Genomic DNA, 57,516 nt, shown 5'->3' with positions numbered 1-57,516 from the left:
CTCGGCCTCACGTCCGGCCAGCACGCGGGCCAACTCGCGCAAATCGGCCATCATATGCTCAAAACAGCGGTTATCGCGCCAGCGTGCCCATTGCTGGTAGACCGCCGGCCAGGGCGGCAGGTCGTGGGGCAGATAGCGCCAGCCGCAGCCCGTTTTAACCAGGTAGCGTAGGGCGTTGAACACGGCCCGGAGCGCGTGCTGCCGTTGCGGCGCGTCCTCACACACCAGGGCCAGATAGGGCGCCACAAATGTCCATTCGTCATCCGTCACGTCGCTGGGGTAACTACTTCGCTGTGCCATACCCCCAAATTACGCCACCAGTTCATAACAGGCTCTAGTGGCCGGTAGCACAGCACTGGTAGCAGCCAGCTTCAAGGGCCTCACCTTCCTGCTCCTGACGGGTATTTTCAGCCTCTATCTGGCCCAGTTTGGCTACCGCTCGCTACGCCACAAGGGCATGGGCCAGAGCACGCGACCAGCACTCTATGATTGGGCCAGCGTACTGCTGGGGTTACTGATTTTTGCCGGTACTCTGGGCTACGGCCTGCTAAACCGGCCTTTCAACGTGGTAGTGGTTATGTTCGGGGCAATTGGCGTGTTCCTGACGGTACGGCAGTTGCAGGGGTTCCGGCGACCGGGACCGTGGCCCAACGGCCAATGGCTACGCAACCACATTGCGGGGTTTGTGGGTGCCTACATTGCAGCCGTGTCGGCCTTCTCGGCTACCAGCCTCACTTTTATCGCCTTTCCCCTGAATTTCCTGTGGCCCACGCTGGTTTTTGTGCCCCTGCTCATCTGGCTCCGGCGGCATTACGTACCCGCTACCGGTATTCTTCCACAGGTAACCGTTGCACCATAAAGCAACCGACGACCTGAGACAAAAAGCGCCACCCCGGTTGTGGGGTGGCGCTTTTTGTATTGCAGCCGGCTCAAGAGAAGCAGGCAACAGGGAGGAGTACGGGGAAACGAGCCGACGGGAATGGGAGCATAGCCGGCTACGTATACCTTCAGTTACTGGCTAGTTACGATAAGCTACTTCAGGTTCCATGCTTTTGGCGCGGTTTACAATGTCGGCCATGTGGAGCATATCGGGCACCTCATCTACCAGATTGCGCTTCTGGTTGATGGATACCATTTTGCTATGCAGGCTGAACGGCGAACGGCCACGTAGGTCCAGCATCGTTGTAATGCCAGCTTCCTCTAATAAAGTGGTCAGTTCCGGGTCCAATCCGTCGATACGCGACAGGTCGGCATAATTGACCCACTTGAATAGCTTAATTTCCTCGATGCCTGTGGCAGAAGCCAGGGCCCGGCGGTCGGCTGGAGTGCGGCCGGCATCCAACAGGGCGTCGGCCGTTTTAATGCCTTGCTCGTGGAGCTTCTTTACTTGGTTATTGGGGATACTAGTAATTTCATTGATTGCGTACTGCATTTAATAGGATTAGGTGAATTATTTCTTTTTGCTATAATACAAATATAGGCAAAAATAATATATATTCCAAATATCAATCGAAATTATGTGCATAAATTCTTGTATAAAACACCCTCTCTTTTGATATAAATCATTGACAAACAATATACTAATATAAATCATTTTCATTTAGTAATTATATTTGAGCAGACCTACTTATTTAATACCTGCAGCACCTTATTAATAACGAATACTCCTTCTAAATCATAAACCCTCATATTTTCAATAATCAATTCGCGACGAATACTTTATTGCACATAGCATTTTCGCGAACGGTGTACTCGTTGCGCTATAGCCTGCCGGCCACTAAAGTCACTCAGCTACCTCTATCAGCGCCTGGTTGATTTGCTTGGTTAGTCCCGGGCCTTCATAAATGAAGCCCGAGTACAATTGTAGCAATGACGCTCCAGCTTCGAGCTTTTCGCGCGCATCGGCCGCCGAATGAATGCCGCCCACCCCTATAATGGGCAATTGTCCGCGGCTGCGGTGGCTTAGGTAGCGAATCACATCAGTAGCCGGCCGCTCACCCCCCCCGCCCCGAGGGCAGCCACGCGGTCGATCGGCGTTGTCAGACCGGTGCGGGCGATGGTGGTATTGGTGGCGAAGAGGCCGCTGAGGTTGGTTTCGCGGGCGATGAGCAGGATGTCATCGAGCTGCGGGTCGGTGAGGTCGGGCGCTATTTTGAGCAGCAGCGGCCGGGGTACGGGCAGCGCCTGGTTGCGTTCCTGCACCTGCTGGAGCAGCGCAATCAGCGGCTCGCGCTCCTGCAGCTGCCGCAGGTTGGGCGTATTCGGCGACGATACATTCACCACAAAATAGTCTACCACCTCGTGCAGCGCTTCCAGGCAGGCTACGTAATCATGGGCAGCATGCTCGTTGGGCGTATCCTTGTTCTTGCCGATGTTGCCGCCGATAATCAGGCTTCAGTCGTGGCGGTGGCGCAGGCGAGTAGCAGCGGCTTCGGCCCCGTTGTTGTTGAAGCCCATGCGGTTGATGAGCGCACCATCAGGTGGCAGCCGAAACAGCCGGGGTGCGGGGTTGCCCGGCTGGGCCCGGGGCGTCACCGTCCCGATTTCTACAAACCCGAAGCCCAGCGCCCCCAGTTCATCGGTCAGTTCAGCATTCTTATCGAAGCCCGCCGCCAGCCCCACCGGGTTACTGAACGGCAGCCCGAATACCTCCCGCTCCAGGTTGGGGTGCCGGTAATCGTAGAGGCTCCGCAGCAGCGCCCGCGCGCCCGGCAGCCGATAGGCCCGCTTCAGGTTGTCGAACACCAGGTGGTGCGCCTTCTCCGCATCGAGCTTAAACAGCAGCGGCTTAAGGAGGGCGTGGTACATGCGGTGGATGAGTGAGTGACTCGGTAGATGAGGAAGCAAAGGTATTGCGCCGCCGCAGCACTGTCATCCTGAGCGGAGCGAAAGACCTGGTAAGAAGCTAAACCGATAATATTAGCTTCTTACCAGGTCCTTCGCTCCGCTCAGGATGACAGTGCCTTACTACTTATCTGTTTCCCCTTACCCGGCCCAACCCTCGCGGTCGAGGCTGCGGTACTGGATGGCTTCGGCCAGATGGGGCAGCTCGATGTGTTCGGCAGCGGCCAGGTCGGCAATGGTGCGGGATACCTTGAGGATGCGGTCGTAGGCGCGGGCCGAGAGGCCGAGGCGCTCCATGGCCGTTTTGAGCAGTGTGCGGCCGGCGTCATCGATGCGGCAGATGTCCTTCACCATCTGTGAGGGCATCAGGGCATTGGAATGGATGTCGGGGAAGTCCTGGAAGCGGGCGGCCTGGCGCTGGCGGGCCGCGGCCACGCGCACCTGCACGGTGCGGCTGTCTTCGGCGCGGCGCGTTTCCGTCATCTGGTCGAACGTAACGGGCGTTACCTCCACGTGCAGATCAATGCGGTCGAGCAGCGGGCCGCTCACCTTATTCAGGTACTTCTGCACCACGCCGGGGCCGCACACGCACTCCTTTTCGGGGTGGTTGTAGTAGCCGCACGGGCAAGGGTTCATAGAGGCAATGAGCATGAAATTGGCCGGAAACTCGATGCTGAGCTTGGCCCGCGCGATGGTTACCCGGCGCTCCTCCAGCGGCTGGCGCATCACCTCCAGCACCGTGCGCTTGAATTCGGGCAGCTCATCGAGAAAAAGCACCCCGTTGTGCGCCAGCGAGATTTCGCCCGGTTGCGGGTTGCTGCCGCCGCCCACCAGCGCCACATCGGAAATAGTATGGTGCGGGGCCCGAAACGGCCGCGTATGGATGAGCGAAGCGTGACTGCCCAGCTTACCGGCCACCGAGTGAATTTTGGTCGTTTCCAGCGCCTCCTGCATGTTCAGCATGGGCAAAATACTGGGCAGGCGCTTGGCCAGCATTGTTTTGCCGGCGCCAGGTGGCCCGATCATAATCACGTTGTGACCCCCGGCGGCAGCAATTTCCAGGGCCCGCTTGATGTTCTCCTGGCCCTGCACATCGGCAAAGTCGGCCTCGTACTGGTTGGCCGTCTGCTGAAACAGGTCGCGGGTGCTCATTACGACCGGCGCAATTTCCAGCCGGCCCTCCAGGAAGTCCACGGCCTCCTGCATGGTGCCTACCGGAATAATATCGAGGCTATTGACAATGGCGGCTTCCTGCGCATTCTCGCGGGGCAGAATCAGCCCCTTAAAGCCTTCCTTGCGGGCCTGAATGGCAATTGGCAGCACGCCCTTTATCGGCCGTAGCTCGCCGTCCAGCGCCAGCTCGCCCATAATCACGTAGTCGGCAAGCCGCTCGGTATCCAGCTGCTGCGAGGCGTGCAGAATACCCAGACCGATGGGCAGATCGTAGGCCGAACCTTCCTTACGAATATCGGCCGGAGCCATGTTCACGACTACCTTGGTACGCGGCATCCGGTAGCCCCGAAACTTGAGGGCTGCTTCTACCCGCTGCTGGCTTTCCTTGATGGCGTTATCGGGCAGCCCCACCACGAAAAAACCGGTTCCCTGCGACACGACCACCTCAATGGTAATGGTGTAGGCATTAACGCCCTGCACGGCCGAGCCAAAGGTTTTCGTGAGCATCGTTGAGGTAGAAGCTAAGCGTAAGAATTCAGAAGTAAGTAGTCTGCTCACCAGCTGTCGTCCTGAGTGCATTGCACTTTGAGCAAGGATGAGAGCTGGAAATTTCCACTTTTAATTCTCAATTCCAAATCGTTAGCTGTTCACCCGCCCGCTGTTTGCCTTGGGCCGGTAGCGCGACTGGCTGAGGATGCGCTGGGCATCCTTATCGGCCATGAGCTGGGGCAGCGTTACGTTGGGGTTTTCGGCCATGTACTTGCGCACAATTTGCCAGCCCATCCAGGCCCCGAGGCGGCCGGGGGCCGTTTTATCGATTTCCGGGATGTTGGGCCGCTCCCCGATGTACTTCTGAATGACGAATGGAGCAGTGCTGTAGAGCAGATTCTTCTCCACAAAGTGCGCCCAGATTTTCCCCTCATTGAACTCGACGCCGGCCGTTTCGGGGCCGGTATAACCGATAATCAGCGAATCAGGCGTGCAGGGTAGCATCTGCTGGGCAAAGTAAAGGGCCTTGCCGAAATGCACCATCTCGCCGAGCATAGTCTGGCCGGCGTCGGGCTTCTGGTTGTACTTGGTGCTGATGGCCAGCGCCAGGCCTGGCAGCAGGTGCGCGGGCGTGTAGCGCTTCTGAATGTAGCCCGGCACGTTGGGCCGGTACGCCGCCGTCGGCCCCACGAAGTAATCGGTACTGATAACAATCAGGCTGTCGCTGACGAACAAATCCTGGCTCAGTCCGCTCACAAACGTCTGCACGAGCGGCACCCGGAAGCCAGGATAGTAATAACGTGCGTGCTGGAACAGCCGCGTCAGGTTCTGTTGCAGTTGCGGGCCGCGGAAGGTGCTGTCGGCCTGGACGCCCAGCTTTTGCAGGCCCGGGTTGGTAGCCAGCCGGGCCAGCGTGGCGCTCAGCACGCCCGGCGGGTACTGCCCGGACTGCAGAAACTGCCGCGCGAATAACTTATGGGTTTGCAAAAACTGGTCGGCATCGGCCGGGGTTTTCAGCTTGAAGAAGGGCCCTTCGAGCCGTTCGAACTGTACCGGCGCCTTTACCCGGGCCACTTCGGGACTTAGCTCACAACGGTTCTGGTTATTCGAGCAGGCTCCGAGGCCCAGGCTCGCAACGGCCGATGCCACGAGCAGCAGGGTGGACAAACGGGCAGAAATATGCATCACGGTTCTATCTTTGATTCAAAAGTAGCCAAATCCGCCGGCCTGTCAGCGGCTTCTGGCCTTCTCCCACCGCTTTTCCTTCCCCGCCATGAAAAAGGCTCTGCTCGCCCTTCTTTTCAGCGCCGCCACACTCGGCACAGTTTCCGCTCAGGTCGAAATCGGCCTCAAGGTGTCGCCCTCCCTCACCAGCCTGCGGGCCGCCTCGCCCAACGGCGACGAGCTTAAAAGCGAAAGCGCCAAGTTCAGCCTTGGCGGGGGCCTTATCATCGATTACTTCTTCGGCCAGAACTACGCCTTCAGCACCGGTCTGGAGCTCGTGGGCAAGGGCGGCAAGGTTAGCTACTACGACGCGAACAGCCAGCGGCGTTACGAGCAGAAACTGGGTCTGCAATACCTGCAGGTACCCCTGACGGTCAAACTCTTCACCAACGACGTGGCCGAAGATACCAAAGTGTATTTCCAGCTGGGCGGAGCGCTGGGTGGCGTCATCGGGGCCCGCGTGGATGGCGACAAGTACTACACCAGCCCGGTAACGGGCAACCGCACCAAAGCCACCAAGCACGTCATCATTCCCGATGCCAACCTGCGCCTCGGGGCCGGTATCGAGCGGCAGCTGGGCCAGACCACCCGCTTCCTGCTCGGCATCAGCTACCACCGCGGCCTGCTCAACATCGACAAGTACTTCGAGGACAACGCGGGTATCAAAGATGCCGAGCTGAAAAACAGCGAATTCGCGCTAGATTTCGGCATTAAGTTTTAGTGCTTAGCTGATTATGCGTAGTGCTTAGCTCGTTGTACAAAGCACCTGAACAGCCTAGGCCCTACGCAAAATCAACTAAGCTCTAAAGAAAAACCCCCGCGTTGCTTTGAGCAACGCGGGGGTTTCTTCTATCAGGAGGAGTTTTTTTCGCAGAAAAAATCCGTCAGTGTTCAGTCAATTATTTCCAATTCCCGGTCCTGCAACCGGCTCATGGCCGCCGCGGCCGAATGCAGCTCGATTTCCTCGCCGTTTTCGTCCTCGATGCGGTATTCGGTGAGACCCATACTAGTGTCTTTCATCACCTTTACCCACTTGTAATACCTCATGTACCACTTCATCTGCTTGCTTACCAACCCTTTGGTGTAGTAAGCGTGCAGGAAAGGGTGCACGGAAAGCGTAATGCCCGACTGGTTCTGAGCCACCAGCAGGTCGTCGATGCTGTTGTCGATTTCGTCCGTCACGAGGATGGAAGCCGAAATCTTGCCCGTACCGCCGCAGGTGGGGCACACCTCGCCGGTTACAATGGCTTCGGCCGGCCGCACGCGCTGCCGGGTAATCTGAAGCAGGCCAAACTTGGTAATGGGCAGGATAGTGTAACGGGCCTTGTCGTGTTTCATCACGCTGTGCACCGCATCCTCCACCTTCTTGCGGCTCTCGGCCGATTTCATATCGATGAAATCGACCACGATGATGCCGCCCATGTCGCGCAGCCGAAGCTGGCGGGCTACTTCCTTGGCGGCGGCCAGGTTCACGGCTAGCGCCGTGGCTTCCTGGTCACCTTCCTGGTTGCTCTTGTTTCCCGAGTTCACGTCGATAACGTGCAGGGCCTCGGTGTGCTCGATAACCAGGTAACCGCCGCCGGGGGCCGTCACGGCTTTCCCAAACAGCGTTTTTAGTTGCTTCTCGATGCCGTGCTGCTCAAATACTTTCACCTTGCCGGTGTGCAGTTTCAGCAGCCCGAGCTTATCGGGGGCAATCTGTTGCAGGTAGCTGTGCATTTCCTCGTGCAGGGCCGGCGAGTCCACGGTAATGGCATCGAACGACTCGTTGAGCATGTCGCGCAACATGGAGGAAGTGCGGCCCAGCTCGCCGAGAATCTTGTCGTTGGGCTTGCCCACTTTCAGATTCTCAGCCAGCGTGTTCCACTTCTCGGTCATGTTCTGCATGTCCCGGTCGAGCTCGGCCACCTCGCGGCCCTCGGCCACGGTGCGGATAATCACGCCAAAATTGTCGGGCTTGATGGAAGCGATAAGGCGCTTAAGCCTATCCCGCTCCGTACGGCTGACAATCTTCTTGGACACGCTGATGGTGTTGGAAAACGGCACCAGCACCAGGTATCGGCCGGCCATCGAAATATCGGTGGACAGGCGCGGACCTTTGGTAGAAATCGGCTCCTTTACAATCTGAACCACCAATTGCTGGCCCTTCTTGAGCGTGAGGTCGACTTTACCTACTTTGTCGAGGGGCGCTTCGAACTGAAAGTTTTTCAGCGACCCGACGGTTGTTTTCTGCGATTGAACGCTCTTACTCCACTTCATGAGCGAGGGGAAACTTTCCCCCAGGTCGCCGTAGTGCAGAAAGGCGTCTTTTTGGTACCCGATGTCAATGAACGCGGCGTTCAGACCGGGCATAACTTTCTTGACCGTGCCCAGGAAAATGTCACCAACCGAGTAGGCGGTGTCGTTGCGGTCGAAATGGTATTCGATGAGCCGCTTATCCTGTAGCAGGGCAATCCGTTCTCCGTCCTGAGTAGAATTAATGATTAATTCGTTACTCAATGGATTAAGCCTTAGGAAGGTACCCCCAAGCAATGGCCGCAGCAAACCTGCCGGCCCCGAAACCCGCAAAGGGAAGCCAGCGCACGTTGGCGCTGGCTTCCCTTGTCAGCCTCGGGGAAAGCATGTTTCTGGCCACTCTCGGAAGAACCTAAGTGAGAAATAGACGAACAATTTTCAACTGAAAAACGCCGCCAGCAAACCCCGCCGGGGCTTACTTCTTCTTATGACGGTTCTTGCGCAAACGCTTCTTCCGCTTATGGGTGGCAATCTTATGACGCTTTCTTTTTTTACCGCAAGGCATAGTGTTGGGGTTAAGTGGTTGAATGTTTTTTTGTTTAGTTGCCAGTTGCTGGTTGTAAATTGTCAGACCAATGAAAAGACTAACAACAGACGACTAGCAACCAACGACTCTTTCTACTGGAGCTTCTGCAGTTGCTCATCAACCGACGCGGCCAAAGACGGGTCGGAGCTGATGCTCTTGGCTTTGAGGAAGGCCTGACGGGCTTCCGCTTTCGCGCCTGTTTGGGCTAACGAAACGCCAAGATAGAACTGCGCGTTGACGTTTTCGGAATTAACCTGAGTTAGTTCTTTGAAACGCTCGGCGGCTTTGTCGTACTGATTGCTTTGAATAGCCAGTAAACCAAGGTTATACAAAGCCTTTTCGTTGCGTGGGTCGGCGGCCAAAACTTCCCGCAACAGCGTAATGCCCTTCACCGGATTCTCGCTGGCCATGTAGGCCATGCCGAGGTTGGTTTTGGCATCGAGGTTATCCGGGTTGTTCTTCAGCACCCGCTCGTACAGCTCGCGGCACTTGGCGCCCAGCAGTTTCTGCCGGGCCTCGGTGGTCGCAAAGCTATAGGCCTCATAATACTGGTCGGCGGCGCGCTGGAAAGTTTGTTCGCCGGGGCGTACCAGCGCAATCTGCTCCAGGTAGTAACCGGCACTATCGAAGCGCTCCACCGCCTTGTATTTATCGGCCAGTTCGCGGGCCATCCGCAGCTTGGGGCCCAAATTGGTTTCGGCCGTGTACTTAGCCACCAATGCGCCAATTTCCCGACGCTGAGCGCTGGGCATCGTCATGTGGGGCTGTTCGGCGGTCGGACCACCGGGCTCGTCGTGACTTCCGGCCGGGTGGCCGTGCTCGTCGAGTTCGCCCACGGCGGGTGCGGCAGCGCCCTGGTCGCGGTTGGCGGTGCGGCTCCCGTCCTGAGCCAGCGTAGGCTGCCCATCTTTGGGTTTCACAATCACCTTCGGCAGCAAAAACAAGCCGGCTACTAAAATCAAGGCTAAAGCCAGAATCAATAGTTGGTGCTTGGAAGAAGAAGTGCTAAGGGCCATTGGCAGGACGGGAAAAAGGCCGGTCGCCGGAGTATCCTGCTAGCAGGAGTTCCCGGCGACCCGGCCGGCAACGGAAAGGCAAAGACTGCTTAGGCAGCCATCTCCTTGATTTTCTTGCTGTTTTTGATTTTCCCGATGAAAGTCTTCGAAGGTTTGAAGCTCGGGATGTAGTGCTCGTCGATGATGATGGACGTATTTTTTGAGATGTTGCGGGCTACTTTCTTCGCGCGCTTCTTGTTAACGAACGAGCCGAAGCCACGCACGTAAATGTTGTTGCCGTCAGCCATCGAGTCTTTTACAACTTTAAAGAAGGCTTCTACGGTAGCCGATACGTCGGCTTTCTCGATGCCGGTTTTGTCGGCAATTTCGGCAATTACTTCTGCTTTAGTCACGCTGCTAAGTGTACTAAGGGTGAAAAAAAATGGGTCGGCACTAAGGGCCATCCTAAAAACGTAAGCACTTGCCCGGTAAGAGTTTGCCCACGTTTTGAGGGCCACAAAGGTAGCCCCCTTTTTTTGGATTACAAACCGTTTCCCTGCAATCCGCCTTTCGCCCCGATTATCGTTTAACTAATTCTCTTTCAAAAACTTGAGTTTCTCATCACTCCCCTCTACAACGCCGGATTCCTATTCCTGGTTCGCCGAAGCCCTGCTGGCCTGGTACCCGCGCCACCGCCGCGACCTGCCCTGGCGCCATACTCACGACCCTTACCTTATCTGGTTATCGGAAGTGATTCTGCAGCAAACCCGCGTGAAACAGGGCCTGCCGTATTACAAAACCTTCAGTACTGCTTACCCCACCGTGCAGGCCCTGGCGGCCGCCCCGCCCGATGAGGTGCTGCGCCACTGGCAAGGCTTGGGCTACTATTCGCGGGCCCGCAATATGCACTACACCGCCCAGCAGGTGGTGGCCGAGTTCGGGAGCCAATTCCCGGATTCCTACGCCGGATTGCTCAAGCTAAAAGGGGTGGGCCAGTACACGGCCGCCGCCGTGGCCTCGTTTGCTTATGATGAGCGGGTAGCCGTGCTCGACGGCAACGTGTTTCGGGTGCTGGCCCGGGTGTTCGGTCAGCACCACGATATTGCCGCGCCCGCCAGCCGCAAGCTGTTTCAGCAGTTGGCCGACCAGTTGATTCCGGCCGACCAGCCGGCCGAATTCAACCAGGCTATCATGGAGTTTGGCGCATTGCAATGCACGCCCGCCAAGCCCGACTGCATGTTCTGCCCGTTACAAAGCCGTTGCTTCGCCTTTCAGCACGGATTGGTGGCCGAGCTACCGGTGAAAAGCAAGGCCAAAGTCGCCCGCACCCGCTACTTCCATTACCTGGTGCTACGCCACGCCGATACGGTGTACCTGCGCAAACGTGGCCCCAAAGACATTTGGGAAGGCCTCTACGACTTCGCCCTGCACGAAACCGACGCGCCCGAGCTGCCGGGAGCCGATTTGCTGGCCGCCGTGGAGCAACTAGGTGGGCGCGTAGCTACCGACCAGGTAGAGGAACCCGCCGTGGCAGCCCGCCATGTGCTGAGCCACCAAAAGGTGGAGGCCCTGTTCCATGAAATATGGCTGGCCGCGCCACTGCCGGCCACCGCTACATCGGCCGGGCTGGCAGCTTACCGCAGCAGGGAAATTGAGCAGTTGCCTAAATCAATTCTTATAACTAATTATATTAGTAAAAAAGAAATTTAATCCGCCAACTTCTTTGGCATTTACAGTATTCATGATTATCTTTATTACACTGAAAATCACTCTTCAACCGCTTAGGCAACAGACATATGGCAAGCGTAAACAAAGTTATCCTAATTGGCCACCTGGGCAAAGACCCCGAAGTGCGGCATCTGGAAGGTGGTACCACCGTGGCCAACTTCACGATGGCTACCAACGAGTACTATAAAGACAAACAGGGCACCCGCGTCGAGCGGACTGAATGGCACAACATTGCGGCCTGGCGCGGCCTAGCCGAGTTGGCTGAGAAGTACCTGCACAAAGGCCAGCAGGTGTACGTGGAAGGCCGCATCCGCACCCGTCAGTATCAGGACAAGGACAACCAGACCCGCTACATCACCGAAATAGTGGCCGACGAGATTTCGCTGCTCGGCTCGCGCCCCGGCACGGTAGCCCAGCCCACCACGACCGCGACAGTCGAGGAGCACGTCACCTTCCGCCAGGAGCCCGAGCTCGACCAGTTGCCCTTTTAGGCAGGGCCAGCGCATTACCTGATAGAAAAGCCCCGGCTAGGCCGGGGCTTTTTGCGGGCGGTCTCGTACTGCCTGATTGAGTTGAACGGTACCGGTTGCGGCGGCACGGGCACGTTGCACGGCTTTTCGTGGTTACCTTTACTGTTCACTCGTCGCGCTTCCGCTGCATGGCTTTTTCCCGATTTCCTGGTTTTTGGTGCGTGGCCACCGCCGGCTTATTGCTGGCGGGAGGCTGCACCTCGGCCCCCGATTTCACGCCCAAGCCCAAGGGCTACAACCGCATCGATTTACCGCCCCACGCCTACCAGCAGCTGGCGCCGGGCCGGCCCTATACGTTCGAGTACTCGCGCGGGGCCAAAATCCTGCGCGACTCGTCGTACCTGGCCCAACCGCACTGGATAAACGTGTATTACCCGCAGCTCAAGGCCAACGTTCAGCTTACCTACGCCGACCTGCGGGCCAACAGTCAGCGCTTCAACCGCCTGCTCGAAGATGCTCGCAAGCTTACCAGCAAGCACGAAATAAAGGCTTCGGCTATCGATGAGCGGGTGCTGCAAATGCCCGGCGGCATGAGGGCCACGGTGTTCGATCTGCAGGGCGAGGTGCCCAGTCAGTTCCAGTTCTACACCACCGACAGCACCCGCCACTTCCTGCGCGGGGCCTTATACTTCCGCACCGCCACCGCCAACGACTCGCTGGCCCCGATTATAGAATACGTGAAGCAGGATATGGTTCATCTGCTGAACACGTTACGCTACACCAAGTAAGCTGTTAGCTAATGGCCGATAGCTTTTGGCTTTCCGTCTGCAATCCAACACCGTACTCAACCACAAAAAGCTAGCAGCTAATAGTTATCAGCTAACAGCTCCGATAATGAGTTTTTTCCAGACCAAGATTGAATACCTGAAGGGTGTGGGATTGCAACGCGCTCAGTTGCTGCAGAAGGAGCTGGGCCTGTTCACCTACGGCGACCTGATCCAGCGCTACCCCTTTCGCTACCTCGACCGCACGCAGTTCTACAACGTCGTGGATTTGCACGATGATTTACCCTATGTGCAGATAAAGGGCATTTTACGGAATCGGGAGGTAATTGGCGAGGGCCACAAGAAGCGCATGGTGGCTAAGGTAGCCGACGCCAGCGGGGAGCTGGAGTTGGTGTGGTTTAAGGGCGTGAATTACCTGGAGAAAATCATTAAGAACCACCAGGAGTACATCGTGTTCGGCAAGCCTACGATGTTCAATGGGCGGCCCCAGATGGCCCACCCCGAGCTGGAGGAAGTAACCGAGCAGAAGCCCGGTCAAAGCTTTTTGCAGCCTGTCTATAACACGTCGGAAAAGCTCAAGAACTACCACCGCGTCGATAGCAAGGCCATTGCCCGCATGGTGGCCGACCTGCTGAAGCTGGCCCTGCCCCATGTGCAGGAAACCCTCTCGCCGGCCCTGATTGAGCACTATGCCCTGATGGGCAAGGCCACGGCGCTCCAGCAGATCCACTTCCCCCAAACGCCCGACCTGCTCCAGACAGCCCGGTTCCGGCTCAAGTTTGAGGAGCTGTTCTATATTCAGCTAAAGCTACTGCGCCAGCGCGACCAGCGCAAAGTCTCGCTCGCAGGCCAGATTTTCAAGGAGGTGCCCACACTGGTCCACTTCTACAAAAACGTGCTGCCCTTCGACCTGACCGGGGCCCAGAAACGGGTTATTCACGACATTTATAAGGACTTTTGTGCCGGCCAGCAGATGAACCGGTTGCTGCAGGGCGACGTGGGCTCGGGCAAAACCATCGTGGCCTTTATTGCCATGCTGATGGCGGCCGACAACGGCGCTCAGAGCTGCCTGATGGCGCCCACCGAAATCCTGGCCAACCAGCATTACTCCGGCCTCAAGGAGTTTGCCGACCTGCTGGGCCTGAAAATCGGTCTGCTGACGGGCAGCACCCGCCCGGCCGCCCGCCGGGTATTGCACGAGCAGCTGCGCTCGGGCGAAATGCATATCCTGACCGGCACCCACGCCCTGCTCGAAGATGTGGTGCAGTTCAAGAACCTGGGCCTCACCATCATGGATGAGCAACACCGCTTTGGGGTGGCCCAGCGCTCCAAGCTCTGGCAGAAAAATCCCCACGTGATACCGCACGTGCTGGTAATGACGGCCACGCCCATCCCGCGCACGCTGGCCATGACGCTCTACGGCGACCTCGACGTGAGCGTAATTGACGAGCTGCCGGCCGGCCGCAAGCCCATCGTCACGGTCCACCGCTTCGACTCGAACCGCCTGAAAGTATTTCAGTTTCTGCGCGACCAAGTGAAGCTGGGCCGGCAGGTGTACATCGTATACCCGCTGATTGAGGAAAGCGAAGCCATGGCCGACTACAAGGATCTGATGGACGGCTACGAGAGCGTAGCGCGGGCTTTTCCGGAACTGCAGATCAGCATTGTGCACGGACGCATGACGGCCGGTGAGAAGGACGCCGAAATGCAGCGCTTCGTGAGCAACCAGACCCAGATTATGGTGGCTACCACCGTGATTGAGGTGGGCGTAAACGTGCCTAACGCCTCCGTGATGGTCATCGAAAGCACCGAGCGGTTCGGCCTCTCCCAGCTACACCAGTTGCGGGGCCGCGTGGGCCGGGGCGCCGACCAGAGCTACTGCATTCTGATGAGCGGCTACAAGCTCAGCAAAGACTCGCGCACCCGCATCGAAACGATGGTGCGTACCAACAACGGCTTCGAAATTGCCGACATCGACCTGAAGCTGCGCGGCCCCGGCGACCTGATGGGCACCCAACAAAGCGGTGTGCTCGATTTGCTGATTGCCGACTTGGCCAAGGACGGGCGTATTCTGAGCGAAAGCCGGGCCGCCGCCCAGGCCCTGCTGCAGGATGATCCTAACCTGGCCAAGCCCGCTAACCAAGCCATTCGCCACCACATAGAAAGCCTGCCCGCCACGGCCGTTAACTGGAGCCGCATTAGTTAAGGGCCAATGGGGCACAAAAAACGGCTCCTGAAGAGCCGTTGATGGAGAACGTATAGCTGAACTTACTCGTCGGTAGCGGGGATGTCGGTCATTAGCCGCCACGAGCGAAACTTCCCGGTTTCGGCAGGCAGCGGGCTTGCCGTGTGGGTTGATGTTTTATGCACTGTAGTAGTATAGACCGGAATTATCCACTGGGCCTCCTCGTTTTGGCTTAGGCTAACTGATTTTGTAGGTGTGCTATTTAGCTTTCCGATGATAACAAGGGAAATCATTAAAGCAAAGCGGAGTAAAGAGTTCATAAGGTAGGTAAACTAAACGTAGCTGAAAGACTGCAAGAACTGCGCCGGAGCAGGTACATAATTTGGCTTTTTCGGTTTTTCCTATGCCCGACTGTAGCTTGTACTCGGCAATAGATTTGTAATAGAAACTTAGTGATGGCGCCATCCGCGCCTATTCCGTCAGGTACACCAGCGGCCATCTAAACGAAGGCTTATACCATAGGTTGCCCTTCGACCCGCAAAATCAGCTCTTTCGGCCGCCCATGCCTAGCTGAGGCATTTATAATCCCGCCGATATCAATACGACTTTCGTTCAGCTAAAACTTCGGTACCTTTGAAGAGTACAACTTTGCGAGCCGCTGTTCGTTGCGTTATCTCATTGTGTTATAAAGTATTTTTTGCCCGTGCGTTTTACTTTTCTGTTTGCCGCCAGCCTTGCGCTGGCGTCCCTGGCCCACCAGCCGGCCTCGGCTCAGCGCGTGAAATCAGCTGCTTTTAGCTATCTGCCCGAAACTACTGCCGACCGCTATAACCAGCGTGTGAGCCGTAAAACGCTGCCGTTACCAGATGGCGGATTCATTATTCTGGCCCATCAGGCTGCCGACCAGTACGCCGTGGAGCGTTACGACGCCGACCTGAAGCGCCGCTGGAGCACGGCGCTGCCGCTGGCAGCGGGTGAAGTGGTAGATGGATTTAGCCAGAGCAACGAGCAGGCCACCGTAGTCATCTATCAGAATGCGGCCGGCTCCCAGCGCCTCGTGGCCCATTCAATCAGCCTCGCTGATGGCCGCAAAAGTCCGGCCCAGAAGCTGGTTGAGGCCAACGCCCGCGACCGGCGCCCCGGCGTCGCCTTCTCGCCCGACGGCAGCCGACTGGTGGCTTGGCGTTACCTCAGCCAGAGCAACCAGATTAAGGCCATCAATGCCAGCGTATACGACGAGAAGCTCCAGAAGCTGAAAGACCGCACCTACGATTTTCATGATCAAGGCGACTTTTTCTCGGTGACGGTACATGTGGGCAACGACGGCACCCAGTTTGTGACGCTGGCCGGCGACCAGATGAAAAAGCTTAGCGTGCGTCGCTACCGCAACGACTCGCCCGATGTGAAGGTTATGTCGGTGTCAGTGGGCGGCACATTTGGGGGGAAGGTGGTCAACATCTTCGATTCGCGCTTCGTGCTGCGCCCCGATAACACGCTCTACGCCGCTGCCATTTGCAACGAGCGGGCCACGGGTCTTTACCACAGCCTCAAGTTGGTGAAATTCGATTTTGCGGGTGAAAGCGACATGAAATTTGCTCCCGAAATAGCGTTGTCGGCCGACTACCTGGCTGAAGTAAATACGGCCGTCGGTGGGGCGCCTGCCAAGCGCCTCGAAGATATTTACCTGACCGATATACTGCTCACCGACGACAAACAGGTGGTAGTGCTGGCCGAAAAAAAATACGAGGAAGGTGGCGAAGGCGCGCCCGGCCACACGCGCGAGCTGCACCTGTTTGGCTACAACGAGTTCCTGACGCCGAGCTGGCGCAGCGTTGTAGCCAAAGACCAAGTGGCGCCCGCTGCCGAGGGTTACAGTAGCATCAGCTACCGCGCCACCACCTCCGGCCCCGAGATACAACTGCTGACCTGGGAGAAAATCAAGGGCAAATCCGACCTCTACCTGCGGCGGCTGGATGTGCCAACGGGCGTAATAAGCGCACCAAAAGGACTGGGCCTGAATGTAGCCACCGACCAAAATCTGGCCTACGTTAAGGACTTTACGGCTTGGCTCGACCCCAAAACCATCATTGGCGTAAGCCGTCCCAGCAAAAAATCAGCGGCCCTAATGCTGAATAAAATCGTGCTCAAATAAGGACCACGGATTAGCACAAATTTTATCGGATTTCGCGGGTTTTGTAGTCGAACTCTAGCGTAAAAAACAAGCGCCCCTTCCCGATACATGCGGGAAGGGGCGCTTTTCGCTAACAGCTAACAGCTAACAGCTAACAGCTAACAGCTAACAGCTAACCTTACGGGAAGATGCCGAGCGACTGGTAGCTAACACCGATTTTCTCGATGGCACTGTAGAAGGCCGCCGTGCGCAGGTCGGTGATGCCGGGTATATCATCCATAACCTTACGGATGGACTGGTAGGCAGTAATCATGGTGTCTTCGAGGCCCGAGTGCACAAGGTCGATTTCGTCGGCGCCGTGAATGATGGACTGGCGTTCCGCATCCGTAACGGTGCGGCCGGTGGTGCGCTCAATGGTGGCTACCAGACGGCGCATGGCCCCTTCCTCGGCCCGCTTGCCCATACGGCCAAAACGCACGTTCGACAGGTTTTTCAGCCACTCGAAGTACGATACCGTTACGCCGCCGGCGTTCAGGTACAGGTCTGGCAACACTACGATGCCGCGCTCTAGCAGGATTTTCTCGGCTCCTTGGGTGGTAGGGCCGTTTGCTCCCTCGGCCACGACTTTGGCCTTCACTTTCGGCGCGTTTTCTTCGGTAATCTGATTTTCGAGGGCGGCTGGAATCAACACGTCACACTCGTATTCGAGCAAATCGAGCGACTCCTCAATGTCTTTGGCACCCTTGAAGCCCAGAATTGAGCTGGTGCTTTGGCGGTGCTGAAATACAGCCTCCACATCAAGACCGTTTTCGCTGTAAATACCGCCTTCGCGCTCGGCAATACCAACAATAAGGGCTCCGGCTTCCTGGCAGAACTTAGCCGCATAGTAGCCCACGTTGCCTAAGCCCTGCACGATGATGCGCTTGCCGGCCATGCCTTCACTCAGGCCCATCTTTTTCAGCAGGGGTTCGTCCGCCATCAGCTCGCGCAGGCCATAGAACACGCCCAGGCCAGTAGCTTCCGTCCGGCCCCGGATGCCACCCTGGCCCACGGGTTTGCCCGTTACGCAGCCCAGTGCGTTGGTGTCGCCGTACTTGAACGTCATGTAGGTATCGGCAATCCAGGCCATTTCGCGGCTGCCGGTGCCATAGTCGGGGGCGGGCACATCCATGCCGGGGCCGATCAGGTTTTTCTTGACCAGCTCACTGGCGTAGCGCCGGGTTACGCGTTCCAGCACGTGTTCAGGCGTAGTACGGGGGTTGATTTTAACGCCCCCTTTGGCGCCACCAAACGGTACATCGACGAGGGCACACTTGAAGGTCATAAGCGTGGCCAGGGCCATTACCTCGTCCTCATCCACATAAATGCTGTAGCGGATACCGCCCTTGCTGGGCAGCTTGTGGTGGCTATGCTGCACCCGGATGCCCTCGAACACCTGCACATGGCCGTCAACTTCCACGGGGAAGTTCACTTTGTAAATACTATTGCAGGCCCGAATTTGGGCCAGAATGCCGGGGTCCAGCTTCGAGAAGCTGGCCGCGTGGTCGTAGAACCGGAGCACACTTTCGTAAAAGTCTTTGCCCTGAACCTGTTCGTTGGCCATAAGTAGAAAAATTTGGGTGGGATGGTAGGAGTACTAGCACAAACGGCGTGAGCCGCTCAGGTGTTGCCCGGCCTCCGAAAGCTACTAAAAAGCAACCAGCCGCCCCCTAATGGGAGCGGCTGGTTATTTCACCTACTTCAGAGAGGTAAACAGCGACAAAATTTCCGGCACTAACACCGGTCAAAGAAACCGTGCAATCCGTTGAAGTCCGTGCTAATTCGTGGTCCTAGAACGCGTACTCATCAGCGGCAATCAGCACATCGGCAATGCGGCGACGGGCTTCCTTGGCGTTGTAGAGGTCTGCCTTGGTGAAGCGCTTGAGGCCCATGGCCAGCAGACGCTGCTCATCACCCTCGGTCATGGTGCCGATGGCATCTTTGCCGAACTTGTTTACCTGGTCCACCGTGTCGTAGAGGTACACGCGGGCCATATCCATCTGGGCCGACATTGCCTCTTCACCTTTAGCACCAGCTTCCTTCTCCACACGCAGCAGAACGCTTTCGGCGGTGTACACCTTGATGGCCATATCGGCAATGTTCATCAGTACTTCCTGCTCCTTGGCGAGCGAGTTCATGTACTTCTGCACGGCCGTACCAGCTACCATCAGGATGGCCTTTTTCAGCTTGGCGATGGTCTTCTTCTCGGTAGCGAACAGGCCGGTTTCCTCTTCCAGGTTCATGTCCGGAATGGCCATCAGCTCCTGCTGCACAGCCTGGGCGGGGCCCATCAGGTCAATCTCGCCCTTCAGACCCTTCTTCAGGATCATATCAACGGCCAGCATGCGGTTGATTTCGTTCGTGCCCTCGAAGATGCGGTTGATGCGCGAGTCGCGGTAATTGCGGTCCATTGGGTAATCGGCCGAGAAACCGTAGCCACCGAAAATCTGCACACCTTCGTCCACCACGTAGTCCAACACTTCCGAGCCTTCTACTTTCAGAATGGCGCACTCCACGGCAAACTCGCGGGCGGCGCCCAACAGCGCCTCGTTGTGGCTCTGGCCCTGGCTGAGCAGCTCCTGCTCCATGCGGGCAATGTCCATGCCGGCGCGGTAAATAGCCGATTCTACGGCGTAAATCCGGATGGCCTGCTGAGCCAGCTTGAACTTGATGGCGCCGAACTTGCTGATGGGCAGCTTGAATTGCACCCGCTCATTGGCATACTTCACGCTCTGCGTGGCGCACCCTTTGGTAGCGCCCAAGCAAGCAGCAGCCAGCTTAATGCGACCGATATTGAGGATGTTGAAGGCAATCAGGTGACCCTTGCCAATCTCGCCCAACACGGCCGATTTAGGCACTTTGGCATCGGACAGGAATACTTGGCGGGTCGAAGAACCCTTGATGCCCATCTTGTGCTCCTCGTTGCCGAGGGTCAGGCCGGGCGTGTCTTTATCCACGATGAAGCCGGTGAACTTGTCGCCGTCAACCTGGGCAAAAACGATGAATACGTCGGCAAAACCGCCGTTGGTAATCCACATTTTCTGGCCGTTGAGCACGTAATGCTCGCCGTCTTCGGTGGGCATGGCCTTGGTTTTGGCGCCCAGCGCGTCGGAGCCCGAGCCGGGCTCGGTGAGGCAGTAGGCACCCATCAGCTCACCGTTGGTGAGGCCGGGCAGGTACTTGGCCTTCTGCTCATCGTTGCCGAAATACAGAATGGGCAACATGGCAATGCCCGTGTGCGCCGCGAAAGCCACCGGGAATGAGTGGCCTTTGCCCACGCCTTCCGTCACGCGGAGCGAAGTCGGGAAGTCCATATCGAGGCCGCCGAATTGCTCGGGAATGCTCACGCCGAACAGGCCCAACTGACCCGACTTCTCCATCAGCCCGCGCATCAGGCCCTCCTCGTGGTTGTCGAGGCGGTCAAGCAACGGCCACACCTCCTTGTCGACAAAGTCGATGGCGGTCTGGTGCATCATGTTCTGCTCCTCCGAAAAATCGGCGGGCGTAAATACGTCCTGGGCGTTGGTTTCCTTGATGATGAACTCGCCGCCTTTTACAAGCTGGTTGGCTACTTCCATGATGGGGTATATTTTGAAGTGGGGAATCGAAAGAAAACTATTCGGCTTGCCTACTACTTGGGGATAAGGCGGCGGCCGCTACTCGTAGCGCAAGATAACAAAATTTGTTATGCTTGCCGAGTACTTTGTGGAAAGAAAACCCCGGAATGGCTTCCGGGGTTTTCGATTTCAGTACTATCTGTCACTCTCCACTCCGCGAAGAATGACGGATGGGGTTACTTCAGCAGCTCGTAGATGCCGGCTACGCCCTGTCCGCCGCCCACGCAGGCGGTTACCATGCCGTACTTCTTGTTCTGAGCCCGCAGCTCGTGGAACAGCTGGATGCTGAGCTTGGCGCCGGAGCAACCCAGCGGGTGACCGAGGGCAATAGCGCCGCCGTTCACGTTCACCTTGCTCTGGTCCATATCCAGCTCGCGCATTACGGCCAAGCTCTGGGAAGCGAAGGCCTCATTCAATTCGAACAGGTCGATGTCCTGCAGCTTCATACCAGCCTGCTTCAGCGCCTTCGGAATGGCCTTTATGGGGCCCATACCCATGATGCGCGGGTCGATGCCTTCGGTGGCGTACGTTACCATGCGGGCAATCGGCTCCAGATTCAACTCTTTCACCATCCGCTCCGACATCACGATAACGAAGGCTGCCCCGTCAGAGGTTTGCGAGGAGTTGCCGGCCGTTACTGAGCCGTTGGCCGCGAAAACCGGCCGCAGCTTGCCCAGCACTTCCACCGACGTATCGGCGCGCGGACCTTCATCGGTTTCGACTACGTAGGAGCGGGTTTTCTTCTTGCCCGTAGCTTGGTCGAGGTAGGTTTCGTTGACCGTGATGGGCACAATCTGCTCCTTGAACTTACCTTCCTGAATAGCCTTAATGGCCTTCTGGTGGGAGTTGTAGGAGAACTGGTCTTGGTCTTCACGCGACACCTTATAGTCCTGCGCCACAGCTTCGGCCGTCAGGCCCATGCCGAGGTAGTAGTCGGGGTGCTTCTGGGCCAGGTTGTAGTTGGGCACGGTTTTCCAGCCCACGGTGGGCACCATGCTCATACTTTCGGTACCACCAGCCACAATGCAATCGGCCATGCCGGCCGCAATTTTGCCGGTTGCCATGGCAATGGTTTCCACGCCGGAACCGCAGTAGCGGTTCACGATGAGGCCCGACACGTTCATGGGCAGCGCCAGCAGCGAAATCAGGCGGCCCATTTGCAGGCCCTGCTCGGCTTCCGGCACGGCATTGCCCACAATCACATCATCGATGCGAGTAGGGTCAAGAGCGGGTACCGAGGCCACGAGGTGCTTGATAACGTCGGCGGCCAAGTCGTCGGGGCGGGTGAAGCGGAAACCGCCGCGGGTGGCTTTGCCCACTGCCGTGCGGTAACCTGCTACGATATATGCGTTCATATAATGGAGTCTTGAAGATGGGGAGGTAGTGTCAGGCCAGCTTCTCTCCTGCGACCAGGAAAGAAGTTGGGTTCTGGCTCTAGTTTCTCAATGGTTTGCCCGTAGTCAGAATCGACTGAATACGCTCCAACGTTTTCCGCTCGCCGGTGAGGCTCAGGAAGGCTTCGCGCTCCAAGTCCAGCAGGTACTGCTCCGATACTTCGGTAGGTGCACTCAGGTCGCCGCCGCACATGATGAAGGCCAGTTTGTTGGCAATCTTCATGTCATGGTCGGAGATGTAGTTGCCCTGCCGCATGGCGTGCACGCCGGTCATGAACATGCCCAAAGCGCCTTTGCCGTGCACTTTGATGTTGGTTTTCTGCACTGGCTGGGTGTAGCCGGCATCAGCCAACTCGATGGCGGCCGCTTTGGCCTGGGCGATTACGCGGTTGGAATTCACCACCACTTCGTCGCCGGGGCGCAGGAAACCTAAGTCGAAGGCTTCGGCCGCCGAGGTCGAGACTTTGGCGGTGCTTATAGTCATGAAGGTATTGCGGATCAGGTTGTACTCCGGCTCACCTTCCTCGTACTTGAGGGCAGTGCGCAGGGTCATTTCCTTGGTGCCGCCGCCGGCCGGAATCAGCCCCACGCCGAATTCCACGAGGCCCATATATGTTTCGGCCGCGGCCACTACTTTATCGGCGTGCAGGTTCAGCTCGCAGCCGCCGCCCAGGGCCAGGCCGTGGGGGGCGCTTACCACCGGAATGCTGCTGTAGCGCATCCGCATCATGGCCTGCTGGAATTGGGCAATCATCAGGTTCAGCTCGTCGTACTCCTGGTCGAGGGCGTACATGTACACGAGGCCCAGGTTGGCGCCGGCCGAGAAGTTCGGCGCGTCGTTGCCCACCACGAGGCCGCGGAAGTCCTTTTCGGCCAGCTCCACGCCCTTCATCAAGCCTTGGATTACGTCGGAGCCCAGCGCGTTCATCTTGCTGTGGAATTCCACGTTCAGGATACCGTCGCCCATATCGAGCACCGAAGCGCCCGAGTTCTTCCAGACCACTTTACCGGTTGCCCGCAGGTTGTCCAGAATCACGAAGTTTTCCATGCCCGGAATGGCTTGGTAGCTCTTCGAGTCGAGGTCGTAGAATTGCTTCACGCCCGCCTCGTTCACCTTGTAAAAGGTTTCGTGACCGGCAGCCAGCATCTCCTCAATCCAGGGCGCAACGGTTTTGCCCTCGGCCTTGGCCAGTTCCAGGCCCTTCTGCACGCCCAGGGCGTCCCAGGTTTCAAACGGCCCCATGTCCCAGCCGAAGCCGGCGCGCAGGGCGTCGTCAATCTTATAGAGGGCGTCGGTGATTTCGGGAATCCGGTTGCTCACGTAGGCAAACAGGCCCGCGAAGCTCTTGCGGTAGAATTCGCCGGCCTTGTCTTTGCCGGCTACCAGCACCTTGAAGCGGTCGGCCAGCTTCTCGATGGCCTTGGTGGTTTCGAGGGTAGCAAACTTCACCTTCTGGCTCGGCTGGTACTCCAGCGTGTTCAGGTCGAGGGCCAGAATAGCGGTTTTGCCCTTGTCGTCCTTGGTTTTCTTGTAGAAGCCCTGACCGGTTTTGTCACCCAGCCACTTGTTTTCGCCCATCTTTTTCAGGTAGTCGGGCAGCTGGAACACAGCTTTGGCTTCGTCGTTGGGCAGGTTTTGGGCGAGGCCGTTGGCCACGTTCATCAGCGTATCGAGTCCCACTACATCAGAGGTGCGGAAGGTGGCCGACTTGGCGTGGCCGATAACCGGACCGGTCAGCTTGTCCACTTCCTCCACCGAAAGGCCGAGCTGCTGCATCACCTGAATCACATCCATGATGGCGAACACGCCCACGCGGTTGGCAATGAACGCGGGAGTATCCTTGGCCAAAACGGTGGTTTTGCCCAGGTATAGGTCGCCGTAGTGCATCAGGAAATCCACCACCGCCTGGTCCGTGTCGGGGGTCGGGATGATTTCGAGCAGCTTCAGGTAGCGCGGCGGGTTGAAAAAGTGGGTGCCGCAGAAATGCTTCTTGAAGTCGTCGGAACGGCCTTCGGTCATCATATGAATAGGGATGCCCGAAGTGTTGCTCGTAATCAGGGTGCCGGGCTTGCGGAACTGCTCCACGCGCTCAAACAGGCTCTGCTTGATGTCGAGCCGCTCCACTACCACCTCAATCGTCCAGTCGCAGCCGGCAATATCCTTGAGGTTGTCGTCGAAGTTGCCGGTTTTGATGCGGCTCACGTCCTGCTTGCGGTAGAGCGGCGAAGGGTTTGCCTTCACAGTAGCCTCCAGGGCGCTGTTGACGAGGCGGTTCTTTACCAGCGGCGAATCCAGCTTCAGGCCTTTGGCTTCCTCGGCGGGCAGCAGCTCTTTCGGAGAAATGTCGAGCAGCAGCACCTGCACCCCGATGTTGGCGAAGTGGCACGCAATGCGCGAGCCCATCACCCCGGAGCCCAGAACGGCTACTTTCTTGATGGTACGGTTCATATTGGTGGGTAGTGGTTAGTGCTTCGTTGTTGGTGTATAGTACTTGGTTCGTTTCATTGGAACATATATATGCGGGCCTTATTTCTAAACAGCCTGAGCACTATACACCAATAACCAAGCACTAAAAACCCCTTCACGCGGCCGATGATTCGGCGGAGCGCAGGGGCTTGAGTTTAAAGTTATTGAAGAGTGTTTTCCCTTCAATCATATTAGTAATCTGGCTGATGACGCGGAAAAACACGTCCAGTTCGCTCTGCGGAATGTCCTCGCGCACTTTCAGGTTGAAGTGGCGCACGGTTTGGCGCGAGATTTCTTTGTTGCGCAGGCCATCTTCGGTCAGGAAAATCCGCACCGAGCGTTTATCCTGGGTATCGGCCTGTTTGTAAATCAGCCCCTTTTCTTCCATTGAGCGCAGAATTCGGGTCAGGGACCGGGTCTCGAGGCCCAATAAAGGCGCAATTTTGGTAGCCGGCGTACCGTTTTCCTGGTCGATGTTGAGCAGCACAAACCCAATGCTGGTAGTAATATCGTGCTTAGTCGCCTGCGTATTGTACATGCGCGAAATGGCATGCCAGGCAACCTTGATATTATAATCGACAGTTTCTTCGGGGGTCATAGGGAAGTAGTGCAAGTCCGGTAAACATACGGAAAATATGTTATGCTTGCATACTAAGTTAGGCGAAAAAAGTTTAGCCCTAGCTTCACGCAACAGCCCTGCTACCGTTGGGCAACAGGGCTGTTGTGCTTACCAAGAACATTCACCAAACTTTATTTTCAGGACGGCTCCTCGCTTTTGTATTCAGGCGGATTCAATGAGCCGCTAAGAACTGAATGCGCGGGTAGACAAGTGTATTTCCTACAGCCAAAACGTTATTTTTTCTGAAGGCAGAGGGCCTAGTCCCGGATAAGAAAAGTAGTAAGACTGGCCGTCTGTACTGTATTTCATATCTCCAATGAGCATCCTGTTACCGTATGCGTGGCCATACTCGTCGCGAAGCGGAATATTGCCGTATGCCAACAGGGTCAGTTTTGAATTGTTGCCTTCATAGCGTTGGAAATCGTTTTTTTGGATACGATATGTGAAGGCCGTTGGAACGCCACTCTCAGCACACGTCACCGGAAAGTTGTACGTTTTGTCTGATTGGGAAACTGAAATGTTGGGGTTGTCGATTCCGACAAACAGCGTAACCCATGCTTCATCCCCAGCTTTGGCCCGGCCATTCGTCAGAACCCCACGCACCACAATAAACGCCCCTTCTACTTGGACCTGCAACGCGCTGACAACCGAAGTGGAGGCTTTATGTAGTTGGAAATCAAACGTGCAGGGAAACTCCAGGTTTACCTGCGCCTGATTTACGTCTACAAAGCCTGCTTTAAGAACACTAACATCAACAGCCTTAAGAAAGCGTTCAGCCCCCGGCATCTTTACATTACTGAACCGATACATTCCTTCAACTGTAGTCAGCGTTTTGAGGGCACCGGCTGATCCCAGCGCAATTTCTACTCCCTCGGGCGATTGTAGATACCCAAACTCATCGAACGCCCATACTTGCCCTGAAACATTGACGATTGGTCTGGCAGTTTCAACCATCGGTTCTGGGTCGCCGGCCGTTGAGCACGCCGCTATGCCGAAACACGCAGCGAATAGCAGAGGAGTTAGTAATTTTCTCATGTCCTTGAGTTGTAGTGAAACAATGAAACTACCTGCCTGACCGGGACACTGGTGGAAAGGATGCGTGGCTGCTTTATTTTTTTCTATCCGCTTATTCTCCCTGCTTCGCCCTTTAGTCATACAAGCCTTCTATCAGGCTTTGGTTGTTGGCCGTAATGGCCTTGCGCTTCACCTTCATGGTGGGCGTCATCTCGCCCGACTCTACGGTCCACTGCTCGGGCAGCAGCACGATTTTCTTCACCTGTTCCCACTTGGCAAAGCTCTCGTTGTACTTATGCACGAGGTCCTCGTACATCTTTATCACCTTCTCGTCCTTCACCAACTCGGCCGGCGAGCCGTCACAGGGTACATTGTTGCGCTTGCACCAGCCTTTCAGATCGTCGAAGGAAGGAATAACGAGGGCCGAAGCGAACTTCTGGCCGTCGCCCACCACCATGCACTGCTCGATAAGCGGCGACTCCTTCATCTTGCCTTCCAGCACCTGCGGGGCAATATATTTGCCGCCCGAGGTCTTGAACATCTCCTTCTTGCGGTCGGTGATTTTAAGAAACTTGCCGTCCACCATCTCTCCGATGTCGCCGGTATGAAACCAGCCGTCAGCGTCGAACTCCTTGGCCGTCAGCTCTGGCTGGTTGTAGTAGCCCTTCATCACCGATTCCGACTTGGTCAGGATTTCACCGTCGTGGGCAATTTTCACCTCCGTATTGTCGATGATGGGGCCTACAGTACCGATCATGTTGTTTTCGGGGTCGTAGCCACCCACGGCAATTACGGGCGAGGTTTCGGTGAGGCCGTAGCCCTCCATTACCGGGATGCCAGCGGCCCAGAACACGCGGGCCAGCCGGGGCTGCAGGGCCCCTCCCCCGCTCACAATGCAGCGCAGGTTGCCGCCCAGCGCCTCGCGCCACTTGTTGAAGATGAGCTTATTGGCCAGCTTCAACTGGGTATTATAAAGAAAGCCGTGGTCCTGCTGGTTATCGTACTTCAGGCCCAGGTTGAGCGCCCAGAAGAACATGCTTTTCTTCACGCCTTCCAGCGCGTGGCCCTTGGCCACAATCTTGTCATAGACCTTCTCGAGCAGGCGGGGCACCGTAGTGAAGATTTCGGGCTGTACCTCACGCAGGTTGTCGGCAATGGTTTCCATGCTCTCGGCATAGTAAATACTCACGCCATTGATGAGGTACAGGTGGGTTACCATGCGCTCGAAAATGTGGCAGAGAGGCAGGAAGCTCAGGGCCTTATCATCTTTGGTAACCGGCACAAACCGCTGGGCATTGCGGCAGTTGCTGAGCAGGTTGTTGTGAGTAAGCATGACACCCTTGGGTTTGCCAGTAGTACCTGAGGTGTAAATGAGGGTGAGCAAATCACCGGGTTCGACGGCGGCTTTGAGCGGCTCCAGATCGGCAAGATTGCCCTTCTGGCCCATCTCCAGCAACTCGCCGAAGTAACGCGCGCCATCAAGCTTATCGAAGCTGAAGACGTTTTCAGTCGGAACGCTGAGCCCCTCAATGGCTTCGGTTACCTTGTCGAGCAGCTTTTGGTCGGATACCAGTACTGCCTTCACACCAGCATCCGCGAAGATGAACTTATAGTCCTCAGTTGTGATGGTTGGGTACATTGGCACGCTCACGGCCCCAAGCTGGGCAATGGCGAAGTCGGCAATCATCCACTCGGGCCGGTTCATCGAAATCAGGGCCACCTTATCATCCTTACCGATGCCGAGCGCCCGCAGGCCCAGGCTGGCCTCGTTCACCTGCCGAACTACCTCGTCGGTGCTCATGGGCTGGTAGTGGCCGTCTATTTTAGCGGCCAGGCAATCAGCCTTATTGTATTGTTTCTGTAGATGAGGCAGAATATCGAACGTGCGGCGGATTTCCATGGGCGACGAACTAGGCGGGAATGGGAGTTGAGGCAGAGAGACAAACAGGAAACGACCGTGTAGCGGCCCCAACCAGATTATAAAGCACCTTAAATAACTGCTTTTTTCCTGAAATCACAGTCAAACAGGCCTAAAAACAGCGGGACACGTGGCTGGCTTTTGCGTAGCTTTGTCCAACGCCCCTTCCGCGCCCGATGAATCTGGCTATCTTTTTCGACCCGCTGCCCGAAGAACTTGTGCCCGCCGGTGCTCCGGCGACCGTGCTGGCCGGAGCCGTGTCGGCCTTCACCGGCGGTAACTTCCCCGACTGGCGCACCGCCGACCTGGCCCTTATTGGCCTGGACGAGTGGCGGGGCAGCGCGGTTGGCGAGCCGGCGGGCCACGGGGCCAACGCCGTGCGCCGCCAACTTTACCAGCTTCAGAAGGGTTCCAGCCCCTGCCGCCTCGCCGATTTGGGCAATCTGCGCCCCGGCCTCACGCTGGAAGACACCTATCAGCGCCTCCGCGAAATTATTGCCGCCCTGCTCGAACAGGGCACCGTGGCACTGCTGGTAGGCGGCTCGCACGACCTCGACTACGGCCAGTTTCTGGCCTACGAAACGCTGGAGCGGGCCGTAAGCTTTGCCACCGTAGATGCCCGCGTGGATATGGCCGAGCCCGATAGTGCCGCTCCCGAAGACAGCCATTTGCGCCGGATGCTATTGCATGCGCCCACTTTTCTGTTCAATTTCTCGCAGTTGGCCCACCAGCAGTACTTGGTAGCCCCCGATGTGCTGGCAGCCCTCGAAAAGCTGCACTTCGAAACCCTGCGCGTGGGCCAGATTCGCGACGACATCCGGCAGGCCGAGCCACTGCTGCGCCAGGCCGATTTCGTGAGCTTCGATGTGGCCGCCGTGCGCTGGCAGGATGCGCCGGCCTACCAGCCACCCAACCCTTTCGGCCTCACCAACGAGGAAGCCGCCAAGCTGGCCTGGTACGCTGGCTGCAACGACCAGCTCACCTCCTTCGGCCTCTACGGTTACCGCCCCGACCACGACCCACATGGACTGGCTGCCGCAGTGCAGGCTACCATGCTCTGGTACTTTGTGGAAGGCTATTACTACCGCCGCCGTGAAGTCGATTTCCGCGGCTCCACTTTCCTGCGCTACGCCGCCGGCCTGCACGGTCCCGCCCGCTACGCCCAGCCCCACCACAACGACTCGGACGATGAGGATGGCCCTGACCGCATCGTGTTCTATAAGTCACGCCAGACGGACCGCTGGTGGATGGAGGTAGTAAACCTGACCGGCAATGCCCGCCGTATCGTGCCCTGCAGCTACCAGGACTACCTGCGCGCCGCTCAGGGCGACGTACCCCACCGCTGGATTCTCACGCAGGCACTACTGGGGTGAGAATAAAAAATCAAAAGTCAGAGATTGAGAATGGAAAGCCCTGAAGCCGATTTTGAGCCAATTACGGGCGACGGCCGGCCGGTAGCAGAGCAACCTTTTTTTACGCGCAACCAGCTGGCGCTGCGCAACGGACAGGACCGTGACGAAATCTGGGTGGCTTTCCGCGGGCTGATTTACGACGTGAGCCGTTCGCGCCTTTGGAAGCGTGGCAATCACTATGAGCACTGGGCCGGCCAGGACCTGACCCCTGAAATGACTCAGGCACCCCACACCGCCAATGTCTTCGACCGTTTTGCGGTAATTGGACAGCTAAAATAAGTTTAGTGAATAGTACGAAACAGCCTTTTAGGGCACTGGCTCGTATGCTTTCTCACGCACAACCTCAACTTCCGATGACAACCGAAAGCGCCTCCGAATTCAACCACCTCGAAACGCTGCCCACTGCGGCACTGCTGGCCGGTATGAACCAACTCGACCAGACGGTGCCTCAGGCCGTGGCCCGGGCGCTACCGCAGCTGGAAGCGCTGGTAGAGGCCACCGTGGCCCGGCTGGGTGCGGGCGGGCGGCTGTTCTACATCGGCGCAGGCACCAGCGGCCGGCTCGGTATTCTCGATGCCTCGGAGTGCCCGCCCACCTTTGGTGTGCCCCACGGCGTGGTTATTGGCCTGATTGCGGGCGGCGACACGGCCATCCGCAAGGCGGTGGAAAACGCCGAGGATGATGCCCAGCAAGCCTGGCTGGACTTACAGGCTTACGATATAACCGATAAGGATATTGTGGTGGGTATTGCCGCTTCGGGCCGCACGCCTTATGTTATTGGCGGACTGGAGCAGGCCCGGCAGCACGGGCTGGCCACGGGCTGCATCGTGTGCAACGCCGATTCGGCGGTGGCAGCCGCGGCGGAGTTTCCGGTGGAAGTAGTGACCGGACCGGAGTTCGTAACCGGCAGCACCCGCCTCAAGGCCGGTACTGGCCAGAAACTGGCGCTCAATATGCTTACCACGGCCACCTTCATTAGGCTGGGCCGCGTGAAGGGCAATAAAATGGTGGACATGCAGCTCAGCAATGCCAAACTGGTAGACCGTGGCGAAAAGATGCTGATGGACGAGCTGGGCCTGGAGCAATCTAAGGCCGCCGAGCTGCTGGAGCTGCACGGCTCGGTGCGGGCGGCGCTGGCAGCCTACAGCGGGCATTGATATGGTTATATCCAATCGAGCAATCCAGCTCTTGACTTGGGGATGATTTTGATCCAGTCTGGCCTATGCACGCTGATAGTTCGCAGCGGCGAAGGTCTGTTACCAATGATAGGGTCAGTACCTTTTACTGGCTCGGTTGGACTTTTGCTGCTTATCGCGGCTGTTCTAACCGTTCGACGGAGGCTTTGGCTAACTGCGGCCTTGGCCTTGCTGATGGCAATACCAGGCTTGTTGTTCATGGTAATGCGAGTATGGCTGGGTTAGTATTGAGTCGCTAGATGCGCAGCCTCTTGAACAAAACCAGCGCCGGGTACTGTTCTACCTACTTCGCAAGCTGAAGCTAGTTTCTATGCACACTATCGAACCGCACTATGCCTGGCTGGACCACTATTCGGCCTCCGACGACCCACTTTCGCCCCTGCACGAAGCCGAAAATAGCCTCGATTCTTACGTCAACACCATCTACGGGTACTACATCCATCCGCAGTGGGACAGCCTGGGGTCCGAGACGCTGTTTCTGAAGATTCTGTTTGTGGATTACGAGTTGGGCGCGGCCATCATCGAGTTCATCGGCGAGTGGAACGACGCCATCGAAAACGACATCATGGAGCTCAAGCGTAATATCATCGACCTGATGACGCACGAGGGTATCCGTAAATTTATCCTCATCGGCGAAAACGTGTTCAACTTCCACGGCTCGGAAGACGACTATTATGAGGAGTGGTTTGAGGACGTGGAAGACGGCTGGATTGCGGCCGTGAACTTCCAGGAGCACGTGAGCCGCGAAATGCGCCAGTACAACATCGACTCCTACCTCAACTTCGGCGGCCAGCTCGACGAGTTGCCCTGGCGCACCTACCCGCCGCATAAGCTATTCGAGGTAGTCGACGGCCTGTTGCAACGCCGGCTGGGCTGATATAATAGCAACAAAAAAAGAGGCCTCCCGCAAGCGGGAGGCCTCTTTTTTACATCCGGTGAAGGATGCGGCAGTAATTACTGAGCAGGCGTGGTAGCAGGAGCATCCATGGCGTCAGCGGTGTTTTCCATAGCGTCAGCCTTGGCATCAGCCGAGTCACGAACCATGTCAGCCTTCTCTTCCATAGCGTCAGCCTTCATTTCGCCGGCTTCTTCTACGTTGTCAGCAGCTTGCTCCTGAGCATCTTCAGTCTTGCTGTCGCACGAAGCGAACGAGAACGAAACAGCGGCCAGGGCGAGGAACAGTACTTTTTTCATGATGGGGGTTGTTGAAGAAATTGGAAAGTCGTTTTTGATAAACCGAGCCAACGTTTCCGAAGAATTACTGGCTGATTTGAGGCTTTATACCTGAAAGTAGAGGAGGTAACCCGGCGGCTGAAAAAAAACGCATCTTTTTTCAGCCGCCGCCCCTAAATCCTTTCAGCATGCGGCCAGGAGCCTCTTGGCGTTGCTTACTTCTTGCGGAACACGATGCCGATGGGCACGCCGGTGAAGTCGAAATGCTCGCGCATGCGGTTTTCGAGGTAGCGGGTGTAGCTTTCCTTCACGTACTGCGGCAGGTTGCAGAAGAAGGCAAACACCGGGTTGTGCGTTGGCAGCTGAGTAACGTATTTGATGCGTACCAGCTTGCCCTTCTGGATGGGCGGCGGGTACTTCTCAATTTCCTTGAGCATCACTTCGTTCAACTCCGAGGTCGGGATTTTACGGCGCTTGTTGTTGTACACGTCGATGGCCGTTTCAATGGCCTTGTGTACGCGCTGCTTGGTGAGTACCGAGGTGAAAATGACGGGCGGATACGCGATGGGCGCAATCTTCTCCATGATTTTCGCCTCGAACTCCTTGGCCGTGTTGGTTTCCTTGTTCTCGATCAGGTCCCACTTGTTCACCAGAATCACGATGCCTTTGCGGTTCTTGTCGGCCAAGCCGATGATGTTCACGTCCTGCGACTCGATGCCACGGGTGGCGTCGAGCATCACCACGCATACGTCGGCCTCTTCCAGGGCCCGCAACGAGCGGAGCACCGAGTAGAATTCCACGTCTTCGTGCACCTTGGTTTTACGACGCAAACCGGCCGTATCGACCAGCATGAACTCGTTGCCGAAGGCGTTGTAACGAGCCTGAATGGAGTCGCGGGTGGTGCCGGCAATATCGGTTACGATGCTGCGGTCGGTACCCAGCAGCAGGTTCACGAACGACGACTTGCCCACGTTGGGCCGGCCCACGATGGCAATTTTCGGAATGCCCAGATCGGGCTCCTCAATGCCTTCGTCCTCGAAGTGACTCACCACGGCGTCGAGCAAATCGCCGGTGCCCGAGCCGCTGGCCGAGGAAATCGGGTAGATTTCGCCGTCGCCCACGCCCAACGCGTAGAACTCGCCGGCCGCGTGAATGCGGTTGTTGGTATCGGCCTTGTTGGCAACGATGTAGATGGGCTTTTTGCCCTGGTAGCGGCGCAGTACGCTGGCAAATTCCTCGTCGAGGCTGTGCACGCCGGCAATGGTATCCACCATAAACAGCACCACGTCGGCCTCATCAATAGCCAGCTTGACCTGCTTGTTGATTTCGCCCTCGAAGATGTCGTCGGAGTTGTGTACGTAGCCGCCGGTGTCAATCACGGTGTAGTACTTCCCGATCCAGTCGCCGTAGCCGTAGTGCCGGTCGCGGGTTACGCCGCTCTCGTCGTCCATGATGGCTTTGCGCTGACCGACGAGGCGGTTAAAAAGGGTCGATTTGCCCACATTGGGGCGCCCGACAATGGCAATGGTATTCTTCATATGTCTGACTCCAGCCGCCGGCCCGACCAATTTCGGCAGTGCCCGGAGTAGTTAAGTGAGTTGTTGAGTGGTCGGATTTTGATGGGGTGGTGAAGTGGTGAGTTTATGTCATCCTGAGCGAAGCGAAGGACCTTCTTACGGTAGTACCAATCGTTGTAGCAATGGTGCTACCGTAAGAAGGTCCTTCGCTTCGCTCAGGATGACAAACGTTTTCCACTCACTATCTCACCTTATTGACTGTACCCGAAGCGGTTCAGGGCTTTCGGGTCGGTGCGCCAGTTTTCATCGACTTTGACGTAGGTTTCGAGGAAGACTTTCTTGCGGAAGAACTTCTCCATTTCCTCGCGGGCCCAGGTGCCTACCTTTTTGAGGGCCGCGCCCTGCTGGCCGATAATGATGCCTTTCTGGGAGTTGCGCTCCACGTATATCACGGCCCGGATGCGGATGATATCTTCGTCTTCCTTGAACTCCTCGATGCCTACTTCGCAGCTGTAGGGCACTTCCTTTTTATAGAGCTTGAAGATTTTCTCCCGAATCATTTCGGCGGCGAAAAACCGCTCAGGCTTGTCTGTCAGCTCATCTTTGGGGTAGTAGGGCGGATGCACCGGCAGATAGCCCAGCACCAGATCGAGCAGCTCGGCGGTACCAAACTGTTCGAGGGCCGAAATGGGCAGCACCCGGGCCGCGTTGGGCAGGTGCTCGCGCCAGTATTCCACTTTGGCTTCTACCTGCTCCTGGTCGGCCTGGTCGATTTTGTTCACCAGCAGCAGAATGGGCGTATCCACCATTTTGCGCAGGCGCTCGACCACCGGCTCCTCGTCGTGCTTCTCGTAGATATCGGTCACGAACAGCACCACGTCGGCGTCTTCCAGGGAAGAGTACACGAACGACATCATGGCGTTGTGCAGCTCATACTTGGGCTGGATGATGCCGGGCGTATCGGAGTAGATGAGCTGGAAGTCGTCGCCGTTGAGGATGCCCAGGATGCGGTGGCGCGTGGTCTGGGCTTTGCTCGTGACGATGCTGAGCCGTTCGCCCAGCAAGGCGTTCATGAGCGTGGACTTGCCCACGTTGGGCTTGCCGATAATGCTCACAAAGCCAGCGCGGTGCGGGGTAGGTTCGGTATTCATTTCAGATGCTGAAATTTGGGCTGCAAAGGTACGATTTTTCTGAGCCGTTCGCTATTACCGGTTACCTGCTCGCTTTTTTGTGTTCAGATTGAAGATAACCGGCCAACTTTACGGTTACATGCACGACCTGTAAGTGTCAGTCGGCAGTGACGCCGATGGTTCTACCGAAAAAAGCTGCCAGCTAAGCGCTGTCAGCTATCAGCCTAAATAGCCCATGTCTTCTTCCAACCAAGGCCGCATCGGCGTGCTGCTCGTCAACCTCGGTACGCCCGACTCGCCCCAGACGCCCGATGTACGCCGCTACCTCAACGAGTTTCTGACCGATGCCCGCGTGGTGGACATGCCGGCCGCCATCCGTTACCCGCTGTTCCGGGGGCTGGTGGTTCCGTTGCGGGCGCCCAAATCGGCCAAAATCTACCAGCAGCTCTGGACGGAGCGCGGCTCGCCCTTGCTCTTCCATGGCCTCGATCTAAAGCAGAAAGTGCAGGAAGAGCTGGGTTCCGATTATCTGGTGGCTTTTGGGATGCGCTACCAGAACCCGAGCGTGGAAAGCGCCCTGCAGGAACTGCGCGACGCCGCCGTGAGCCGCATTATCGTGCTGCCGCTGTTTCCGCAGTATGCCTCGGCCAGTACCGGCTCGGTGCAGGAGAAGGTAATGGACCTCGTAAGCAAGTGGTGGATTGTGCCCAACATCAGCTTCATCAGCAACTTCGTCGACGAGCCGGGCTTCATCGAAACCTTCGCCATGCTGGGCAAGGCCGAAATGGCCAAGCACGACTACGACCACTTCGTATTCAGCTACCACGGCATCCCGGAGCGGCACGTGCTGAAGGGCAGTCACAAAGGCTACTGCAAGCTGGGCGACTGCTGCAAATCCTACAACAAAAACAACCGCTACTGCTACCGGGCGCAGTGCTACGAAACCTCGCGCCAGCTGGGCAAAGCCCTCGGCCTGACGCCGGAGCAGTACACCACCACCTTCCAGAGCCGCCTGCAAAGCCGCCTTCGCGACCCGTGGCTGCAGCCCTACACCGACGAGGTTATCAAGGAATACCCTGCCAAGGGGATCCACAACGTGCTGGCCTTCTCCCCCGCCTTCGTGGCCGATTGCCTCGAAACTACCATTGAAGTGGGCGATGAATTCAAGGAGTTGTTCGAAGAAGCCGGCGGCAAACACTGGCAGCTCGTGCCCAGCCTCAACTCCGAGCCGATGTGGGTAGAAGCCGTAGCCGGCATGATCCGGCGGAACTAACAGAACGGCGTAGGGTGCGGGGCTTGTCCCCGCCCGCCGTTGAACAAAACCTGATGTGGTCGTTCAACGGCGGGTGGGGATAAGCTCCGCACCCTACGCCGTTCTCATTTTGCGCCCTTCTACTTCAGCCGGCGGCGCTGGTAAAATGTAGCCGTATCGTAGCCGGGCTGGCTATAGAAATCGGGTTCGGTACTGGCGGCAGGCAGGCCCAGGCTGAGCGCCTGCAACATGGCCTGCTCATACTCACGGGTTATCTGGATTTCGTTGTAGGGCGGGTATTGAATTACCGACTCGTAGGTGAGTGAGGGCACGAATACGTTGTCGGCTTCCTCATCGAGGGCGGCCACGCCGATGGGCAGCAGGATGTGGTTGTCGCGCTCATCAATACCAAGGCTGCCATCGAGCTGCAGATCGAGGTAGCGCACTTTCAGTGCGTCCACATCCACAATCAGCTCGAATACCTGGCCGAACTGGCGGCCATCAGCCCCGCGTACGGGCCAGCCGCGCACGTCGGGGTTGTCGTCGGCTACCTCAAACTCGGTCAGGTCGCGCAGGCGGCGCAGGTGCAAGCCCTGGGCCGAAGGAATGGAATCGGAAGGGGTTTCCATGAAGAAAGATGCTGAAATCAGGAAGGAAAAATCGGGCCGGGCCTAACGGCCCGCAGGCAGGGCATTGAAGGCCCGCAGCAGCTTGGTGGCCCGCTCGAAATAGCTGCGCAAGGCTTGCTGCTCCTCGGGTGTCGCGGCCTGGCCACTCAGGTCGGTAGCTTGGGCAGCTAGGCGTTGTGCTTCGTTTTGCAGTTCGGGGTAGCCCTGTTGCTGAATGGCCTGCATGAGGTTGGACGCGGCCACCAGCCCGGGCCGCAAACGGGCAGCGGGCTCGTCGAGGCGGGCAGTAGCGCTGGTCAGGTCGTCGCGGCGGATCTGGATTTCGGACGTGCGCAAGTCGTCGCGGTCCACGAGGCCCACCAGTGCCGAGGTCAGCAGGCGCAGGGCCTCGCGGCCATAGCCGGGCTGCGCCGCGTCGGCGGCCACGAAAGCCGCCAGCACATCGGGCGTAACCGGGGCGGTGGCGGCCATATCGTTGGCCATGTCGGCATCGGGCCGGGGACCGGTTTCGGCGCCCATAAGCGTGTCGGCGGGCACGAGCGGCGTTTCGGCCGGCGGTGGCGGCGGTGGGGGCGGCGTGCTGCGGGTGGCGTTGATTTCAGCTTTAAATAAAAACCAGGCGCCCAGCCCCACTACGGCCAGCACCACCAGCAGGAGCAGCCAGGGACTGGGGGTGTTTTTCTTGCGTTGGATGTTGATGTCGGCCATAGCGAAAGTGAAGAGGTTGCCATGGCCTTACGCGCCCCGGCCAGATTATGATACGGCCGGAGCACAGAAGGCTACGACGCAACGAGCCGTTGCAAGACCGCTATATTCAGCTTTTCAACTTGTTCTGCTTCATGCGCGCCGACCCTTTTATAGCCGAACTCCGCGACCGGGGCCTGCTAACAACCGAGCAAGCCACTGCCATTACGGCCGACGAGCGAACCCGGCCCTTCTCGCTGCACTACGAAATCCGGACGCTGCTCTACCTGGGAATTACGCTGCTCAGCGGCGGGCTGGGCGTACTCATCTACGAGCACCTCGACCAGATTGGACATGGCGTAGTAGTAGCAGTGGTGGCGCTACTGATGACGGCCTGTTTTGCCTACGCTGCCCGCCACCGCCAGTCCTTCAGTTGGACCCTGGTGCCCGGCTCCAGCCTGCTGGCCGACTACCTGCTACTGCTCGGCTGCCTGCTATTTCTGGTGCTCGAAGGCTATTTGCAGGCCCAGTATGAGCTGTTCGGCACCCGCTACGGGCTGGCGCTGGCGCTACCGGCCGTTTTGTTCTTCTTGCTGGCCTACCGCTTCGACCACCGGGGCGTGCTATCGATGGCTATTACGGCCCTGGCAGCTTGGGTGGGGCTGAATACCCAGCCGTTGGCCGTGTTCGAAAACAACTTCCTGACTGGTTCGGTAAGCCGGGCAGCCATAGCGCTTGGGGCACTGCTACTGCTGGTTGGCTGGCTAAGCGAAACCCGTCATCGCAAGGCCCACTTTGCCTACACCTATATTCTGCTGGGCGGCAACCTGCTGCTCGGGGCCGCCACGGCCGCCCTATTCAACGAAGTGCTAAACCCCAAAGCGCTACTGGTGCTGCTGATTCTGGCCGTGAGTGCGGGACTGTTCTGGTACGGGCGCCGGGCGCACTCGCACCTGTTTCTGCTGCTGGGCGCTGCCTACGGCTATGTAGCATTCACCTACGGGCTAGGGTGGCTGCTCTCGGAGTTCGGCCTAGATGTGGTGTTCTCCCTTGGGCTCTACTACTTCGTTGCTTCCACCGCCGCTGCCGTCTGGTTTCTCACGCACCTAAAACGCCTGGCCGGCACCGACGCCCATGAACAAGGCCTATAACCCAGCCTGGGCCCGCCATGAGGCCCTGCAAACCGCCGCCCAGAACTGGCACCGCCGGGGTCTGCTGCCACTGCCGCAGTTACAAGCCATTCGCGCAGCCTATCCGCTCATCTACTACCGGCCCAACATCTACCTGCAGATTCTGCTGTTCTTACTCACCATGCTGGGCTATATGGCCGTGTTGGGCCTCATCTTTTTATTTACCGCCGGGCTATTCGAATCAACCTTCAACTGGAGCGCGCCCATCATGATAGGATTGGCGGCCCTGCTTGCCGCGCTGGCCGGGCAGTTTGCCTTACAGCAGCTTATTTCCTCTTCGCGCACTTACCGTGCCGGCTCCGATCAGGCATTGCTGTACCTCAGCCTGGGTTTTGCCGCGCTTGCCTGGCAGGCCTTTGTTGATGCTGCCCTGCCCAACGTTCTCGACTTCCTGCTGCTCGATTCGCCCTATCTGGCGCTGTGGCTGCTACCCGTGCTGGCCCTGCTACTCTGGGCCACCGCCCGTTTCGGCGATGCGCTGCTGGCGGTCTTGGCCTACGTGGCGGTGATGGCGCTGCTGGCCAACGGGCTGCTGCAATTCGGGGCCGGCCGCCTACCGTTGCCATTTGCCATCATGGCACTGGCCGTGGGCCTTTACCAACTGATACGCTATCTGGCCGCCCGCACCAACTACTGGTACTACCACGCCTGCTTTATCACGCTTGAAGTGCTGTCGCTGGCTACGTTTTATCTGGGCGGCAATTACCTCATCGTACGCGAGGGCAACGCGGCCATCAGCGGGCTGCCGGTTTCCGGGCAGATTCCGTTTGCCCCGGTCTTTTATCTGCTCACGGTCCTGGTTCCGCTGTTCTACCTTTACCAGGGCCTGCGTCGACCCAGCCGCGTTTGGCTGCTCACGGGGCTGGCCACGCTGGCGTTTTCGGGCTACACCTTGCGCTTCTACCACTCGGTGTTGCCGCCAGCCGTTGCCAGTGCCCTGCTCGGCGCCTTTCTCATCGGCCTAATAGCGGCGGCCCTACGCTACCTGCGCACGCCCCAACACGGCCTCACCGCCGCCCCCGACAACGAATCTGGCGAGCGGCCCGGTCTCAACCTCGAAGCCCTCATCGTGGCCCAGACGGCCCATGCTCCCCAAAGCCCCGAGCCTGGTTTCCAGTTTGGCGGCGGCCAGAGCGGCGGCGGCGGCGCGGAAGGCCAGTGGTAAAACTGGTAATTTGATGTTTGCTAACTGATTAAAGGCCTTACCACCGCTGAATGACTCGTTGCTACGGTCACTCAGCGGTGGTAAGGCCTTTTGCTTCGTTGCGGACGGCCGAACGGCAAACGCACGAGTTGGTTAGCTCAGCACTCTTCTTTTCTGGTATATCTTGGCCAGTTGCGCCACGGCGTAGTCCACCTCTTCTGCTGTGTTGTACTTGCTCATCGAGAAGCGGATAGTACCGCGGGCAGGGTCGCAGCCCAGGGCACTGAGCACGTGCGAGCCGGCGTTGGCGCCACTGGTACAAGCCGAGCCACCCGACACGGCCACATGGCTGATATCGAGGTTGAAGAGCAGCATCTCGTTGAAGGCGGAGGGCGGCAGGCTTACACTCAGCACCGTGTACAGGCTCTGGTCGCCCTCGGCCGAGGTGCCGTTGAACTCCACGCCCTCTATTTCAGCCTGCAGCTTGGCAATAAACCGGTCTTTGAGGCCCTGAATATGGCGCTGGTGGTCGGCCATGTCGCGGTAGGCTATTTCCAGCGCTTTGGCCAGCCCCACAATGCCGTACACGTTTTCGGTGCCGGCCCGCTGGTTGCGCTCCTGCGAACCGCCCTGAATCAGGGCGTCCACTGTCTGGCCTGCCCGGCGGTAGAGGAAACCGATGCCTTTCGGGCCGTGGAATTTGTGCGCCGAGCCTACCAGGAAATCCACCGGCAGCTGTTGCACGTCATGCTTGTAGTGGCCCATGGTCTGCACCGTATCGGTGTGGAACACGGCCTGGTGGCGGGCGCAGATTTCACCGATGGCTGTCAAATCGTTGAGGTTGCCGATTTCGTTGTTGGCGTGCATCAGGCTTACAAACGTGCGCGGGTTGGTGGCCAGCAGCTCTTCCAGATGCGCCAGGTCGAGGCGGCCGCGCTCGTCGTGACGCAGGTAGCTGAGTTGCAGCTGGCCGCTTTTTTCCAGCGCCTGCATGGTGTGCAGCACGGCGTGGTGTTCCAGTTTCGAGGTAATGCCGTGCCGCAGGCCCAGCGGGCGCACCGTGCCGCAGGCGGCGTAGTTGTCGGCCTCGGTGCCGCCCGAGGTAAACACGATTTCGGCCGGCGCGGCATTTATCAGGTGGGCAACCGTTTTGCGGGCGTTTTCGATGGCCGCACGCACCTGCCGGCCGGGGCCATGGATGCTACTGGGGTTGCCGTAGTGGGTTTGCAGCAACGGCAGCATGGCGTCCAGCACTTCGGGGTCCAGCTGGGTGGTGGCGGCGTTATCGAAATACACGTTCATGGGCAGGCAAATAAGGCAGTAAAAACCAGCCGGCCAGGCGGGCCAGCCAGATTCAGCTGCAAAAATAGCGGATTCGCGGCAGCTACCGGATGGAAGGGTTCGGGGCCCGGCCCAAACAAAGCGGCCGGCGACTACCCCGAGTGAGTAGCCGCCGGCCGCTTTGTGCACGTTGCACCGCCAAGCAGCGTTCTAGCGATTGATAATTTCTTTGATGTCGCCGATGATTTTGTTGGCCAGATGGTCGGCCGTGGCATTGGACTCCGACTCGGCGTAGATGCGAATGATGGGCTCGGTGTTCGACTTACGCAGGTGCACCCACTCCTTGTCAAACTCAATTTTCACCCCGTCGATGGTATTTACGGGCTGATTAGCGTAGCGCTTCTCCATCTGGGCTAACACCTGGTCGGTGTCAATTTCGGGCGTCAACTCAATCTTATTCTTCGAGATGAAGTAGTTGGGATACGAGGCCCGTAGGTGCGTCATGGGCAGGCCGAACTTGGCCAGGTGGCTCAGAAACAGGGCAATGCCTACCAGCGAGTCGCGGCCGTAGTGCAGCTCGGGGTAAATGATGCCGCCGTTGCCCTCGCCCCCGATAACGGCCTGGGTTTCCTTCATCTTGTTCACCACGTTCACTTCGCCCACGGCGGCGGCGGCGTACTGGCCACCGTGCTTCTCGGTTACGTCGCGCAGGGCCCGGGTGCTGCTCAGGTTGCTCACGGTATTGCCGCCGCCAAGCTGGCCCAGCACGTAATCGGCCACCGCTACCAGCGTGTACTCCTCGCCGAACATAGAGCCGTCCTCGTTCACCAGCGCCAGCCGGTCCACATCGGGGTCCACTACAATGCCGAGGTCGAAGGAGCCTTTCTCCATCGTTTTAGCAATGTCGCGCAGGTTTTCGGGTAGCGGCTCGGGGTTGTGGGCGAAGTCGCCGGTAGGCTCGCAAAACAGCTTTTCAATGGTTGTTACGCCCAGCTGCTCCAGCAGCATCGGCACGGCAAAGCCCCCGCAGGAGTTCACCGCATCCACCACCACCCGGAAGTTTTTGGCCTGAATGGCCGCCTTGTCTACCAGCGGCAAAGCCAGAATAGCGTCGATGTGCTGCTGCAGAAAAGTATCGTCGGTGGTGTAAGAGCCCAGTTTGGTAACGGGCGCGAAATCGAACGCCTCGGAATCGCCCAGCGCTAGCACCAGCTGGCCATCTTTGTCCGAAATAAATTCGCCTTTATCGTTGAGCAGCTTCAGCGCGTTCCATTGCTTGGGGTTGTGCGAGGCCGTGAGAATAATGCCGCCGCCGGCCGCTTTGGCGGGCACGGCCATTTCTACGGTAGGCGTGGTGCTCAGGCCCAGATCAATCACGTTGATGCCCAGGCCCTGCAGCGTGGCAGCCACCAGCCGGCTCACCATGTCGCCCGAGATGCGGGCGTCGCGGCCAATGACGATGGTATTGTTCTGGGTTTGCTGGAGTACCCAGGTGCCAAAGGCCGCCGCGTACTTCACGATGTCGATAGGCGTGAGGCCCGCACCAACTGCGCCGCCAATAGTACCCCGGATGCCGGAAATGGATTTAATAAGTGCCACGAGAGGAGCTGCTAAAAAGATGAGGGCGAAATAGCCCGTAAGCAGCCGCAAAAGTAGCCATTCGGGTCTGCTTTCCCTACGCAGAAAGTTAAGCTAATGGCTGAAGCTCATCGTGGGCCGGCACCGGTGCTACAGCCCAATGCCCGACACCTTTGTATATTTGACCTGATGGAAAACCCCACCCCCGCCCGCCAAACTGAACAGTTAGCCGCTTTTGGGCGGCTGCTCGATGTGCTCGACCGCCTACGGGCCGAGTGCCCCTGGGACCGGAAACAAACGCTCGAAAGCCTGCGCCACCTCACAATTGAGGAAACCTACGAGCTGAGCGACGCCATCATCCGCCATGACTTACCCGACCTGCAAAAGGAGCTTGGCGATGTGATGCTTCACTTGGTGTTCTACGCCAAAATTGCCAGCGAGCAGGGGGCTTTCGACATTGCCGACGTGTTAAATGACCAGTGCGAAAAACTTATTTTTCGCCATCCGCACATTTATGGTGATGTACAGGCCGACACCGAGGAGGAAGTAAAGCGTAACTGGGAGCAACTCAAGTTGCGCGAAAAAGGCAACACTTCAGTGCTAGGCGGCGTACCAGCTTCCCTACCAGCCCTTATCAAAGCGATGCGCATTCAGGAGAAGGCTCGCGGTGCAGGCTTCGACTGGGAAAAACCCGAGCAGGTATGGCAGAAAGTGCAGGAGGAATTGGCCGAGTTCGGGGCAGAGTTTGCCCATGGGCCGGCCGACGCCGATACGGCCCGGCAGGAGCGGGCCGCCGCCGAGTTCGGCGACCTGCTGTTTTCGCTCATCAACTTTGCCCGCCACGCCGGCATCAACCCCGAAGAGGCGCTGGAACGTACTAACCGCAAATTCATTCAGCGTTTTCAGTACCTTGAAACCGAATCGGCCCGGGAAGGCCATCAGCTAGCCGACTTAACGCTGGCCCAGATGGACAGATATTGGGAGCAGGCCAAACAGCTGACAAGACAATAAAGCGCCTGATTTTTTAGGACAAACCGCTTTTTTTGCGGATTATGTCGGTTTAGTGCGTTTAAACACGATTTTCTTTTGGTAGCAGTCAGCTTTTTTAAGTAGGTTTGCCAAGGCTAGTTTCGCTTTCTTCATCATTTCGCCACCAACGTTGTTGCCTGTCTCTTCAAAAAAGGCACCCTTAATAACGCAAGCGAATGGTTCGGACGACGGATAGTCCACCCACTTTTTACCATTTTTCAACAAGCACCTCAACCTTTCACCAACAACCCCTAATTCTCCGGACCAATGGAACAAAAGAATGCTATGAATAAGCCCGCGGCCCGGCCCGCCGCTGCCGCTACGCCTAAAGGCGATTCCCGAGGCAGTGGTTCGTCCGCATTTGCCATCATTGCCATCATCGCGGCGTTCATCGTAAGCGTGTTGCTGTTCATCTTCGTGTTCGGTAACGGCAGCCATTTCCAGGGCGGCAACAACGAAAACAACCCGATTGCGGGCGACTACTTCGGTGTAGTGTACAAAGGTGGACCGGTAGTACCGGTGCTGATGACCATGTTCCTGTTGGTAATCATCTTCTCGATTGAGCGGGCCCTTACCCTGAGCCGTGCCAAAGGCAACAAGAGCATCGAGTCGTTTGTACGCACCATCCGTCAGAAGCTGAACGTAAACGACATCACTGGTGCTATTGCCGCCTGCGACCAGCAGAAAGGTTCGGTAGCCAACGTGGTACGCGCTGGCCTGGTGAAGTACCAGGAAATGTCGCGTGACCGTTACCTCGAGAAAGACCAGAAAGTACTGGCCATCCAGAAGGAAATCGAGGAATCGACTGCTCTGGAACTGCCTATGCTGGAGAAAAACCTCGTTATCATCTCTACCCTGGCTTCTATCGCCACGCTGGTAGGTCTGATCGGTACGGTACTGGGTATGATCAAGGCCTTCTCGGCCCTGGCCCAGGGTGGTGCTCCCGACGCAGTTGGCCTGGCCAACGGTATTTCGGAAGCCCTCATCAATACGGCCCTCGGTATTACCGGTTCGGCCCTGGCTATCGTAGCCTACAACTTCTTCACCAGCAAAATTGACGAGCTGACCTACAGCATCGACGAGGCTGGCTTCAGCATCATTCAGACCTTCTCGGCCCAGCACGGCGCTACCGACCACTCGGCCCCGGTTACTACGACCACCATCTAGTTTTAGCGCCTTTGTGCACTAAAACGGTGAGTTGTTCGTTTCTGAATCACGCGTTTAATTCCTCCAGCAATGCCTAAAGTAAAGCCTCACAGAACCTCCCCGTCGCTCGACATGACGCCGATGGTGGACTTGGCCTTCCTGCTGGTGACTTTCTTCATGCTCACCACCAAGTTTGCCCCGGAAGAGGCTGTGGTGGTGGACACGCCTTCCTCGACTTCCGAAATCCGCCTGCCCGAATCGCACGTGCTCACCATAGCCATCGACAAAGACAAGCGTGTATTTTTTGGTGTCGGCGACGACGAAATCAAGAGTGAACTGCTTAAGCAGGTTGGCGCCAAGTACGGCATCAGCTTCACGCCCGCTCAGACGCAGGCTTTCCGTGGGGCAGGCGCCAGCTTTGGTACGCCCATCGAAAAGCTGCCTGCCTTGCTCAACCTCGACCCTGAGCAGCGCAAACTGGTGAAGCAGGACGGCATTCCGTCCGACTCGCTAAACAACCAGTTGATCGAGTGGGTAATTGCGGCTCGTTCCCTTAGCCAGAAGCAATTCAACACGGCTCCCTACATCGCCATTAAAGGCGACGGACAGGCCGATGTGCCGACGGTGAAGAAAGTCATCAAACTGATGCAGGAGAAGAACATTAACCGGTTCAATCTCATTACCGACCTCGAAACTAAACCGGTGGCCGGTAAATAATCCGCACAGAAACTATGGCAGAAATCCCACAAAGTGGCGGCGGCGGCGGAAAAGGCGGCAAGAAGCGGGCGAAAAAAATGTCGACCAAAATCGACATGACCCCGATGGTTGACTTGGCCTTCCTGCTGCTGACCTTCTTCATGCTGACGACTACGTTCAGCAAGCCCACCGTCATGGAAATCAACATGCCGGTGAAGCCTAAGAACGACGAAGAGAAGTCGGAAATTAAGGCCTCTAACGCCTTCACTGTCTTGCTCGGCTCCGACAACAAGATTTACTACTACGACGGCTTGCTCAATAATGACTCCAAGCCGGAGCTGAAGGAATCGAGCTACGGGGCTGACGGCATCCGTAAGGAATTGCTCTCCCGCCACACCAACCCTAACTTGGTGGTGCTGATTAAGCCGGCCGACGATTCCAACTACAAAAACATGGTCGATATCCTCGACGAAATGAACATCACCGACCAGAAGAAGTACGCGCTGGTGGACATTTCGAAGGCCGATACCGAGCTGATTAAATCTTCTGGATTATGATGGACAACACGCAGTTGGCCAACGCCTCCCTCGACGACATCGTCTTTGAGGGGCGTAATAAGGCCTACGGGGCTTACATAATCCGGCGGGTGTACGGCAAGCACGTTACCCGGGCCGTTTTGATTTCCGTAGCCATCGTCGCCATTCTGATTGCTTTCCCGCTTGTTGCGCGGATGCTCAAGAAAGACGAAGTGGTAGTGGAGGACAAGATGCTCAAGGTAAACGAGCTGATGGAAGCGCCCCCGCTGGACAAAAATGTTCCCCCGCCCCCACCGCCCCCACCACCGGAGGCGCCACCACCGCCACCACCGAAGCTTTCTACCATTAAGTTCACCCCACCCGTCGTGAAAAAGGACGAGGAGGTGCGCAAGGAAGAAATTCCGGACCAGGAAGAACTGAAGGAGAAAGTGGTGGCCGCCGTGACGGTAAAGGGCAACACCGATAACCCTGCCGACCTGAAAGGGCTGGAGCCCGGCGAGGGCACCAAGGCAGTAGAAACGGTAGTTGAAACCAAGCCGTACACCTACGTAGAGCAGATGCCGGTATTCCCCGGTGGACAGGAGGCTCTGCTGGCGTACATCAGCAAAAATATCAAGTATCCGGCCATGGCCCTGCGCAATCAGGTGGAAGGCCGTGTATTCATCAAGTTCGTAGTTGGTCCCGATGGGGCCGTTTCGAACGTGGAAGTGCAGAAAGGTATTGGTGCCGGTTGTGACGAAGAGTCGATGCGGGTGATCAAGAACCTGCCGCGCTTTACGCCAGGTAAGCAGAATGGCCGGGCAGTATCGGTGTACTTCACAGTACCCGTAACCTTCTCTATTAAGTAAGCCACAGTTTACTGCTTACGGCAGCAAACCTCTCAAACCCCGAACCGGACACTTGTCCGGTCCGGGGTTTTTGCGTTGCTACATACAATAGTTGGGACCAATAAGCATAAGGCTCGAAAAATATAGTAGGCGTGCATACTATTGGGTGTACACTGGGCGTTTACCACCTGAAAGCCAGCGCAGAGGGAGTGCAGTTGAGAGATATGGCTGGAGAAGTTTACCCGCGTTTCGTTCACTTAACTCCTATATCTCATGACGACCAACGCTCCCATTTCGCTACCCTCCCTCGACGACATCGTCTTTGAGGGCCGCAACAAGGCCTACGGGGCCTATGCGCTCCGCCAGCTCTACGGCCGTCACTTACTGCGGGCGGTAGCGCTGGCCGTTGCCCTGACGGCGCTGCTCATTGCCCTGCCGATAGCGGTGAACTACTGGTGGCCGACGGTAGTAGTAGTGCCGCCTATCGTGCCAACTGGTCCGATAGTCGATATTCTGCCGCCCCCCACCATTACGCCGCCGCCGGTAACACCATCACCCGCCTCGCGCGCTACCATCACCCTGCGCACCGAAATTAGTAAGGATCTGCCGCCTACAGTGGTAGATGATGCTCAGGTGAAAAAGCCGGATCAGCCTGCCGTAGCTGCCCCGAATACTGACGAGCCGGTAGCACTGGGCAACATCAACCGCGAAGGCACTGGCGGCTTAGCCGATATAGCAGCCCCCGGTACGCCGGGCAACAATGACTCGGCGGCTAGCTCAGCGGCTCCGGCCGTTACTAAGCCTTTTGTTTCGGTAGAAGTGATGCCCGAGTTTGCCGGAGGCCAGGCGGCGCTGTCCAAGTACCTGCAACGCAACCTCCACTACCCCACCCAGGCGTTGAAAGCGGCCGTCGGCGGCCGGGTGTACATTGCTTTCACCGTGAATACGGATGGCTCTATTACCGACGTAGAGGTGCTCAAGGGCTTGGGCTACGGTACCGACGAGGAGGCCAGCCGGGTTATCCGGAAGATGCCGGCCTGGAAACCGGGCTACCAGAACAACCGGGCCGTACCGGTACGCTACAATCTACCCATCACCTTCACTTACCAATAGCGCTGGCCATCATCGCAGTCTCCGTATTTTTTGTAATCGGCACCCAACTGGTAAAATAACCGGCTGGGTGCCGACGTTTCTGCCCAGCGGTACACGGCTGTTTGGCGCAGCAGAACAAAAAGGCCCTATTTTTACGTTTGTTCCTATCTAGGAAATCCCGCTTTGCTTCACTCATTTGTTATGTCCGATCTACCTCCTACCCACGAACGTCTGGGCCGCCCCAGCCAATCGCCCGGCTTGGTACGTTACTTTACGCTGTTTATGGCGGTGCTTTACGTAGCCCTCGGAGTGAGCCTATGGCTGGTGCCGGCCGGCATGCTGCAGCTACACGAAACGGCCCGCCAACTGCTGGCCGCCATCTTCGTATTTTACGGAATCGTTAGATTTGTCCGCACCTACCAGCAGTACTTCAAAAAAGACCGGCATGAAGCATAACATCCTTACAGGCCTGACGGCCGGTTTATTCGGGGCCCTGGGATTGGTGGGTTGTAATAGTGGCAATAAGTCGGCGGCGGCTACCGATACGCCCACCAGTGGCGCCATCAGCATCGGCGTCGATGAAACTTTTGCGCCCATCATCAAGTCAGAGGTCGATACGTTTCAGAAACTGTACCCGGGAGCACAGATACAAGCGTTCTATCAGCCCGAGCGCGACGTAATGCAAGCTTTTCTGGACGACAGCGTCCGGCTGGCCGTTGTGTCGCGCCAGTTGACGGAGGCGGAAAAGGCCCGGTTCAAGAACATCCAGATAGAGCCTCGCGCCATTCGTATCGGCATCGATGGCGTGGCCATCATCCTGCACCCCAGCAACCCCGACTCGCTCCTGACAACGGCTCAACTGCGCGGTATTTTCACGGGCCAGCTGAAGCAGTGGAATCAGCTTAGCCCCGGCAATAATAAGGGCGAGATTACGGCTGTTTTCGACAATAACAACTCCAGCACCGCCCGCTTCGTGCAGGATTCCATCACCCGCGGCACGGCGCTGGCTAAGGGTATTTTCGCCTCCGAGTCGAACCCGGCGCTGCTTGATTACGTTGCGAGTCATCCGAATGCCATTGGCGTAATTGGCGTGAACTGGATTTCGGACCGCGACGATAAGGGCGTACAAAAGCTGCTCGGACGTGTGCGGGTGGCGGGCATCAGCTCCAAAGCCACCGGCAGCACCCCCGACGACTACGTGCAGCCCTACCAAGCGTATCTGGCCCAGAAGACATATCCGCTGCGGCGCGAACTGTACATCATCAGCCGCGAGGCCCGGGCCGGTCTTGGCACCGGTTTTGCATCCTTCGTGGCAGGCAACAAGGGCCAGCTCATCATGCTCAAGTCCGGTTTGATGCCCGCCACCGGCCAGGTTCGTATCATTGACGTGAAATCGAACTAATTTTTTCCTTCCTCTACACCAAACCTTCCTCTTATGAACATTAAGCCCTGGAAGCTCACGCTCCTCGCTGCTTTATCTGTTTCCGGCTCCGCTGCCCTGGCCCAAAACACGGCCGTAGACAAAGCGTTGCAAATGGAGCGCTACAACGAAGCCCGGGCCACGCTGCTCCGTCAGGGCCAGTCCAACGAAACGTCGTTTCAGCTGGGCCGCCTCTATCAGATGCGCGAAATGCCCGATTCAGCCGCTTACTACTTCAGCCGCGTCAGCTACGATAAAAAGGAGCCGATGACGATGATTGCCGCCGGCCGCGCCGCGCTGGCAAAAGGCAACGCCGCTGAGGCACAGTCCAAGTTCGATGAGGCCGTAAAGTCCTCGAAGGGCAGAGACCTGAGCGTATTTACCATGATTGCCCAGGCGTATGCCGAGTCAGGTACCAAGGATGTCAGTAAGGCACTGGAGTACGTGAAGGAAGGCGAGAAATTCGCTGCCAAAACCGGTAAGGATGATGCGCCGCTCATGATTGCCCGTGGCGACCTGTACCAGAAGATTGAGACGGGTGGTGGCGAGGCTATGAACAGCTACGAGCGCGCCAACACCGGCGAGCCGAACAATGTGCAGGCCTACGTGCGTCGGGGCCAGCTCAACCTTCGCTCGCGCAACTACAACATGGCCAAGGAGAATTTCGAGAAGGCCATCAGCATCGATCCGAATTACGCCCCAGCATACAACGCGCTGGCCGAAACCTACTACTTCGCCGGTCGTTACGACGACGCATTGGCGCAGTTCCAGAAGTACAGTGCGTTGGCCGAGAAATCGACCGAAACCACAGCTAAGAGTGCGGCCTTCCTGTACCTGACCGGCAAGTATCCGGAGGCAATGGTAGAGATTGACAAGGTGCTGGCGGTTGACGCCAACAACCTCGCCATGAACCGCATCAAGGCCTACTCGCTGTATGAGATGGGCAAGAACGATGAGGCCATGGCTGCTATGCAGCAGTATATGACGGTAGCCAAGGCCCAAGACAAGCTGATTGCTGAAGACAACGTGTACTACGGCAAAATGCTAATCAAGAGCGGTAAAACGGCTGAGGGCGCAGCGTTGGTCGATGCGGCCATCAAAGCCGACCCCAAGAAGGCGGCGGAACTACGCAAGGAACTGGCCAAGGCTTATCTCGCAGCCAAAGACTATCCGAAAGCCATCTCTACCTACCGGCAGATGATGAAGGAGAACGAAGGCGGCGAGCTGACGGACAAAGTGTACCTGGCTCGGGCCTACGAGCTCAACGAGCAGTACATGCCGGCTGACAGCCTGTACGGGGCATTGCTGAAGGAGCGCCCGGAGTACGTACCCGGTTACCAGATGCGCGCCCGTGCCAACGCCAACCTCGACCCCGACTCGAAGAAAGGGCTGGCCAAGCCGTACTACGAAGAGTACATCAAGATGGCTAATGCCTCCGATAAGCCCGATAGTTACAAATCGGGACTCGTGGAGGCCAACAAGTACTTGGGCTACTACTACTACCAGATGGGCGACAAAACTGCTTCGTTGCCCTACTGGCAGCAGGCCCTGACGCTGAACCCAACTGACGAGCAGGCCAAGACGGCAGTAGAGGCCATTACCAAGCCCGCCAAGGCTCCGGCCCGGCGGAAGTAAGATGTAACACTACCCTGCCTGCAGGACTCAAAAAAGCCCGCTACTTCGGTAGCGGGCTTTTTTTGCTTTGCAGTCTGCATGCCGGCGAGTCATCTACGACTCAGCATGCTGCTCCCATAATGATAGCACAGTTGCAAAATCAACTGGTAGCTCGGCTTCAAACTGCATGAATTCTCGGCTGATAGGGTGCTCGAAACCCAACGATTTGGCGTGCAGTGCCTGCCGGGGAAGCAGCGTCAGGGCTTTCTCAGCAAAGGCCTTATAGGCGCCCGTGCGCTGCCCGTATACTACCCGGTCGCCGCCATAGGTAGCATCGCCAAACAGTGGGTGGCCGATGTGCTTCATGTGTACCCGGATCTGGTGGGTGCGGCCGGTTTCAAGGTTGCACTGCACCAACGCCACCTGCCCGAAGGATTGCAGCACCTTGTAGTGCGTAACGGCCGTGCGGCCGTATTCCCCTTCAAAGGGAAACACAGCCTGCACCTTCCGGTCCTTGATGCTGCGGCCGATGTTGGTGCTGATGGTCCCTTGCGCTTCGGCGGGCACGCCCCATACCAGCGCCAGGTAGGTTCGCTCGATGGTGTGGTGAAAGAACTGGTTCGACAAATACGTCATGGCGTACTCCGATTTGCCAATAACCAGCAAACCCGATGTGTCTTTGTCGATACGATGCACCAGACCGGGGCGCACTTCGCCGTTGCGGCCGGTGGGCAGGCTGGCTAGGTGGTGGGCCAGCCCGTTTACCAGCGTGCCCTGCCAGTGGCCGAACGCCGGATGCACCACCAGCCCGGCGGGTTTATTAACCAACAACAACTCCGAGTCCTCGTAACGGATGTCGAGGTCCATAGGCTCGGGCGTTACCTTGAACTCGCGTGGCGGCTCGGGCAACGTTACCGTTATCAAATCAAGGGGCTTTACACGGTAGTTGGACTTCACAGCCCGCTCGTTTACTCGTACCGATCCGGCCAGAATAGCGTTCTGGATGCGGGTACGCGAGGTTTTGGGAATGCGTTGGAGCAGAAACTTATCCAGCCGCAGCAGTTCCTGCTTGCGGTTGGCATGAATTCGGTGGTGCTCATACAACTCGTCGCCCCCTTCGCTTTCGTCCTGGTCATCCTCGTCGTCCGGCTCCCCAGCGGGCAAGTTGGCGGGCATGGATGGCTGGGCACGGTATGCGGGTAATTCTTCTTCCAAGTCTGCCATATAGCGGAAAAATGGGTGAGCCGGAAACCGGTGCGCCCGTACAGAGGGCGTGGCGTTGTGGCAAACGGCAACAGCCGGGGCAAAAGCCCCGGCTGCGCAGATGAAGCCATAAGGAGATTCGCCGGAGCGCCTACTTCTTGGTTTTAGTCTTGGTTTTAGTGGTTGCGGCGGGCACTGCCGAAGCAGCTGGGGCAGCAGGCGTAGTTACCTTGGTGGCAGCGGCGGCACCGGGCGTAATGCCCATCTTCTTCAGCACCAAATCCGAGATGTCACCTTCTTTAGGACCATGCAACAGCACCGGGCTGGCACCGTCGGAGTTGAGAACATATGTGAAACCGTTCTCGGTAGCGACGGCATCAATGGTCTGCTGCAACTTATCGAGAGCCGGCTTAAGCAGCGTCTGCTGCTTTTGCTGCAACGACGTTTCGGCGCTCTGCTGGAATTCCTGGATAGACTGCTGCAGGTTCTGCAGTTCCTTCTGCTTGTCGGCCCGCACGGGGTCAGGCATCGTGGCGGCCCCTTTCTGGAAGGCTTCGCCCTTGCTCTGGTACTCGGCGTACTTCGTGTCGAGCTGGTTTTTGAGCTGGGTGCTGTAATCTTTCAGCTGCGACTCAATCTGCTTGCTTTCGGGCATCTGGGACAGCACGTACTCCACGCTGGTGTAACCGATTTTCAGCGGGGCCTGAGCCAGCGAAGCGGTAGCGGTAGTGAAGGTAAGAGCGGCAACAGCCAGGGCAATGCGAATTTTGTTCATGGTGGTCGTCATCAAAAAAGGAAAAAGTCAGAGAGTTTGCACAAAGTTACTTTTTTCGGCTTGCCGGGCGAGCCGCGGGCCGGCGTGGGGCCGGCTCGTCGGTTTCGGCCGGAGGAACATCACCGGCTGGAGTGCTGGGGGGCGTAACGGTTTTCACCGGGCCCTTCTGGCCAGGCTGGTTGGCTTCGGGTGAAGCCAAACCTAACTCCTCAAGCACAAATTCGGTGTAGTCGTGTACAGGGTTGGTATACAGCATGGTCAGGTCACCGGATTTATCGAACACAATGGCCAATTGCTTTTTCTTGGCCACTTTCTCGATAGACTCAAACACGATGTCCTGCACCGGCTTGGTCAGTTCCTGCCGTTTGCGGAACAACTGCCCCTCGTAACCGAAAATCTTGTTGGTGTTGGTTTTGATTTCCTGCTCCTTGGCCAGAATCTCATCCTGGCGCTTTTTCTTCATTGTTTCTGTCAGAACGACTTCTTCGGCCTGATAATTCCGATGTAGCTTGTCTAGTTCCGCTTTCTGGTTTTCCAGATCCTTCTGCCAGTTAGCAGCCAGCGTGTTCAGTTCCTGCTGGGCCTGCACATAGGCCGGCATCTTGCCGAGAATAAACTCGGAATCGACATAGCCGAACTTCTGAGCCTGGGCGGCAGGAGCACCCAGCATTACCAACAACAGGGCCAAAATGGCCGCAATGCGAAAAACGAACTGGTTCATGTTGTTGAAAAAGTGGTGACCATGGCCCGACCACCGCCGGCACTACCGAATTTGCTGGCCGATGATGAAGTGGAAAATACCGTTCTTCTGCGCCGAACCGCCCGCTACGCGTGGCACTTGGTCGAAGCCCCAGCCATAGTCGAAGCCTAGCAAACCGAATGCCGACATGAAAACACGGGCTCCTATGCCTGCCGAGCGGTACAATTTGTAAGGGCTGTAGTTGGCGTAGCTCTCGAACGAGTTACCGGCTTCCGCAAAGCTGAGCACGTATACCGTAGCCGCTGGGTTAAGGCTAACCGGATAACGCATTTCCATCACGAATTTATTGTACACCACTCCGCCTGCTGAACCCTGCCGCGAGGCAGGTAGTGAAGTGCTCTGGTTAGGATCTTCGTAACCGCGCAGACCGACATACTCGGTGCCGGCGATGAAGTTGGTAGAACCGCCGTAGCCCAAGCCCGCGCCGCCCAGTTTAAACCGCTCGAATGGCCCGATGGCCCGGTTGCTGCCGTAGCTACCAATAAAGCCGAAGTGGGCGCGGGTGTTGAGCACCAACTTGCCTATCACAGGCGTAAACCACGAGGCGTCGAACATCCACTTGTGGAACTCCACCCACTCGTTCACGCTCGGGTGCGAGCCCGGAAACAGCGAGTAAGGCGGCGTTAGGTTCACGCTTAGCGCCAGCGAAGAGCCCCGCCGCGTAAAGGTGGGGTTGTCGATGCTGTTACGGGCCAGCGTGGTATTGAGGGTAATGTTGGTAGCATTACCAGTGCCGGAAGGGAAGAAATCGGTGCCCAGGCTACCGTAATTCTTGAGCTTGTACTGGGTAACCGACAAGGCGTTGCTCAGCGTGAAGTAGTCATCGGGCCAACGTAGGCGGCGGCCCAGCGACACGCTGGCACCATTGGTTTTCAGTGAGCCCGCATTGACGTCGAAGCTGCTACCATTCCGGAACACCGTTTTGGTCAAGCTCACCGACAGCGAGTTGGGCTTGCGCCCGCCCAGCCAAGGCTCGGTGAACGAGAACGAGTACGCCTGATACTGCGGGCCATTGGCCTGCACGTTCAGCGACAGGCGCTGCCCGTCGCCGGCCGGCACCGGCGTCCAGTTTTTCAGGGTAGCTGCCTTGCGCAGCGAGAAGTTGTTGAATACCAGGCCCACCGTACCAATGAAACCTGCGTAGCCACCCCAGCCGCCCGAAAGCGTAATCTGGTCCGAAGGCTTTTCCTCTACCGTGTAATTGATGTCCACGGTACCATCAGCCTGGTTGGGCACTGGGTTGAGGCCGATTTTCTCGGGGTCGAAGTAGCCCAGCGTAGCTAGCTCGCGCTGGCTGCGAATCAGATTTTCGCGGCTGAATTTGTCGCCAGGCAGCGTGTAGAGCGTCCGGCGCACTACGTGGTCGGAAGTCTTGGTATTGCCCGCAATACGCACTTCCTTCACCCGGGCCTGCACGCCTTCCGAAACGCGCATCTCAATATCGATGGAGTCGCCCTCCACCCGCGTTTCTACGGGCTCAATATTGAAAAACAGGTAGCCGTCGTTCATGTAGAGCGACGTTACATCCTGGCCGGTAGGGTTGTAATTAAGGCGCTTGTCAAGCGTTTCCTTACTGTAGACGCTACCCTCTTTAATACCCAGCACCGAGGCCAGCGTCTTGTCGTCGTAGAGATAGTTACCGTTCCAGCTGATGTTGCGGAAGTAGTACTTTGGACCCTCATCTACCCGTACGGTCAGCTTCAGGCCGTCGCCCACCCGAGTCAGCGAATCTGATACGATGGTGGCGTCGCGGTAGCCCTGAGCGTTGTAAAAATCAAGCAGCAATTGCTTATCGTCGGCAAACTCCTTGGCCTGATACTTACCCGAGTTGAAAAATTTGGGGAATTTCTTCTCCTTGGTTTTTTTAAACTTACCCTTCAGTTTTCCGTCCGAATAGGCCGTGTTGCCCACAAAGTCAATATCCTGGATTTTGACCTTAGAACCCTTGTCCACATCAATAGCCAGCACTACACTGTTCGACAGCGACGAGTCGGGCCGTTGCACAATGTTGACTTTAGCGTCGAGGAAGCCCTTGTTGGTGTAGAACTTGCGCACCTGAGTGCGGGTGTTGCTCAACAGTGCGTCGGTTACCACCTTGCCCCGGATGAGCTTGATTTTATTGCGTAACTCCTCGCCTTGGCCCTTACTGATGCCTTCGAACACAAATTTCGACAACCGGGGGCGCTCCTTGAGGTTGAAATCAAGGAATACTTTTGTGCCCTCCACGCGGGCAATGCTTACACTCACATCGCCCAGAATACCCTGATCCCAAAGCTTCCGAATAGCCCGGCCGATATCCTCACCAGGAATCGTTATGGGGTCGCCCACTTTAAGACCGGAGAGGCCGATGAGCGTGTTTGGGTCGAGGTAGCGGGCTCCGCTGATGGTGATGCCCCCCAGCGTGTAGCGCTGGGGCTCTTCGGCAGTACTACCGGACGCCGGTGCGGCTACCTGGCCCAAGGCTGTAGTGAGCGGAGCCGTGCCTAGCGTGAAGGCGAGGGCGGCAACCGGAAGAATCTTATGGTAGGGAGAACTCATCTGCAATTACGAAACGGTTAGCTGCTCACTGGTTTTACCGAAACGTCGCTCCCGTTGCTGGTAGGCCCGCAGAGCGTCGTAGAGGTGCTGACGCCGGAAATCGGGCCATAATAAATCGGTAATGAACAGTTCCGTATAGGCCAGTTGCCACAACAGAAAATTACTTATGCGCTGCTCGCCGCTGGTGCGGATGAGCAGTTCGGGGTCGGGAATACCGGCAGTAGAAAGAAACCCAGCTACAGTGGCTTCCGTAACCTGCTCGGGCTGGAGCCGGCCGGCCGCTACCTCTGTAGCAATACGGCGGCTGGCCTGGGCTAAATCCCAGCGGCCACTATAGCTCAAGGCCAGTATCAGCGTCATGCGGGTACCAGCTTTAGTCAGTTCCATAGCTTCGGCCAACTCTTTCTGGCACGAGGCGGGTAAGTTGTCAATCTGCCCTATGGCTTGCAGCCGGATGCTGTTTTTGAGCAACGTAGGCGTCTCCTTCCGAATAGTATGCACCAGCAGCTGCATCAAGGCCATTACCTCATGGGCAGGGCGGGCCCAGTTCTCAGTCGAAAAAGCATAGAGCGTCAGGTAACGAACACCGGCTTCGGCCGCCCCTTCCACCGTTTCCCGGACTGCCGTAATGGCACTCTGGTGGCCGAAGATGCGTAAGCCGCCTTTCTGCTTGGCCCAACGGCCATTGCCATCCATAATAATGGCAACGTGCGCGGGAATATTTTGAGAATCAATTTCGGACCGGACGGCCATTGGCGCTTTTTGCGTAAAGAGGTCGCAAGTTACGTAAATGGTTGCATTACTTGCCCTACGATACTAGTCTTAGCGCTGGCAACCTAACAAAGGTCGGCCCCCACCACGGGATGTAGCGGGGGCCGACAGGCCTTATAAGCTTTTCTGGGCCTTACGATTACTTCTTTTTACTCTTATCGTCGCGTTTATCGGGGCAATGGATTTTGTAGAAGGTGTACGAAACGCTCAACCCATTGTAGAAGTACCAGTCTTGGTCGTTGGGATTACCGAGCACATCACTCTGCCCACGACTTTTACCGTCGATATGGTCTAAGTTATCGGTGAAGGTTTTGCGAGCCCCGACTTCCATCCCCAGATTCCAGTGAGTAGATAGCGCGTACTTAAATCCTACCCCTACCGGCACCGCCACACTCAGGACATTGCCCTTCCTATCCAGCGACGGGAAAGTATTGCTTTGCACCTCGGTATTAGCATAGAACCCAGCTAAACCCACAAACACGTAAGGTGTAAAATGCACCTTATCATGCCGGTTGTGATAGTCAAAGAAGTTATATTCAATCCCCCCCGAAAGCTCCAGTAAGCTACCCTTCAAGTGAGCATCGCGGTAAGCAGATAACGGAAGCGGATTGCCATTAAGGCCACGCACGTTGCGGTCGTCGGCTCGTAACATGCCACCCGTGAGGGCCACCCGTGCGGTAACAGCCCCCGAAAGGTCGCGACGATAGAAAGCCGTTAGGGCCGGGCGGTTATTGCGAAACTGGTAGTAAGGGGCTAATTCTCCCTTGTATACCAGTCCGCCTACACCCAACCCAACTTCGCTGGTAGTCTGCGCCCCAGGATTTTGCGCTTGGGCAACGGTAGCAAAAAAAACACTCCCCACCGACCCGAAGCCGATAAGGAGCGTTTTAAGAGGATTCACTTTTATCATTGGACTGACTGGCAAGTATGTAATTAGACAGCCAGTGCGGGTGGCTACCGGAATTTAGGGTTGCGGACCCGAGGTGCGAGAACGTAGTTCAACGAAATGC

General features: G+C 57.3%; 51 protein-coding genes and 1 pseudogene (1 of these 52 only partly in view). 23 read left to right on the top strand and 29 right to left on the bottom strand.

What is annotated here, in order from left to right:
- A partial coding sequence (locus BLW21_RS17970) for a transposase (RefSeq protein ID WP_139255298.1) occupies positions 1-300 on the bottom strand: 300 nt, incomplete at its 3' end.
- Positions 301-337: 37 nt separating this feature from the next.
- On the opposite strand from BLW21_RS17970, the gene BLW21_RS17965 reads away from it, so the two are divergent.
- Positions 338-859 carry a hypothetical protein gene (locus BLW21_RS17965; protein ID WP_092742934.1) on the top strand — a complete coding sequence of 174 codons (522 nt, stop codon included), beginning with the start codon at positions 338-340 and terminating at the stop codon, positions 857-859.
- A 159-nt stretch (positions 860-1,018) separates the two neighbouring features.
- Here the strand turns inward: BLW21_RS17965 and BLW21_RS17960 are convergent, their stop codons facing one another.
- The 4 genes and pseudogenes from BLW21_RS17960 to gldB all read right to left on the bottom strand — a co-directional run bounded on the left by BLW21_RS17960 (position 1,019) and on the right by gldB (position 5,691).
- Positions 1,019-1,432: a DUF4332 domain-containing protein gene (locus tag BLW21_RS17960; RefSeq protein ID WP_092742931.1), complete on the bottom strand. Its 414-nt coding sequence runs from the start codon at positions 1,430-1,432 to the stop codon at positions 1,019-1,021.
- 351 nt (positions 1,433-1,783) lie between these two features.
- Positions 1,784-2,808: pseudogene (locus BLW21_RS17955) on the bottom strand (quinone-dependent dihydroorotate dehydrogenase).
- 177 nt (positions 2,809-2,985) lie between these two features.
- Complete coding sequence (locus BLW21_RS17950) at positions 2,986-4,524, bottom strand: YifB family Mg chelatase-like AAA ATPase (protein ID WP_092742928.1); 1,539 nt, start codon at positions 4,522-4,524, stop codon at positions 2,986-2,988.
- 132 nt (positions 4,525-4,656) lie between these two features.
- A complete protein-coding gene (gene gldB / locus BLW21_RS17945) occupies positions 4,657-5,691 on the bottom strand; it encodes a gliding motility lipoprotein GldB (protein ID WP_449404342.1) in 1,035 nt (344 codons plus the stop codon).
- Positions 5,692-5,779: 88 nt separating this feature from the next.
- On the opposite strand from gldB, the gene BLW21_RS17940 reads away from it, so the two are divergent.
- On the top strand, positions 5,780-6,451 hold the full coding sequence (locus tag BLW21_RS17940; protein WP_092742925.1) for a porin family protein: 672 nt from the start codon (positions 5,780-5,782) through the stop codon (positions 6,449-6,451).
- A 170-nt stretch (positions 6,452-6,621) separates the two neighbouring features.
- Here the strand turns inward: BLW21_RS17940 and BLW21_RS17935 are convergent, their stop codons facing one another.
- From BLW21_RS17935 to BLW21_RS17925, 3 genes are all read right to left on the bottom strand, one after another.
- On the bottom strand, positions 6,622-8,229 hold the full coding sequence (locus BLW21_RS17935; protein ID WP_092742922.1) for an Rne/Rng family ribonuclease: 1,608 nt from the start codon (positions 8,227-8,229) through the stop codon (positions 6,622-6,624).
- 414 nt (positions 8,230-8,643) lie between these two features.
- Entirely contained in the window at positions 8,644-9,471 is an 828-nt protein-coding gene (locus BLW21_RS17930) for a tetratricopeptide repeat protein (protein WP_245711953.1), read from the bottom strand.
- 185 nt (positions 9,472-9,656) lie between these two features.
- Entirely contained in the window at positions 9,657-9,959 is a 303-nt protein-coding gene (locus BLW21_RS17925) for an HU family DNA-binding protein (protein WP_019948438.1), read from the bottom strand.
- A 196-nt stretch (positions 9,960-10,155) separates the two neighbouring features.
- Here BLW21_RS17925 and mutY point away from each other — a divergent pair, with 196 nt between their 5' ends.
- From mutY to BLW21_RS17900, 5 genes are all read left to right on the top strand, one after another.
- Entirely contained in the window at positions 10,156-11,256 is a 1,101-nt protein-coding gene (mutY, locus tag BLW21_RS17920; RefSeq protein WP_092742919.1) for an A/G-specific adenine glycosylase, read from the top strand.
- An 86-nt stretch (positions 11,257-11,342) separates the two neighbouring features.
- A complete protein-coding gene (locus BLW21_RS17915) occupies positions 11,343-11,765 on the top strand; it encodes a single-stranded DNA-binding protein (RefSeq protein ID WP_092742916.1) in 423 nt (140 codons plus the stop codon).
- 167 nt (positions 11,766-11,932) lie between these two features.
- Positions 11,933-12,532, top strand: a complete 600-nt coding sequence (gene gldD / locus BLW21_RS17910) for a gliding motility lipoprotein GldD (protein WP_092742914.1) — start codon at positions 11,933-11,935, stop codon at positions 12,530-12,532.
- Positions 12,533-12,638: 106 nt separating this feature from the next.
- A complete protein-coding gene (gene recG, locus BLW21_RS17905; protein WP_092742911.1) occupies positions 12,639-14,735 on the top strand; it encodes an ATP-dependent DNA helicase RecG in 2,097 nt (698 codons plus the stop codon).
- 682 nt (positions 14,736-15,417) lie between these two features.
- Positions 15,418-16,866 carry a hypothetical protein gene (locus BLW21_RS17900; RefSeq protein ID WP_139255297.1) on the top strand — a complete coding sequence of 483 codons (1,449 nt, stop codon included), beginning with the start codon at positions 15,418-15,420 and terminating at the stop codon, positions 16,864-16,866.
- Positions 16,867-17,023: 157 nt separating this feature from the next.
- Here the strand turns inward: BLW21_RS17900 and BLW21_RS17895 are convergent, their stop codons facing one another.
- From BLW21_RS17895 to BLW21_RS17865, 7 genes are all read right to left on the bottom strand, one after another.
- The gene (locus BLW21_RS17895; RefSeq protein ID WP_092742905.1) at positions 17,024-18,448 is read right to left on the bottom strand and encodes a Glu/Leu/Phe/Val family dehydrogenase; all 1,425 of its coding nucleotides are present in this window, start codon (positions 18,446-18,448) and stop codon (positions 17,024-17,026) included.
- Positions 18,449-18,674: 226 nt separating this feature from the next.
- Positions 18,675-20,462: an acyl-CoA dehydrogenase family protein gene (locus BLW21_RS17890; protein ID WP_092742902.1), complete on the bottom strand. Its 1,788-nt coding sequence runs from the start codon at positions 20,460-20,462 to the stop codon at positions 18,675-18,677.
- 215 nt (positions 20,463-20,677) lie between these two features.
- Positions 20,678-21,856 (bottom strand): acetyl-CoA C-acyltransferase, encoded by a 1,179-nt coding sequence (locus BLW21_RS17885; RefSeq protein ID WP_092742899.1) that lies wholly within the window; start codon positions 21,854-21,856, stop codon positions 20,678-20,680.
- Positions 21,857-21,935: 79 nt separating this feature from the next.
- On the bottom strand, positions 21,936-24,344 hold the full coding sequence (locus tag BLW21_RS17880) for a 3-hydroxyacyl-CoA dehydrogenase/enoyl-CoA hydratase family protein (RefSeq protein WP_092742896.1): 2,409 nt from the start codon (positions 24,342-24,344) through the stop codon (positions 21,936-21,938).
- Between the two features lie 133 nt (positions 24,345-24,477).
- On the bottom strand, positions 24,478-24,960 hold the full coding sequence (locus tag BLW21_RS17875; protein ID WP_092742893.1) for a MarR family winged helix-turn-helix transcriptional regulator: 483 nt from the start codon (positions 24,958-24,960) through the stop codon (positions 24,478-24,480).
- Positions 24,961-25,200: 240 nt separating this feature from the next.
- A complete protein-coding gene (locus tag BLW21_RS17870; RefSeq protein WP_139255296.1) occupies positions 25,201-26,136 on the bottom strand; it encodes a hypothetical protein in 936 nt (311 codons plus the stop codon).
- A complete protein-coding gene (locus BLW21_RS17865; protein ID WP_092742887.1) occupies positions 26,129-27,895 on the bottom strand; it encodes an AMP-dependent synthetase/ligase in 1,767 nt (588 codons plus the stop codon). The genes BLW21_RS17870 and BLW21_RS17865 overlap by 8 nt, the downstream gene beginning before the upstream one ends.
- A 194-nt stretch (positions 27,896-28,089) precedes the next feature.
- On the opposite strand from BLW21_RS17865, the gene BLW21_RS17860 reads away from it, so the two are divergent.
- The 4 genes from BLW21_RS17860 (at position 28,090) to BLW21_RS17845 (ending at position 31,398) form a co-directional block, all read left to right on the top strand.
- Positions 28,090-29,286, top strand: coding sequence for a formimidoylglutamase (locus tag BLW21_RS17860; protein ID WP_092742884.1), 1,197 nt, complete (start codon positions 28,090-28,092; stop codon positions 29,284-29,286).
- Between the two features lie 30 nt (positions 29,287-29,316).
- Positions 29,317-29,604, top strand: coding sequence for a cytochrome b5 domain-containing protein (locus BLW21_RS17855; RefSeq protein ID WP_092742881.1), 288 nt, complete (start codon positions 29,317-29,319; stop codon positions 29,602-29,604).
- Between the two features lie 74 nt (positions 29,605-29,678).
- Positions 29,679-30,482, top strand: a complete 804-nt coding sequence (gene murQ, locus BLW21_RS17850) for an N-acetylmuramic acid 6-phosphate etherase (protein ID WP_092742879.1) — start codon at positions 29,679-29,681, stop codon at positions 30,480-30,482.
- Between the two features lie 349 nt (positions 30,483-30,831).
- A complete protein-coding gene (locus BLW21_RS17845; protein WP_092742876.1) occupies positions 30,832-31,398 on the top strand; it encodes a hypothetical protein in 567 nt (188 codons plus the stop codon).
- 77 nt (positions 31,399-31,475) lie between these two features.
- On the opposite strand, the gene BLW21_RS17840 is transcribed toward BLW21_RS17845, so the two are convergent.
- The 3 genes from BLW21_RS17840 to era form a co-directional block, all read right to left on the bottom strand.
- Positions 31,476-31,715 carry a hypothetical protein gene (locus BLW21_RS17840; RefSeq protein WP_092742873.1) on the bottom strand — a complete coding sequence of 80 codons (240 nt, stop codon included), beginning with the start codon at positions 31,713-31,715 and terminating at the stop codon, positions 31,476-31,478.
- A gap of 194 nt (positions 31,716-31,909) precedes the next feature.
- Complete coding sequence (der, locus tag BLW21_RS17835) at positions 31,910-33,232, bottom strand: ribosome biogenesis GTPase Der (protein ID WP_092742871.1); 1,323 nt, start codon at positions 33,230-33,232, stop codon at positions 31,910-31,912.
- A gap of 230 nt (positions 33,233-33,462) precedes the next feature.
- Positions 33,463-34,362: a GTPase Era gene (era, locus tag BLW21_RS17830; RefSeq protein ID WP_092742867.1), complete on the bottom strand. Its 900-nt coding sequence runs from the start codon at positions 34,360-34,362 to the stop codon at positions 33,463-33,465.
- Positions 34,363-34,576: 214 nt separating this feature from the next.
- On the opposite strand from era, the gene hemH reads away from it, so the two are divergent.
- Positions 34,577-35,614, top strand: coding sequence for a ferrochelatase (gene hemH, locus BLW21_RS17825; protein ID WP_092742864.1), 1,038 nt, complete (start codon positions 34,577-34,579; stop codon positions 35,612-35,614).
- Positions 35,615-35,733: 119 nt separating this feature from the next.
- On the opposite strand, the gene BLW21_RS17820 is transcribed toward hemH, so the two are convergent.
- Positions 35,734-36,222, bottom strand: a complete 489-nt coding sequence (locus tag BLW21_RS17820) for a PRC-barrel domain-containing protein (RefSeq protein WP_092742861.1) — start codon at positions 36,220-36,222, stop codon at positions 35,734-35,736.
- 42 nt (positions 36,223-36,264) lie between these two features.
- Positions 36,265-36,930, bottom strand: a complete 666-nt coding sequence (locus BLW21_RS17815) for a hypothetical protein (protein ID WP_092742858.1) — start codon at positions 36,928-36,930, stop codon at positions 36,265-36,267.
- 131 nt (positions 36,931-37,061) lie between these two features.
- Here BLW21_RS17815 and BLW21_RS17810 point away from each other — a divergent pair, with 131 nt between their 5' ends.
- Complete coding sequence (locus BLW21_RS17810; RefSeq protein ID WP_175471032.1) at positions 37,062-38,057, top strand: DUF2157 domain-containing protein; 996 nt, start codon at positions 37,062-37,064, stop codon at positions 38,055-38,057.
- On the top strand, positions 38,041-39,261 hold the full coding sequence (locus BLW21_RS17805) for a hypothetical protein (RefSeq protein ID WP_092742853.1): 1,221 nt from the start codon (positions 38,041-38,043) through the stop codon (positions 39,259-39,261). The genes BLW21_RS17810 and BLW21_RS17805 overlap by 17 nt, the downstream gene beginning before the upstream one ends.
- Positions 39,262-39,393: 132 nt before the next feature.
- Here the strand turns inward: BLW21_RS17805 and BLW21_RS17800 are convergent, their stop codons facing one another.
- Positions 39,394-40,542 (bottom strand): cysteine desulfurase family protein, encoded by a 1,149-nt coding sequence (locus tag BLW21_RS17800; protein ID WP_092742849.1) that lies wholly within the window; start codon positions 40,540-40,542, stop codon positions 39,394-39,396.
- Between the two features lie 189 nt (positions 40,543-40,731).
- A complete protein-coding gene (glmM, locus tag BLW21_RS17795) occupies positions 40,732-42,120 on the bottom strand; it encodes a phosphoglucosamine mutase (RefSeq protein ID WP_092742954.1) in 1,389 nt (462 codons plus the stop codon).
- A 168-nt stretch (positions 42,121-42,288) separates the two neighbouring features.
- Between glmM and mazG the strand changes: the two genes are divergently transcribed.
- The 9 genes from mazG to BLW21_RS17750 all read left to right on the top strand — a co-directional run bounded on the left by mazG (position 42,289) and on the right by BLW21_RS17750 (position 50,480).
- Positions 42,289-43,110, top strand: coding sequence for a nucleoside triphosphate pyrophosphohydrolase (mazG, locus tag BLW21_RS17790; protein WP_092742844.1), 822 nt, complete (start codon positions 42,289-42,291; stop codon positions 43,108-43,110).
- A gap of 303 nt (positions 43,111-43,413) precedes the next feature.
- A complete protein-coding gene (locus BLW21_RS17785) occupies positions 43,414-44,295 on the top strand; it encodes a MotA/TolQ/ExbB proton channel family protein (protein ID WP_092742952.1) in 882 nt (293 codons plus the stop codon).
- 69 nt (positions 44,296-44,364) lie between these two features.
- The gene (locus tag BLW21_RS17780) at positions 44,365-44,991 is read left to right on the top strand and encodes an ExbD/TolR family protein (protein WP_092742841.1); all 627 of its coding nucleotides are present in this window, start codon (positions 44,365-44,367) and stop codon (positions 44,989-44,991) included.
- 14 nt (positions 44,992-45,005) lie between these two features.
- Positions 45,006-45,527, top strand: coding sequence for an ExbD/TolR family protein (locus tag BLW21_RS17775; RefSeq protein WP_092742839.1), 522 nt, complete (start codon positions 45,006-45,008; stop codon positions 45,525-45,527).
- Positions 45,524-46,354 (top strand): energy transducer TonB, encoded by an 831-nt coding sequence (locus tag BLW21_RS17770; RefSeq protein WP_245711952.1) that lies wholly within the window; start codon positions 45,524-45,526, stop codon positions 46,352-46,354. The genes BLW21_RS17775 and BLW21_RS17770 overlap by 4 nt, the downstream gene beginning before the upstream one ends.
- Positions 46,355-46,606: 252 nt before the next feature.
- Positions 46,607-47,446 (top strand): energy transducer TonB, encoded by an 840-nt coding sequence (locus BLW21_RS17765; protein ID WP_092742833.1) that lies wholly within the window; start codon positions 46,607-46,609, stop codon positions 47,444-47,446.
- A 180-nt stretch (positions 47,447-47,626) separates the two neighbouring features.
- Positions 47,627-47,881, top strand: a complete 255-nt coding sequence (locus BLW21_RS17760) for a hypothetical protein (RefSeq protein WP_092742830.1) — start codon at positions 47,627-47,629, stop codon at positions 47,879-47,881.
- Complete coding sequence (locus BLW21_RS17755) at positions 47,871-48,827, top strand: PstS family phosphate ABC transporter substrate-binding protein (RefSeq protein ID WP_092742827.1); 957 nt, start codon at positions 47,871-47,873, stop codon at positions 48,825-48,827. Before BLW21_RS17760 ends, BLW21_RS17755 begins: the two co-directional genes overlap by 11 nt.
- Positions 48,828-48,860: 33 nt before the next feature.
- Positions 48,861-50,480, top strand: coding sequence for a tetratricopeptide repeat protein (locus tag BLW21_RS17750; RefSeq protein WP_092742824.1), 1,620 nt, complete (start codon positions 48,861-48,863; stop codon positions 50,478-50,480).
- A gap of 93 nt (positions 50,481-50,573) precedes the next feature.
- Here the strand turns inward: BLW21_RS17750 and BLW21_RS17745 are convergent, their stop codons facing one another.
- From BLW21_RS17745 to BLW21_RS17715, 7 genes are all read right to left on the bottom strand, one after another.
- Positions 50,574-51,635, bottom strand: coding sequence for an RluA family pseudouridine synthase (locus BLW21_RS17745; RefSeq protein ID WP_245711951.1), 1,062 nt, complete (start codon positions 51,633-51,635; stop codon positions 50,574-50,576).
- A gap of 178 nt (positions 51,636-51,813) precedes the next feature.
- Positions 51,814-52,449, bottom strand: a complete 636-nt coding sequence (locus BLW21_RS17740) for an OmpH/Skp family outer membrane protein (protein WP_092742818.1) — start codon at positions 52,447-52,449, stop codon at positions 51,814-51,816.
- Between the two features lie 34 nt (positions 52,450-52,483).
- Positions 52,484-53,158, bottom strand: coding sequence for an OmpH/Skp family outer membrane protein (locus BLW21_RS17735; RefSeq protein WP_092742815.1), 675 nt, complete (start codon positions 53,156-53,158; stop codon positions 52,484-52,486).
- A 42-nt stretch (positions 53,159-53,200) separates the two neighbouring features.
- Positions 53,201-55,735, bottom strand: a complete 2,535-nt coding sequence (gene bamA, locus BLW21_RS17730; RefSeq protein ID WP_092742949.1) for an outer membrane protein assembly factor BamA — start codon at positions 55,733-55,735, stop codon at positions 53,201-53,203.
- Positions 55,736-55,741: 6 nt separating this feature from the next.
- On the bottom strand, positions 55,742-56,488 hold the full coding sequence (locus tag BLW21_RS17725) for an isoprenyl transferase (RefSeq protein WP_092742812.1): 747 nt from the start codon (positions 56,486-56,488) through the stop codon (positions 55,742-55,744).
- Between the two features lie 157 nt (positions 56,489-56,645).
- The gene (gene porG / locus BLW21_RS17720; RefSeq protein ID WP_092742809.1) at positions 56,646-57,416 is read right to left on the bottom strand and encodes a type IX secretion system protein PorG; all 771 of its coding nucleotides are present in this window, start codon (positions 57,414-57,416) and stop codon (positions 56,646-56,648) included.
- 44 nt (positions 57,417-57,460) lie between these two features.
- Positions 57,461-57,516, bottom strand: partial view of a DUF6089 family protein gene (locus BLW21_RS17715; protein WP_092742805.1) — the final stretch only. 844 nt of this gene lie beyond the right edge of the window; 56 of the gene's 900 nt are visible here — the last part of the coding sequence; the start codon falls outside the window, past its right edge; the stop codon is at positions 57,461-57,463.

This window comes from Hymenobacter psychrophilus, from assembly GCF_900107135.1.
Taxonomy (GTDB): Bacteria; Bacteroidota; Bacteroidia; order Cytophagales; family Hymenobacteraceae; genus Hymenobacter; species Hymenobacter psychrophilus.
The sequence above is the reverse complement of the archived record's forward strand: the minus strand, read 5'-3'. Positions and strand labels throughout refer to the sequence as shown.

Coding starts and splice junctions, on each gene's coding strand:
- BLW21_RS17820 (WP_092742861.1), bottom strand. CDS start 36,222: ATGGAAACCCCTTCCGATTCCATTCCTTCGGCCCAGGGCTTGCACCTG.
- BLW21_RS17815 (WP_092742858.1), bottom strand. CDS start 36,930: ATGGCCGACATCAACATCCAACGCAAGAAAAACACCCCCAGTCCCTGG.
- BLW21_RS17785 (WP_092742952.1), top strand. CDS start 43,414: ATGAATAAGCCCGCGGCCCGGCCCGCCGCTGCCGCTACGCCTAAAGGC.
- BLW21_RS17885 (WP_092742899.1), bottom strand. CDS start 21,856: ATGAACGCATATATCGTAGCAGGTTACCGCACGGCAGTGGGCAAAGCC.
- der (WP_092742871.1), bottom strand. CDS start 33,232: ATGAAGAATACCATTGCCATTGTCGGGCGCCCCAATGTGGGCAAATCG.
- BLW21_RS17940 (WP_092742925.1), top strand. CDS start 5,780: ATGAAAAAGGCTCTGCTCGCCCTTCTTTTCAGCGCCGCCACACTCGGC.
- BLW21_RS17950 (WP_092742928.1), bottom strand. CDS start 4,524: ATGCTCACGAAAACCTTTGGCTCGGCCGTGCAGGGCGTTAATGCCTAC.
- gldB (WP_449404342.1), bottom strand. CDS start 5,691: ATGCATATTTCTGCCCGTTTGTCCACCCTGCTGCTCGTGGCATCGGCC.
- BLW21_RS17750 (WP_092742824.1), top strand. CDS start 48,861: ATGAACATTAAGCCCTGGAAGCTCACGCTCCTCGCTGCTTTATCTGTT.
- gldD (WP_092742914.1), top strand. CDS start 11,933: ATGGCTTTTTCCCGATTTCCTGGTTTTTGGTGCGTGGCCACCGCCGGC.
- BLW21_RS17805 (WP_092742853.1), top strand. CDS start 38,041: ATGAACAAGGCCTATAACCCAGCCTGGGCCCGCCATGAGGCCCTGCAA.
- BLW21_RS17810 (WP_175471032.1), top strand. CDS start 37,062: ATGCGCGCCGACCCTTTTATAGCCGAACTCCGCGACCGGGGCCTGCTA.
- BLW21_RS17880 (WP_092742896.1), bottom strand. CDS start 24,344: ATGAACCGTACCATCAAGAAAGTAGCCGTTCTGGGCTCCGGGGTGATG.
- era (WP_092742867.1), bottom strand. CDS start 34,362: ATGAATACCGAACCTACCCCGCACCGCGCTGGCTTTGTGAGCATTATC.
- BLW21_RS17725 (WP_092742812.1), bottom strand. CDS start 56,488: ATGGCCGTCCGGTCCGAAATTGATTCTCAAAATATTCCCGCGCACGTT.
- BLW21_RS17760 (WP_092742830.1), top strand. CDS start 47,627: ATGTCCGATCTACCTCCTACCCACGAACGTCTGGGCCGCCCCAGCCAA.
- mazG (WP_092742844.1), top strand. CDS start 42,289: ATGGAAAACCCCACCCCCGCCCGCCAAACTGAACAGTTAGCCGCTTTT.
- bamA (WP_092742949.1), bottom strand. CDS start 55,735: ATGAGTTCTCCCTACCATAAGATTCTTCCGGTTGCCGCCCTCGCCTTC.
- BLW21_RS17890 (WP_092742902.1), bottom strand. CDS start 20,462: ATGGAAGTAGCCAACCAGCTTGTAAAAGGCGGCGAGTTCATCATCAAG.
- BLW21_RS17895 (WP_092742905.1), bottom strand. CDS start 18,448: ATGGCCAACGAACAGGTTCAGGGCAAAGACTTTTACGAAAGTGTGCTC.
- murQ (WP_092742879.1), top strand. CDS start 29,679: ATGACAACCGAAAGCGCCTCCGAATTCAACCACCTCGAAACGCTGCCC.
- recG (WP_092742911.1), top strand. CDS start 12,639: ATGAGTTTTTTCCAGACCAAGATTGAATACCTGAAGGGTGTGGGATTG.
- BLW21_RS17780 (WP_092742841.1), top strand. CDS start 44,365: ATGCCTAAAGTAAAGCCTCACAGAACCTCCCCGTCGCTCGACATGACG.
- BLW21_RS17845 (WP_092742876.1), top strand. CDS start 30,832: ATGCACACTATCGAACCGCACTATGCCTGGCTGGACCACTATTCGGCC.
- BLW21_RS17855 (WP_092742881.1), top strand. CDS start 29,317: ATGGAAAGCCCTGAAGCCGATTTTGAGCCAATTACGGGCGACGGCCGG.
- BLW21_RS17765 (WP_092742833.1), top strand. CDS start 46,607: ATGACGACCAACGCTCCCATTTCGCTACCCTCCCTCGACGACATCGTC.
- BLW21_RS17770 (WP_245711952.1), top strand. CDS start 45,524: ATGATGGACAACACGCAGTTGGCCAACGCCTCCCTCGACGACATCGTC.
- porG (WP_092742809.1), bottom strand. CDS start 57,416: ATGATAAAAGTGAATCCTCTTAAAACGCTCCTTATCGGCTTCGGGTCG.
- BLW21_RS17915 (WP_092742916.1), top strand. CDS start 11,343: ATGGCAAGCGTAAACAAAGTTATCCTAATTGGCCACCTGGGCAAAGAC.
- hemH (WP_092742864.1), top strand. CDS start 34,577: ATGTCTTCTTCCAACCAAGGCCGCATCGGCGTGCTGCTCGTCAACCTC.
- BLW21_RS17865 (WP_092742887.1), bottom strand. CDS start 27,895: ATGGAAATCCGCCGCACGTTCGATATTCTGCCTCATCTACAGAAACAA.
- BLW21_RS17860 (WP_092742884.1), top strand. CDS start 28,090: ATGAATCTGGCTATCTTTTTCGACCCGCTGCCCGAAGAACTTGTGCCC.
- BLW21_RS17840 (WP_092742873.1), bottom strand. CDS start 31,715: ATGAAAAAAGTACTGTTCCTCGCCCTGGCCGCTGTTTCGTTCTCGTTC.
- BLW21_RS17745 (WP_245711951.1), bottom strand. CDS start 51,635: ATGCCCGCCAACTTGCCCGCTGGGGAGCCGGACGACGAGGATGACCAG.
- BLW21_RS17870 (WP_139255296.1), bottom strand. CDS start 26,136: ATGACTAAAGGGCGAAGCAGGGAGAATAAGCGGATAGAAAAAAATAAA.
- BLW21_RS17775 (WP_092742839.1), top strand. CDS start 45,006: ATGGCAGAAATCCCACAAAGTGGCGGCGGCGGCGGAAAAGGCGGCAAG.
- BLW21_RS17800 (WP_092742849.1), bottom strand. CDS start 40,542: ATGAACGTGTATTTCGATAACGCCGCCACCACCCAGCTGGACCCCGAA.
- BLW21_RS17960 (WP_092742931.1), bottom strand. CDS start 1,432: ATGCAGTACGCAATCAATGAAATTACTAGTATCCCCAATAACCAAGTA.
- BLW21_RS17875 (WP_092742893.1), bottom strand. CDS start 24,960: ATGACCCCCGAAGAAACTGTCGATTATAATATCAAGGTTGCCTGGCAT.
- BLW21_RS17740 (WP_092742818.1), bottom strand. CDS start 52,449: ATGACGACCACCATGAACAAAATTCGCATTGCCCTGGCTGTTGCCGCT.
- BLW21_RS17735 (WP_092742815.1), bottom strand. CDS start 53,158: ATGAACCAGTTCGTTTTTCGCATTGCGGCCATTTTGGCCCTGTTGTTG.
- BLW21_RS17755 (WP_092742827.1), top strand. CDS start 47,871: ATGAAGCATAACATCCTTACAGGCCTGACGGCCGGTTTATTCGGGGCC.